This is a genomic window from Streptomyces sp. ISL-11, assembly GCF_018614525.1.
Lineage (GTDB): Bacteria > Actinomycetota > Actinomycetes > Streptomycetales > Streptomycetaceae > Streptomyces.
The window spans coordinates 57,672-113,078 of sequence record NZ_JAGGOL010000070.1 but is presented as its reverse complement, the minus strand read 5'-3'; the positions used below and the strand labels follow the sequence as shown (position 1 = coordinate 113,078).

57 protein-coding genes, 1 other RNA gene and 1 pseudogene (1 of these 59 cut by a window edge) are annotated in these 55,407 nt (G+C 71.1%); 36 read left to right on the top strand and 23 right to left on the bottom strand.

Annotated features, from left to right (window positions below):
- On the bottom strand, window positions 1-601 hold a 601-nt coding region (locus J7E86_RS15905; RefSeq protein WP_215082324.1), incomplete at its 3' end, for a BTAD domain-containing putative transcriptional regulator.
- 130 nt (window positions 602-731) lie between these two features.
- Here J7E86_RS15905 and J7E86_RS15900 point away from each other — a divergent pair.
- A complete protein-coding gene (locus J7E86_RS15900) occupies window positions 732-1,538 on the top strand; it encodes a site-2 protease family protein (protein WP_215082323.1) in 807 nt (268 codons plus the stop codon).
- A 250-nt stretch (window positions 1,539-1,788) separates the two neighbouring features.
- On the opposite strand, the gene J7E86_RS15895 is transcribed toward J7E86_RS15900, so the two are convergent.
- Both J7E86_RS15895 and npdG read right to left on the bottom strand, forming a co-directional pair.
- Complete coding sequence (locus tag J7E86_RS15895; protein WP_215082322.1) at window positions 1,789-1,980, bottom strand: hypothetical protein; 192 nt, start codon at window positions 1,978-1,980, stop codon at window positions 1,789-1,791.
- Between the two features lie 83 nt (window positions 1,981-2,063).
- Window positions 2,064-2,789 carry an NADPH-dependent F420 reductase gene (npdG, locus tag J7E86_RS15890; RefSeq protein ID WP_215082321.1) on the bottom strand — a complete coding sequence of 242 codons (726 nt, stop codon included), beginning with the start codon at window positions 2,787-2,789 and terminating at the stop codon, window positions 2,064-2,066.
- A 126-nt stretch (window positions 2,790-2,915) separates the two neighbouring features.
- On the opposite strand from npdG, the gene J7E86_RS15885 reads away from it, so the two are divergent.
- Both J7E86_RS15885 and J7E86_RS15880 read left to right on the top strand, forming a co-directional pair.
- Entirely contained in the window at window positions 2,916-3,554 is a 639-nt protein-coding gene (locus tag J7E86_RS15885) for a hypothetical protein (protein ID WP_215082320.1), read from the top strand.
- Between the two features lie 83 nt (window positions 3,555-3,637).
- Window positions 3,638-4,963 carry an MFS transporter gene (locus J7E86_RS15880; RefSeq protein ID WP_215082319.1) on the top strand — a complete coding sequence of 442 codons (1,326 nt, stop codon included), beginning with the start codon at window positions 3,638-3,640 and terminating at the stop codon, window positions 4,961-4,963.
- 176 nt (window positions 4,964-5,139) lie between these two features.
- Here the strand turns inward: J7E86_RS15880 and J7E86_RS15875 are convergent, their stop codons facing one another.
- Window positions 5,140-5,379 carry a hypothetical protein gene (locus J7E86_RS15875; RefSeq protein ID WP_215082318.1) on the bottom strand — a complete coding sequence of 80 codons (240 nt, stop codon included), beginning with the start codon at window positions 5,377-5,379 and terminating at the stop codon, window positions 5,140-5,142.
- Between the two features lie 67 nt (window positions 5,380-5,446).
- Between J7E86_RS15875 and map the strand changes: the two genes are divergently transcribed.
- The 7 genes and pseudogenes from map (at window position 5,447) to J7E86_RS15845 (ending at window position 11,895) form a co-directional block, all read left to right on the top strand.
- On the top strand, window positions 5,447-6,304 hold the full coding sequence (gene map / locus J7E86_RS15870; RefSeq protein ID WP_215082317.1) for a type I methionyl aminopeptidase: 858 nt from the start codon (window positions 5,447-5,449) through the stop codon (window positions 6,302-6,304).
- 158 nt (window positions 6,305-6,462) lie between these two features.
- Entirely contained in the window at window positions 6,463-7,125 is a 663-nt protein-coding gene (locus tag J7E86_RS15865; protein ID WP_215082316.1) for a heme oxygenase (biliverdin-producing), read from the top strand.
- A gap of 105 nt (window positions 7,126-7,230) precedes the next feature.
- Window positions 7,231-7,458 (top strand): annotated as a pseudogene (locus J7E86_RS31105) (hemin ABC transporter ATP-binding protein); the annotation flags it as partial.
- A 165-nt stretch (window positions 7,459-7,623) separates the two neighbouring features.
- Complete coding sequence (efeO, locus tag J7E86_RS15860) at window positions 7,624-8,754, top strand: iron uptake system protein EfeO (protein ID WP_215082315.1); 1,131 nt, start codon at window positions 7,624-7,626, stop codon at window positions 8,752-8,754.
- Window positions 8,755-8,767: 13 nt separating this feature from the next.
- The gene (gene efeB / locus J7E86_RS15855; protein WP_215082314.1) at window positions 8,768-10,045 is read left to right on the top strand and encodes an iron uptake transporter deferrochelatase/peroxidase subunit; all 1,278 of its coding nucleotides are present in this window, start codon (window positions 8,768-8,770) and stop codon (window positions 10,043-10,045) included.
- Window positions 10,046-10,076: 31 nt separating this feature from the next.
- Window positions 10,077-11,036, top strand: coding sequence for an iron uptake transporter permease EfeU (efeU, locus tag J7E86_RS15850; RefSeq protein ID WP_215082313.1), 960 nt, complete (start codon window positions 10,077-10,079; stop codon window positions 11,034-11,036).
- The gene (locus J7E86_RS15845) at window positions 10,936-11,895 is read left to right on the top strand and encodes a hypothetical protein (protein ID WP_251019203.1); all 960 of its coding nucleotides are present in this window, start codon (window positions 10,936-10,938) and stop codon (window positions 11,893-11,895) included. Before efeU ends, J7E86_RS15845 begins: the two co-directional genes overlap by 101 nt.
- A 39-nt stretch (window positions 11,896-11,934) precedes the next feature.
- Here the strand turns inward: J7E86_RS15845 and J7E86_RS15840 are convergent, their stop codons facing one another.
- Both J7E86_RS15840 and J7E86_RS15835 read right to left on the bottom strand, forming a co-directional pair.
- Window positions 11,935-12,663, bottom strand: a complete 729-nt coding sequence (locus J7E86_RS15840; protein WP_215082312.1) for a bifunctional DNA primase/polymerase — start codon at window positions 12,661-12,663, stop codon at window positions 11,935-11,937.
- A gap of 117 nt (window positions 12,664-12,780) precedes the next feature.
- Complete coding sequence (locus J7E86_RS15835) at window positions 12,781-13,395, bottom strand: TetR/AcrR family transcriptional regulator (protein ID WP_215082311.1); 615 nt, start codon at window positions 13,393-13,395, stop codon at window positions 12,781-12,783.
- 116 nt (window positions 13,396-13,511) lie between these two features.
- Here J7E86_RS15835 and J7E86_RS15830 point away from each other — a divergent pair, with 116 nt between their 5' ends.
- Both J7E86_RS15830 and ddaH read left to right on the top strand, forming a co-directional pair.
- Entirely contained in the window at window positions 13,512-13,694 is a 183-nt protein-coding gene (locus tag J7E86_RS15830; RefSeq protein ID WP_215082310.1) for a DUF6243 family protein, read from the top strand.
- A gap of 115 nt (window positions 13,695-13,809) precedes the next feature.
- Window positions 13,810-14,721, top strand: a complete 912-nt coding sequence (gene ddaH, locus J7E86_RS15825; protein WP_374223805.1) for a dimethylargininase — start codon at window positions 13,810-13,812, stop codon at window positions 14,719-14,721.
- A 321-nt stretch (window positions 14,722-15,042) separates the two neighbouring features.
- On the opposite strand, the gene J7E86_RS15820 is transcribed toward ddaH, so the two are convergent.
- From J7E86_RS15820 to J7E86_RS15805, 4 genes are all read right to left on the bottom strand, one after another.
- Window positions 15,043-16,050 (bottom strand): small ribosomal subunit Rsm22 family protein, encoded by a 1,008-nt coding sequence (locus tag J7E86_RS15820; protein WP_215082309.1) that lies wholly within the window; start codon window positions 16,048-16,050, stop codon window positions 15,043-15,045.
- Between the two features lie 357 nt (window positions 16,051-16,407).
- Window positions 16,408-17,703 carry a multidrug effflux MFS transporter gene (locus J7E86_RS15815; protein ID WP_215082308.1) on the bottom strand — a complete coding sequence of 432 codons (1,296 nt, stop codon included), beginning with the start codon at window positions 17,701-17,703 and terminating at the stop codon, window positions 16,408-16,410.
- Between the two features lie 73 nt (window positions 17,704-17,776).
- Window positions 17,777-19,258 carry an alkaline phosphatase gene (locus J7E86_RS15810; protein WP_215082307.1) on the bottom strand — a complete coding sequence of 494 codons (1,482 nt, stop codon included), beginning with the start codon at window positions 19,256-19,258 and terminating at the stop codon, window positions 17,777-17,779.
- 277 nt (window positions 19,259-19,535) lie between these two features.
- Window positions 19,536-19,763 carry a hypothetical protein gene (locus J7E86_RS15805; RefSeq protein WP_215082306.1) on the bottom strand — a complete coding sequence of 76 codons (228 nt, stop codon included), beginning with the start codon at window positions 19,761-19,763 and terminating at the stop codon, window positions 19,536-19,538.
- A gap of 34 nt (window positions 19,764-19,797) precedes the next feature.
- On the opposite strand from J7E86_RS15805, the gene J7E86_RS15800 reads away from it, so the two are divergent.
- The 4 genes from J7E86_RS15800 (at window position 19,798) to J7E86_RS15785 (ending at window position 21,433) form a co-directional block, all read left to right on the top strand.
- Window positions 19,798-20,049 (top strand): hypothetical protein, encoded by a 252-nt coding sequence (locus J7E86_RS15800; RefSeq protein WP_215082305.1) that lies wholly within the window; start codon window positions 19,798-19,800, stop codon window positions 20,047-20,049.
- Between the two features lie 252 nt (window positions 20,050-20,301).
- Window positions 20,302-20,688, top strand: a complete 387-nt coding sequence (locus J7E86_RS15795; protein WP_215082304.1) for a hypothetical protein — start codon at window positions 20,302-20,304, stop codon at window positions 20,686-20,688.
- Window positions 20,678-20,911, top strand: coding sequence for a hypothetical protein (locus J7E86_RS15790; protein WP_215082303.1), 234 nt, complete (start codon window positions 20,678-20,680; stop codon window positions 20,909-20,911). The genes J7E86_RS15795 and J7E86_RS15790 overlap by 11 nt, the downstream gene beginning before the upstream one ends.
- Before the next feature lie 255 nt (window positions 20,912-21,166).
- The gene (locus tag J7E86_RS15785; RefSeq protein WP_215082302.1) at window positions 21,167-21,433 is read left to right on the top strand and encodes a hypothetical protein; all 267 of its coding nucleotides are present in this window, start codon (window positions 21,167-21,169) and stop codon (window positions 21,431-21,433) included.
- A gap of 18 nt (window positions 21,434-21,451) precedes the next feature.
- Here J7E86_RS15785 and J7E86_RS15780 read toward each other — a convergent pair whose 3' ends face one another.
- Window positions 21,452-22,612, bottom strand: a complete 1,161-nt coding sequence (locus J7E86_RS15780; protein WP_215082301.1) for an alkene reductase — start codon at window positions 22,610-22,612, stop codon at window positions 21,452-21,454.
- A 66-nt stretch (window positions 22,613-22,678) separates the two neighbouring features.
- On the opposite strand from J7E86_RS15780, the gene J7E86_RS15775 reads away from it, so the two are divergent.
- Window positions 22,679-23,071, top strand: a complete 393-nt coding sequence (locus J7E86_RS15775; protein WP_215082300.1) for a MerR family transcriptional regulator — start codon at window positions 22,679-22,681, stop codon at window positions 23,069-23,071.
- A gap of 986 nt (window positions 23,072-24,057) precedes the next feature.
- On the top strand, window positions 24,058-24,258 hold the full coding sequence (locus J7E86_RS15770) for a hypothetical protein (protein WP_215082299.1): 201 nt from the start codon (window positions 24,058-24,060) through the stop codon (window positions 24,256-24,258).
- 41 nt (window positions 24,259-24,299) lie between these two features.
- Here the strand turns inward: J7E86_RS15770 and J7E86_RS15765 are convergent, their stop codons facing one another.
- Window positions 24,300-25,181 carry an IS5 family transposase gene (locus J7E86_RS15765; RefSeq protein WP_215082298.1) on the bottom strand — a complete coding sequence of 294 codons (882 nt, stop codon included), beginning with the start codon at window positions 25,179-25,181 and terminating at the stop codon, window positions 24,300-24,302.
- A 1,047-nt stretch (window positions 25,182-26,228) separates the two neighbouring features.
- Here J7E86_RS15765 and J7E86_RS15760 point away from each other — a divergent pair.
- From J7E86_RS15760 to J7E86_RS15750, 3 genes are read left to right on the top strand one after another with little or no spacing between them, the layout of a single operon-like run.
- Complete coding sequence (locus tag J7E86_RS15760) at window positions 26,229-26,462, top strand: hypothetical protein (RefSeq protein WP_215082297.1); 234 nt, start codon at window positions 26,229-26,231, stop codon at window positions 26,460-26,462.
- 41 nt (window positions 26,463-26,503) lie between these two features.
- Window positions 26,504-26,809, top strand: coding sequence for a DUF6247 family protein (locus tag J7E86_RS15755; protein ID WP_215082329.1), 306 nt, complete (start codon window positions 26,504-26,506; stop codon window positions 26,807-26,809).
- The gene (locus J7E86_RS15750; RefSeq protein ID WP_308312604.1) at window positions 26,806-27,108 is read left to right on the top strand and encodes a hypothetical protein; all 303 of its coding nucleotides are present in this window, start codon (window positions 26,806-26,808) and stop codon (window positions 27,106-27,108) included. The genes J7E86_RS15755 and J7E86_RS15750 overlap by 4 nt, the downstream gene beginning before the upstream one ends.
- Window positions 27,109-27,700: 592 nt before the next feature.
- Here J7E86_RS15750 and J7E86_RS15745 read toward each other — a convergent pair.
- Window positions 27,701-27,886 carry a hypothetical protein gene (locus J7E86_RS15745; protein WP_215082296.1) on the bottom strand — a complete coding sequence of 62 codons (186 nt, stop codon included), beginning with the start codon at window positions 27,884-27,886 and terminating at the stop codon, window positions 27,701-27,703.
- Between the two features lie 536 nt (window positions 27,887-28,422).
- Window positions 28,423-29,154: a hypothetical protein gene (locus J7E86_RS15740; RefSeq protein ID WP_215082295.1), complete on the bottom strand. Its 732-nt coding sequence runs from the start codon at window positions 29,152-29,154 to the stop codon at window positions 28,423-28,425.
- Between the two features lie 1,206 nt (window positions 29,155-30,360).
- On the opposite strand from J7E86_RS15740, the gene J7E86_RS31640 reads away from it, so the two are divergent.
- Window positions 30,361-30,495 (top strand): hypothetical protein, encoded by a 135-nt coding sequence (locus tag J7E86_RS31640; RefSeq protein WP_285439702.1) that lies wholly within the window; start codon window positions 30,361-30,363, stop codon window positions 30,493-30,495.
- Between the two features lie 158 nt (window positions 30,496-30,653).
- Here J7E86_RS31640 and rnpB read toward each other — a convergent pair.
- Together rnpB and J7E86_RS15730 are read right to left on the bottom strand one after the other, a co-directional pair.
- Window positions 30,654-31,055: RNase P RNA component class A (gene rnpB, locus J7E86_RS15735), an RNA gene on the bottom strand.
- Window positions 31,056-31,173: 118 nt separating this feature from the next.
- The gene (locus J7E86_RS15730) at window positions 31,174-32,637 is read right to left on the bottom strand and encodes an RNB domain-containing ribonuclease (protein WP_215082294.1); all 1,464 of its coding nucleotides are present in this window, start codon (window positions 32,635-32,637) and stop codon (window positions 31,174-31,176) included.
- 116 nt (window positions 32,638-32,753) lie between these two features.
- Here J7E86_RS15730 and yaaA point away from each other — a divergent pair, with 116 nt between their 5' ends.
- From yaaA to J7E86_RS31100, 3 genes are all read left to right on the top strand, one after another.
- Window positions 32,754-33,551 (top strand): peroxide stress protein YaaA, encoded by a 798-nt coding sequence (gene yaaA, locus J7E86_RS15725; RefSeq protein ID WP_215082293.1) that lies wholly within the window; start codon window positions 32,754-32,756, stop codon window positions 33,549-33,551.
- Between the two features lie 68 nt (window positions 33,552-33,619).
- The gene (gene eda / locus J7E86_RS15720) at window positions 33,620-34,243 is read left to right on the top strand and encodes a bifunctional 4-hydroxy-2-oxoglutarate aldolase/2-dehydro-3-deoxy-phosphogluconate aldolase (RefSeq protein ID WP_215082292.1); all 624 of its coding nucleotides are present in this window, start codon (window positions 33,620-33,622) and stop codon (window positions 34,241-34,243) included.
- A gap of 234 nt (window positions 34,244-34,477) precedes the next feature.
- Window positions 34,478-35,002 carry a hypothetical protein gene (locus J7E86_RS31100; RefSeq protein WP_251019192.1) on the top strand — a complete coding sequence of 175 codons (525 nt, stop codon included), beginning with the start codon at window positions 34,478-34,480 and terminating at the stop codon, window positions 35,000-35,002.
- Here the strand turns inward: J7E86_RS31100 and J7E86_RS31095 are convergent.
- The 6 genes from J7E86_RS31095 to J7E86_RS15680 form a co-directional block, all read right to left on the bottom strand.
- Entirely contained in the window at window positions 34,974-35,753 is a 780-nt protein-coding gene (locus J7E86_RS31095; protein ID WP_308312603.1) for a proline racemase family protein, read from the bottom strand. The genes J7E86_RS31100 and J7E86_RS31095 overlap by 29 nt on opposite strands.
- Before the next feature lie 73 nt (window positions 35,754-35,826).
- A complete protein-coding gene (locus J7E86_RS15700; protein ID WP_215082291.1) occupies window positions 35,827-36,735 on the bottom strand; it encodes a dihydrodipicolinate synthase family protein in 909 nt (302 codons plus the stop codon).
- A gap of 26 nt (window positions 36,736-36,761) precedes the next feature.
- Window positions 36,762-38,207 carry an NAD(P)/FAD-dependent oxidoreductase gene (locus tag J7E86_RS15695; RefSeq protein WP_215082290.1) on the bottom strand — a complete coding sequence of 482 codons (1,446 nt, stop codon included), beginning with the start codon at window positions 38,205-38,207 and terminating at the stop codon, window positions 36,762-36,764.
- Window positions 38,188-38,502, bottom strand: coding sequence for a (2Fe-2S)-binding protein (locus J7E86_RS15690; RefSeq protein ID WP_215082289.1), 315 nt, complete (start codon window positions 38,500-38,502; stop codon window positions 38,188-38,190). Before J7E86_RS15690 ends, J7E86_RS15695 begins: the two co-directional genes overlap by 20 nt.
- A gap of 40 nt (window positions 38,503-38,542) precedes the next feature.
- On the bottom strand, window positions 38,543-39,691 hold the full coding sequence (locus J7E86_RS15685; RefSeq protein WP_215082288.1) for an FAD-binding oxidoreductase: 1,149 nt from the start codon (window positions 39,689-39,691) through the stop codon (window positions 38,543-38,545).
- A 79-nt stretch (window positions 39,692-39,770) separates the two neighbouring features.
- Window positions 39,771-41,141 (bottom strand): aminopeptidase P family protein, encoded by a 1,371-nt coding sequence (locus J7E86_RS15680; RefSeq protein WP_215082287.1) that lies wholly within the window; start codon window positions 41,139-41,141, stop codon window positions 39,771-39,773.
- A gap of 127 nt (window positions 41,142-41,268) precedes the next feature.
- Here J7E86_RS15680 and J7E86_RS15675 point away from each other — a divergent pair, with 127 nt between their 5' ends.
- The 9 genes from J7E86_RS15675 (at window position 41,269) to J7E86_RS15635 (ending at window position 52,693) form a co-directional block, all read left to right on the top strand.
- The gene (locus J7E86_RS15675) at window positions 41,269-43,017 is read left to right on the top strand and encodes an ABC transporter substrate-binding protein (protein WP_215082286.1); all 1,749 of its coding nucleotides are present in this window, start codon (window positions 41,269-41,271) and stop codon (window positions 43,015-43,017) included.
- A 14-nt stretch (window positions 43,018-43,031) separates the two neighbouring features.
- Window positions 43,032-43,964 (top strand): ABC transporter permease, encoded by a 933-nt coding sequence (locus J7E86_RS15670; RefSeq protein ID WP_215082285.1) that lies wholly within the window; start codon window positions 43,032-43,034, stop codon window positions 43,962-43,964.
- Window positions 43,961-44,947, top strand: a complete 987-nt coding sequence (locus J7E86_RS15665; RefSeq protein ID WP_215082284.1) for an ABC transporter permease — start codon at window positions 43,961-43,963, stop codon at window positions 44,945-44,947. The genes J7E86_RS15670 and J7E86_RS15665 overlap by 4 nt, the downstream gene beginning before the upstream one ends.
- Window positions 44,947-45,966 carry an ABC transporter ATP-binding protein gene (locus J7E86_RS15660; RefSeq protein ID WP_215082283.1) on the top strand — a complete coding sequence of 340 codons (1,020 nt, stop codon included), beginning with the start codon at window positions 44,947-44,949 and terminating at the stop codon, window positions 45,964-45,966. Before J7E86_RS15665 ends, J7E86_RS15660 begins: the two co-directional genes overlap by 1 nt.
- Window positions 45,963-46,937: an ABC transporter ATP-binding protein gene (locus J7E86_RS15655; RefSeq protein ID WP_215082282.1), complete on the top strand. Its 975-nt coding sequence runs from the start codon at window positions 45,963-45,965 to the stop codon at window positions 46,935-46,937. The genes J7E86_RS15660 and J7E86_RS15655 overlap by 4 nt, the downstream gene beginning before the upstream one ends.
- Before the next feature lie 194 nt (window positions 46,938-47,131).
- Entirely contained in the window at window positions 47,132-49,471 is a 2,340-nt protein-coding gene (locus J7E86_RS15650; RefSeq protein ID WP_215082281.1) for a collagenase, read from the top strand.
- A gap of 108 nt (window positions 49,472-49,579) precedes the next feature.
- On the top strand, window positions 49,580-50,905 hold the full coding sequence (locus tag J7E86_RS15645) for a sulfite oxidase (RefSeq protein ID WP_215082280.1): 1,326 nt from the start codon (window positions 49,580-49,582) through the stop codon (window positions 50,903-50,905).
- 258 nt (window positions 50,906-51,163) lie between these two features.
- Window positions 51,164-51,649, top strand: a complete 486-nt coding sequence (locus J7E86_RS15640; protein ID WP_215082279.1) for an Lrp/AsnC family transcriptional regulator — start codon at window positions 51,164-51,166, stop codon at window positions 51,647-51,649.
- A 117-nt stretch (window positions 51,650-51,766) separates the two neighbouring features.
- Complete coding sequence (locus J7E86_RS15635) at window positions 51,767-52,693, top strand: D-alanyl-D-alanine carboxypeptidase family protein (protein ID WP_215082278.1); 927 nt, start codon at window positions 51,767-51,769, stop codon at window positions 52,691-52,693.
- A 125-nt stretch (window positions 52,694-52,818) separates the two neighbouring features.
- Here J7E86_RS15635 and J7E86_RS15630 read toward each other — a convergent pair whose 3' ends face one another.
- Complete coding sequence (locus J7E86_RS15630) at window positions 52,819-53,241, bottom strand: YjbQ family protein (protein WP_215082277.1); 423 nt, start codon at window positions 53,239-53,241, stop codon at window positions 52,819-52,821.
- A gap of 169 nt (window positions 53,242-53,410) precedes the next feature.
- Here J7E86_RS15630 and J7E86_RS15625 point away from each other — a divergent pair, with 169 nt between their 5' ends.
- Entirely contained in the window at window positions 53,411-54,163 is a 753-nt protein-coding gene (locus J7E86_RS15625; RefSeq protein WP_215082276.1) for a (Fe-S)-binding protein, read from the top strand.
- On the top strand, window positions 54,160-55,407 hold the 5' portion of the coding sequence (locus tag J7E86_RS15620) for a lactate utilization protein B (RefSeq protein WP_215082275.1). Its footprint extends 222 nt past the window's final position; 1,248 of the gene's 1,470 nt are visible here — the first part of the coding sequence; the start codon lies at window positions 54,160-54,162; the stop codon falls past the right edge of the window. Before J7E86_RS15625 ends, J7E86_RS15620 begins: the two co-directional genes overlap by 4 nt.

Sequence of the window (55,407 nt, the reverse complement as noted above, 5' to 3'; positions counted from 1 at the left end):
CCGCCGCGCGCAGGGCGCGCAGGCGGAGGGCGTGGAGGGGCTCGTCCAGCGGATGCTCGTCGCAGAGTTCGGCCAGCTCGCCGAGGGTCTCGCCCGCCCGGCCCACGGCGACCGCGGCGGCCAGGCGCGTGCGGCGGGCGTCCAGGCGCCGGGCGTCGTAGCGGGGTGCCAGCGCCGGGCGGCCGGGGAGGTCGGCCAGGACCGGGCCGCGCCACAGGGCCAGCGCGTCGTCGAGGAGGTCCCCGGCCTTCGACGGGTCGCCTTCGGCGAGGGCCGCCGCGCCCTCGTCGGCGAGCCGCTGGAAGCGGTGCAGGTCGACGTCGTCGGGCACCGCGCGCAACCGGTACCCCCCGGCGACGGACTCCACCGCGTCGGGACCGAGCGCGCGCCGCAGCCGCCCGACGAGTGCCTGGAGGGCGCCCGCCGCGTCGGCGGGCGGTTCGGCGTCCCAGACCGCGTCGATCAGCGCGTCGGGGGTACGGGCCCGCCCGGGGTGCAGGGCGAGAGCCGCGAGGAGAGCGCGCAGCCTCGCGCCGCCAAGGGCGGCGGGGCGACCGTCGTCGGAATGGGCCTGGGTGGTACCGAGGATGCCGTAGCGCACGGACCCATTCTCACCCCGGTCGCGGTACCGGTTGCGCCGAGCCCGGGTGCGGCCAGTACCGTCGCCCGGTACATCCCCGCGCCGGGCCCGCCCGGCGAGTACCCCCCACACCCCTCAGGAGCACACGCGTATGGCTACAGCGACCCGCGGCGAACGGCGGGTGAGCCCCGTCTTCCTCGCCCTCGTCGCCATCATGGCGGTCTCCATATGGGCGGTGTGGACGGACTTCTCGGCGAACCCGGGGCTCGCCGTCTTCCTCTTCGTCGTGTCGGGCTGGGTGGTCTCGCTCTGCCTCCACGAGTACGCGCACGCCCGCACCGCCCTGCACGGCGGTGACATCTCGGTCGGGGCGCGCGGTTATCTGACGCTCGACCCGCTGAAGTACACCCACGCCCTGCTCAGCATCGTGCTGCCGCTGGTCTTCGTGATCATGGGCGGGATCGGCCTGCCGGGCGGCGCGGTCTTCATCGAGCGGCACCGCATCCGGGGCCGCTGGCGCCACAGCCTGATCTCGGCGGCCGGCCCGCTGACGAACGTGTTGTTCGCGCTGGTGGTCACCGCGCCGTTCTGGCTGGGCGCGATGGACGGCGTGCCGGACCACTTCCGCTACGCGCTCGCCTTCATGGCGCAGCTCCAGGTGACCGCGGCGATCCTGAACTCCCTGCCGGTCCCGGGCCTCGACGGTTACGGCGTGGTCGAGCCGTGGCTGTCGTACAAGGTGCGGCGGCAGCTGGATCCCCTGGCCCCGTTCGGGATACTCGTCATCTTCGGCGTCCTGCAGATCCCCGGCGTGGGCGACGCGTTCTTCGACATGATCGACGCGGTGCTGGACGCCCTGGGCGTGAAGCTGTGGGACACCTACTGGGGTCAGCAGCTGTTCCGCTTCTGGGAGGGTGTCCCGGACATCCCGCCGCTCAGCGGAATCGTCGTCGACTAGGCCGTGTCCGGCGGACCTTCGGCTGCGGGCCGTCTTTGCCGCCTGCGGCGGCGGGCGCCCTGCGGGCGCGTCCTCAATCTCCCCCAGCTACCGCTGGGAGGTGCCCCCAACGGGCTGGATTGTGGCTGAGCTCAGCCGCAATCAAGCCCGTCCGGCGCTTGAGGACACCGCCGCGCAGCGGTGGTGCGCACGACACGGCCCGCAGTGCCCACTCACATGATCCGCCGGACAGGCTTGATTGTGGCTGAGCTCAGCCCTGGCCGCTCTCCTTCGCCGCGCGGTCGTTCTTCGCCTTGCGCACGTAGTACCAGGCGATGTTGGACGAGACGCCGAGGAGCAGGATCCAGACGATGCCGAGCCAGCTGCCCTGAGCGAAGGAGACGACGGCCGCCACGGCCGCCAGGACGCAGACGGCGATGGCGTAGAGAGCGAGGCGGGGCATGGGAGGCGGTCTCCTGTCCGAGGGCACATGTGCGTACGATCCCGGCCATTGTCCCCCACGCCCCGGCCCCGGCGGGAAGCCGGTCAGACGTCGGTGACGCGCAGGCCCGCGTGGGCCTTGTAGCGGCGGTTGACGGAGATCAGGTTGGCGACCAGCGACTCCACCTGGTGGGCGTTGCGCAGCCGGCCGGCGAAGACGCCGCGCATGCCGGGGATCCGGCCCGCCAGCGCCTGCACGACGTCCGTGTCGGCGCGGGCCTCGCCGAGCACCATCACATCGGTGTCGATCTCGGCGATCTCCGGGTCGGAGAGCAGCACGGCGGACAGGTGGTGGAAGGCCGCGGTGACCCGCGAGCCGGGCAGCAGGGCGGCGGCCTGCTCGGCGGCGCTGCCCTCCTCCGGCTTGAGCGCGTAGGCGCCCTTCTTGTCGAAGCCGAGCGGATTGACGCAGTCGACCACGAGCTTCCCCGTCAGCTCCTCGCGCAGCGCTTCGAGGGTCTTGGCGTGGCCGTCCCACGGCACGGCGACGATCACGACGTCGCTGCGCCGCGCGCACTCGGCGTTGTCGGCGCCCTCGATGCCCAGGCCCAGCTCCTCGGCGGCGGTGTGCGCCCGCTCGGCGGCGCGCGAGCCGATGATCACCCGCTGGCCGGCCTTGGCGAACCGGTAGGCGAGGCCGCGGCCCTGGTCACCGGTGCCGCCGAGGACACCGACCACGAGACCGGACACGTCCGGAAGGTCCCAAGGGTCCTTCGCGGGGGCCTTCTTCGCGTCCCCCGCGCCGTCCTTCACGTCAACAGAAGTAGTCATGACAGCGATACTGTCACGCCCTTTCGGACCGCCCTCGGCGGCCACGGCACCTGCCGGGCGCCCGTACGGGTGAGGGGGCGCGGAAGCCCCTTCTCGAGGCCGCCGCCCGGGGCAGGATGCGGGGCCATGGACGCCGTACGGGTCGCGCTGCTGCGCGAAGTGCTCGCCGGGACCGAGTGGTTGCGGTCCACCCGCCGCTTCGCGGGCACACTGCGGACCTCGGTCACGCGCCACCACGGCGGGCTGCTGCTGATCGGCAGCACCGGCTACGAACCGTGGCACCTGGCCGCGCACCTGGACGACGAGGCCGCCTGGTCCGGGCTGCCGGAGCTGTCGCCCACGCTCGTGCGCCACCGGGTGCCGCCGGGCGTTCCGGCGCATCTGTCGGTGGGGCTCGGCCGGCTGGAGGCCGTGCGGCGCGGGGAGACGCTGCTGGTGGTGGCGGCGGAGAGCCCCGGCGAGGGCCTGCTGGAGCGGGTGCACGACGCCCGGCGCGGCGGTGCGACGGTCCTGGCCCTGGACGGCGCCCCCGAGGACGCCGGCGCGGAGCTGGCGGCGCTGGCGCACGAGACGCTGGCCGCGCCGGCGGCGCCCGGTCCGTGCGCCTCGACGTCGACGGATCTCGACCTCGACACCGTCCAGCACCTGGTCAGCGCCGCCGCCGGGGAGAACAGCCTGCCCGTCGCACACGGCCGCCGCCGCTTCCGCGACCGGCTCGCACGGCTCGCGGACCAGCTGACCGCGCCCCCTCCGCCGCGCTGGTAGCGGGGGCCGGGCGGCCCGGTGCGACCGCGGGTGATCGAAAAATCGTTTGCTCACGATCATCCATATATGGACGATGGTCTTCCGTGACCGATCACGACCCGCCTTCCCCTGTTTCCACCACTCCTCCTTCCGGCCGCCTGCGTGCGCTGCTGCCCGACCTCGCGCCCTGGCGTTCCTCCCCCGACTTCCGCCGGATGTGGCTGGCGGGGCTGGTGACGGTCTTCGGCACGTTCCTGACCTTCATCGCGGTGCCGCTCCAGCTCAAGGAGCTGACCGGCTCGGCGCTCGCGGTCGGCGCCGTCGGCGCCGTCGAGCTCGTACCGCTGATCGTCTTCGGCCTCTACGGCGGCGCGCTCGCCGACGCGGTAGACCGCCGCAAGCTGATCCTGTGGACCGAGGCCGGCCTCGGCGTGCTGTCCGTGATCCTGCTGCTCAACTCCGTGCTGCCGGAGCCGATGATCTGGCCGCTGTACCTGGTCGCGGCGCTGACCAGCGCACTGGCCGGCCTCCAGCGCCCGGCGATGCAGGCGATCGTGCCGCGCGTGGTCGCGCACGAACAGCTCCCGGCGGCCATCGCCCTGAACTCGATCCGCTGGCAGGCCGGCGCGATCGCCGGCCCGTCCCTGGCGGGCCTGATCATCGCCTTCGCGGGGCTCCAGTGGGCGTACGCGCTCGACATCGTCTCGTACGTGGTCTCCGGCGTCCTGCTGCTCGGGCTCGCCGCCTCCCCGGCCCCGCACGAGGCGAAGAAGCCGTCGCTGCGCGGCATCACGGAGGGCGCGCGCTACGCGTGGAGCCGCAAGGAGCTGCTCGGCACGTACACGATCGACATGGCGGCGATGCTCTTCGCGTTCCCGACCGCGATCTTCCCCTTCCTCGCCGACGACCTGGGCGCGCCCTGGGCGCTGGGCCTGATGTACGCGGCCGGTGCGGTCGGCTCGCTGATCGTGAGCCTGACCAGCGGCTGGGCCTCGCGCGTGCACCGGCACGGCCGCATGGTCGTCTACGCGGCGGCGGGCTGGGGCGCGGCGATGGCCGTGGCGGGCTGGATGCACAACGTCTGGCTGGTGCTGCTGTTCCTCGCCGTGGCCGGCGGCTGCGACATGGTGAGCGGTCTGTTCCGCTCGGCCATCTGGGACCAGACGATCCCGGACGAGCTGCGCGGCCGCCTCGCGGGGATAGAGATGCTGTCGTACTCGGTGGGCCCGCAGATCGGCCAGGTCCGGGCGGGCGGCATGGCGTCCCTGACGAACGTCCGCACCTCGGTGTGGGCGGGCGGCGTGGCCTGCGTGGCGTCGGTGGGTCTGCTGGCGTGCGCGCTGCCGAAGCTGATGGGGTACGACCAGCGGACGGACGAGCACGCGGTGCGGATGCGGAACCGCCAGGCGGAGGTGACGGAGGCGGCGTGAGGGTGCGGGCGCGGAGCCCCGCGCGGGACCGGCGTCCTGGGGCTCCGCCCCAGACCCCGGTCCTCAAACGCCGGACGGGCTGAATCGGTTGCCCGGCAGGTGAAGGGGCAGCCCGGCACGATCAAGCCCGTCCGGCGATCGAGGACACCCCGGCGGTAGCCGGGGAAGCCGCCCCCTCAGCCCTGCGGCCCCTGCCCCTCCTGACTGCCCCCGTTGTCGTTCCAGCGGGGATCCTCCCGCCATTCCGATTCCCGTTCGCGCGCCGTCTCCATCGCGTGCGCCGCCTCCTCGCGCGTCTCGTACGGGCCGAAGCGGTCGGCGGCGCGGCACTCGGGGCCCTCCTCGACCGTGCCGTGCTTGAGGCAGTAGTACCACTCGCCGGACTTGCCGGCCGGGCGCCGCTTGAACAGTGCCATCAGGTCTCCTCCAGCGTGGGGTGCTCGCCCACATGCTCCCCGATGTGCCCTGGATACACTCGCTGACATGTCTGGCCAGTCGCTTCTCACTCCGGGGACGCTCTCCCCCGCCCGCCCGGTCCCCGCCTCGATCACTCGCCCCGAGTACGTCGGCAAGGACGCTCCCACCCCTTACGACGGTCCCGAGACCCAGGACGCCGAGACCATCGAGCGGATGCGCGTCGCGGGCGGCATCGCCGCGCGGGCGATGGAGGAGGCGGCCAAGCTGATCGCGCCGGGGGTGACGACGGACGAGCTGGACCGCGTCGCGCACGCGTACATGTGCGACCACGGCGCCTACCCCTCGACGCTGGGCTACCGCGGCTTCCCGAAGTCGCTGTGCGCGTCGGTGAACGAAGTGATCTGCCACGGCATCCCGGACTCCACCGTGCTGCGCGACGGCGACATCGTGAACCTCGACGTGACCGCCTACATCGGCGGCGTGCACGGCGACAACAACGCCACCTACCTGTGCGGGGACGTGGACGAGGAGTCCCGCCTGCTGGTGGAGCGCACGCGGGAGGCCCTGAACCGGGCGATCAAGGCGGTCCGTCCCGGCCGCCGCATCAACATCATCGGCCGCGTCATCGAGTCGTACGCCAAGCGCTTCGGCTACGGCGTCGTCCGCGACTTCACCGGTCACGGCATCAACTCCTCCTTCCACTCCGGCCTGATCGTCCCGCACTACGACAGCCCGCATCACGACACCCTGATCCAGCCCGGCATGACGTTCACGATCGAGCCGATGCTGACGCTGGGCACGCACGAGTACGACATGTGGGAGGACGGCTGGACGGTCGTCACGAAGGACCGGAAGCGGACGGCACAGTTCGAGCACACGCTCGTGGTGACGGACACGGGTGCGGAGATCCTCACCCTGCCGTGAGGCGGCCGGGGGCGGTAAGGTTTTTGCCGACAGCACGTCGGGAACCAATTGACTTAGGCAAGCCTAACTAGAGAGAATCGGCGGTGGCGACGCGGCGGCCTTTCGTGTGCCGTGACCCGTCCCCGCCCGCTCCCGTACCCGGCCTCCGGAGGTCCCTCTTGGACGCGCCCGCCACCACGCCGTTCTCCACGCTGATCCGCACCGCCTCGCACGAGCAGCACACGGAAGCCGAGAACTCGTCGTTCATGGGCGACATGCTCGGCGGCCGCCTCGGGGTCGACGCCTACCGCCGCTACACCGAGCAGCTCTGGTTCGTCTACCGCGCCCTGGAGGACGCCTCGGCGGCCCTCTCGGCCGACCCCGTCGCGGGCCCGTTCATACGCCCCGAGCTGGCCCGTACCGCCGAACTGGAGCGCGACCTGGCCCACCTGGGCGGACCCGGGTGGCGTACGGGCCTGCGGCCGCTGCCCGCGACGGCGGCGTACGCGGCCCGCGTCGGGGAGTGCGCCCGCGAGTGGCCCGCAGGCTATGTCGCCCACCACTACACCCGCTATCTGGGCGACCTCTCGGGCGGCCAGATCATCCGCGGCACCGCCGAGAAGACCTGGGGCTTCGCCCGCAAGGGCGACGGTGTCCGCTTCTACGTCTTCGAGTCCATCGGCAACCCCGCGGCCTTCAAGCGCGAGTACCGCGAGCTGCTGGACGCGTTGCCGGTCGACGACCTGGAGAAGCAGCGCGTCGTCGACGAGTGCAAGCGCGCGTTCGCGCTGAACACGGCGGTCTTCCAGGAGCTGGGACGGGAGTTCCCGCTCAGCGCCTGACCTCCGCACCGGTCGGAAGGGAGGAGGGGGGTTCCGGGCCACCGGAACCCCCCTCCTCCGTCGTACGGCCGGGCGAACTCGCCCTGCGCCGGGCCGTCCTGCCGCAGTCGGCGGAGCTGTCTGCCGCTGCTCGACGAGCCGACCGCCGCGCTGGACCTGCGCCATCAGGAGCTCGTGCTGCGGGTCTGCCGCGAGCGCGCGGCGGCGGGCGACGCGTTCGACGCGGAACTCCTCAGTCAGGTCTATTCCCAGCCAGTGGAAGTAATTGATCATCCGCGCACCGGTGAACCCTTGGTGGTCCCGAGACGGGAGGGGCGAGATTTTGCCTCGTGAGAGCAGAATCACGCGTCATTCCGGGAACGACATAGGCAAGCCTCAGATAAGTTAGGTCGGCCTTATTCGGCCATGCCTTTCAGCCACGTCCGTGGCGCGTCTGCCGCATGTCCGATGCGGTCCGCCTGTTCCGTCCCCGCCTGTTCGAGCAAGCCTGGAGCTCCCATGCGCGTTCTCCGCTCCTCTGTCGTCACCGCCGCCGCCGCGGTCACGGCACTGACCGCCATATCCGGTTGCGCCGACAAGTCGGACGGAAAGGACTCGGACACGATCCAGGTCACCGCCTCCGACGACAAGTGCGAAGTTTCCAGGACTTCCTTTCCCGCCGGACACGTCAAGATCAATGTCCAGAACAAGGGCTCGAAGGTCACCGAGGTGTACGTCTACACCCCGGACGAGCGCATCATCACCGAGCGCGAGAACATCGGCCCGGGCACCAAGGCGGAGATCAGCGCACAGATCAAGGCCGGTTCGTACGAAATCGCCTGCAAGCCCGGAATGAAGGGCGACGGCATCCGGCAGAAGGTCACCGCGACCGGTGACGGCGCGGCGAAGAAGGCCGATCCCGCGCTGGAGAAGGCCGTCGCGGAGTACCGCAAGTACGTGCAGGCGCAGGCCGACGAGACGCTGCCGCTGGCCGAGAAGTTCGCCGAGGCGGTCAAGAAGGGCGACCTGGACGAGGCGAAGAAGCTCTACGCCCCCTCCCGCGTCGGCTGGGAGCGCACCGAGCCGGTCGCCGAGTCCTTCGGTGACATCGACCCGAAGGTCGACGTCCGCGAGGACGGCCTGGAGAAGGACCAGAAGTGGACCGGCTGGCACAAGCTGGAGAAGGCCCTGTGGGACGCCAAGACCGTCACCGATGACGACAAGAAGCTGGCCGACCAGCTGATCACCGACCTCAAGGACTGGCAGAAGCGCGTCGGCACCGCCGAGATCACCCCGACCAGCATGGCCAACGGCGCCAAGGAGCTGCTCGACGAGGTGGCCACCGGCAAGGTGACCGGCGAGGAGGAGCGCTACAGCCACACCGACCTCGTCGACTTCCAGGCCAACGTCGAGGGTGCCGAGAAGTCCTACGCGCTGCTGAAGCCGGTCGCGGCCAAGAACGACGCGGGCCTGGTCAAGGAGCTGGACAAGCAGTTCGCGGACCTGAAGAAGCTGCTCGACGGCCACCGCGACGGCGACACCTTCAAGGCATACGACACCGTCGGCAAGGACGACCGGAAGAACCTGTCGGACGGCGTGAACGCCCTCGCCGAGCCGCTGTCCAAGCTCGCCGCCGCCGTCGCGAAGTAACCGGGGAACAGCCATGACCGAGAACTCCACGACCGACGACACCACGACGACCGCGGCCGCGCCCTCGCGCCGGTCCGTCCTCGGCTGGGGCGGTGCCGGGCTCGCGCTCGGCGCGGCCGCCGCCGGTGGCACCGCCGCCGCCCTGCGCATCGGGGACGACGCCGCACCGGCCGCCTCGGCCGGCGACGCGGTGCCGTTCCACGGCGCCCACCAGGCCGGCATCCACACGGCCGTGCAGGACCGGCTGCACTTCGCCGCGTTCGACGTGACCACCACCGACCGGGCCGCGCTGGTCGCGCTGCTCAAGGAGTGGACGGCCGCGGCCGCGCGGATGACGGCCGGCCACGAGGTCGGCACCGGCGCCATAGGCGACAACGACCAGGCGCCGCCGGACGACACCGGTGAGGCGCTCGGCCTCAAGCCGTCCCGGCTGACGCTGACCTTCGGCATCGGCCCCGGCCTGTTCGAGAAGGACGGCAAGGACCGCTTCGGGATGGCTTCCCGGCGGCCGAAGGCCCTGGTCGACCTGCCCGCCTTCCCCGGTGACAACCTCGACGCCGCGCGCAGCGGCGGCGACCTGTGCGTCCAGGCGTGCGCGGACGACCCGCAGGTCGCGGTCCACGCGATCCGCAACCTCGCCCGCATCGGCATGGGCAAGGTCGCGATCCGCTGGTCGCAGCTCGGCTTCGGCAAGACCTCCTCGACGACGCCGGACGCCCAGACGCCGCGCAACATGATGGGCTTCAAGGACGGCACCCGGAACGTCTCCGGCACCGACGACGCCGCCCTCGGCAAGCACGTGTGGGTCGGCGAGAAGGACGGCCCGGCCTGGATGGTCGGCGGCTCCTACCTCGTCGCCCGCCGCATCCGGATGCACATCGAGACCTGGGACCGCACCTCGCTCGCCGAGCAGGAGGACGTCTTCGGCCGGGACAAGGGCGAAGGCGCACCGGTCGGCAAGCAGCGCGAGCGCGACGAGCCGCTGCTGAAGGCGATGAAGCCGGACGCCCACGTGCGTCTCGCGCACCCCGACAGCAACAACGGCGCGACGATCCTGCGACGCGGCTATTCCTTCACGGACGGCACGGACGGCCTGGGCCGGCTGGACGCGGGGCTGTTCTTCCTCGCCTACCAGCGGGACGTACGGGACGGGTTCATCCCGCTCCAGAAGAACCTGGCCCGCAACGACGCGCTCAACGAGTACATCCAGCACGTCGGCTCGGCGGTCTTCGCCGTCCCGCCGGGCGTCCGCGACAAGGACGACTGGTGGGGCAAGGCGCTCTTCGCGTGACCGACGATCCTTCGACGGAAAGGGAAGCCGGATGTTCGGCAACTACCTGATCGGCCTGCGCGAGGGGCTGGAGGCCAGCCTGGTCGTCTGCATCCTGGTCGCCTACCTGGTCAAGACCGGGCGCAAGGACGCGCTGACGCCGGTGTGGACCGGCATCGGCGTGGCCGTGCTGCTGAGCATGGGCTTCGGCGCGCTGCTCCAGTTCGGCTCGCAGAGCATGACCTTCCAGGCGCAGGAGCTGCTGGGCGGCTCCCTGTCGGTCATCGCGGTCGGCCTGGTGACGTGGATGGTCTTCTGGATGCGGCGCACCGCGCGGCACCTGAAGCGGGAGCTGCACGGCAAGCTCGACGCGGCGCTCGCCATGGGCACGACCGCCCTGGTGGTCACGGCCTTCCTCGCGGTGGGCCGCGAGGGCCTGGAGACCGCCCTGTTCATCTGGGCGGCGGCGGACGCCACGGACGACGGCGTACGGCCGCTGGTCGGGGCGATCCTGGGTCTGCTGACGGCCGTGGTGCTGGGCTGGCTGTTCTACCGCGGGGCACTGCGCATCAACCTGGCGAAGTTCTTCACGTGGACCGGCGCCATGCTGATCGTGGTGGCGGCGGGCGTGCTCGCGTACGGCTTCCACGACCTCCAGGAGGCCGACGTCCTGCCGGGGCTGGGCGCGAAGGCGTTCGACATCAGCGCGCAGATCCCGGTCGACAGCTGGTACGGCACCCTCCTCAAGGGCGTGTTCAACTTCCAGCCGGACCCGACCTGGCTCCAGGTCGCGGTGTGGGCGCTGTATCTGGTCCCCACCCTCCTGGTGTTCTTCGCCCCGGGTAAGGTGACCGCGAACCGAGCCGCCACCAAGGAGTCGAAGCCCGATGAGACGCCGGCCCCGTCGACCGATGACCGCTCCGGTGGCGCTGACGGCGCTGCTGACGGCGGTGACCGGGTGCGTGACGGTGCACGGCGAGCGGGAGATCATTCCGGCGGTGGACAGGGCTGAGGCCGCCGAGGTCCTCAAGCACTTCAACGACGGCTACAACGAGGCGTACCGCAATCTCGACCCGAAGGTCATCGACCGGGTCGAGAGCGGTCCGCTGGCCGAGATAGGCCACGCCGACATGCGGACGCAGAGCGCGCTGACGCCTGGCGGCAACCCGAAGTACCCCTCCCTCGTCCTGGACGACGCGCGCTTCACCATCCCCCAGCAGGCCGGCTGGCCGAAGTTCTTCCTCGCCGACACCCGCAGCAACCGCGACCGCAACCGCTGGTTCGTGGTCTTCCTGCGCGGCGGGGCGAAGGAACCCTGGAAGGCCGCCTACCTGTCGATCCTCAGCACCGACAAGGTGCCGAAGTTCGCCACCGACAAGGACGGTTACGCCGAGGCCGTCCCGGCCGCCAAGGGCAAGGACCCGGGCCTGGCCACGGCCCCGGACGCGGTGAGCGGCGCCTACACCGACTATCTGCGCACCGGCGACGGCGACGTCTTCGCGCCCGGCCCGCGGACCACCCAGCTGCGCGCGGAACGCGACGGGCTCCGGCGGACGCCGACGTTCTGGACGGAGTACATCGACACTCCGGAGAAGGCGCCGGCGTTCCCCGCCCCGGCGCTGCGCACCGAGGACGGCGGCGCGCTGGTCTTCTTCACCGCGCACCACCGCGAGCGGCGGACCATGGCCAAGGGCCTGCGGCCCGCCGTCACCGACCCGCGGACGAAGCCGCTGCTCACCGGCGAGCTGACGAAGTCCGTCACCTACACCCGGGTCTCGGAGTCGGCGGTGCGGGTCCCGGCGAAGGGCGCGGGCGGGCGGGCCGTCTTCCTCAACCGCATCGAAAGCGTGACGGCGGTCCAGGGCGAGTAGCGGCCGTACGGCGGGACCGGCGGTCCGTACGGGACCGGCTCAGCGCCCGATCGGCCAGGCGGCCGACTCGTGGTGGTCCGGGCGCTGCCCCGCGTACTGCGCGCAGGCGTCGGTGAGGGTCTCCAGGAGGGTCAGCGGGTCGGGCAGCGGCCGCTCGGGGCCGCGCAGCCAGGCCACCTGCCCGTCGTCCGGCAGCCGGGAGGGCGCCAGCAGCACATAGCTGCCGCGGCAGTGCCAGCGCAGGCCCGGGTGTTCGTCCATGGTCTCGGGATGGCAGTCCAGCTCGCACGGCCACCACTCGTCCTCGTCGTCCGGGGTGCCGCGGGTGGCGGTGAAGAACAGCATGCGGTCGGGCGCGACCGTCGCGATCGGCCCGACCTCGATGCCGGCGGCCGTCAGCCGGTCCAGCGCCTGCCGGCCGGCCTCGACGGGAACGTCCAGGACGTCGTGCGCGATGCCGGTGGCGGTGACGAAGTTGGCCTCCGGCTGGGCGCGCAGCCATTTGGTGACCTTCTCGGCGTCCGTGGTGGCGAGGGTCTGCCAGGCGAACGAGACGGGGTGGCGGCCGGGCGTCGGACAGCCGATGCGCTCACAGGAACAGCCGTACCCGGACGGGTGCGCCGCCGGGGCCAGCGGGAAGCCCGCGGCTGCCGCGGCCAGGAGCAGTTCCTCGCGGGCGGCCTCCGATGCCGCGTCCGCGTCCCTCTCGCCGCCCGCTCCGCTCCTGGGACGGCGCAGCCACTGGGAGAACCTGCTCTTGCGTTCCATCTATCCCCTCACTTCGACCGCGGTCTGCGGTCAATGCTGCCACCATCCGGCGCCTGGTGTGACCGTCGGACGTATCCAGGAGGTGTGAGACCGACCGCTCGCGCGGGTGCGGGCGCGTCATCGGCGCGGGGTGAGCCCCCGCAGCGTCAGCTCGACCACGGTGTCCGCGTAGTCGTGGGTGAGCGGTCGGGTGCGGGTCAGCCAGCGGTGGAAGAGCGGCCCGACCAGCAGTTCGAGGGCGACGCGGAGGTCGATGTCCTCGGCCACCTGCCCGGCGAGCTGCGCGGACCGCAGCCGGCGCACGTACGCCTGGAGCTGAGGTTCGAGGATCCGCTCGGTGAAGGCGCGGCCGAGCTCGGGGTCGTTCTGGGTCTCGGCGGTCAGGGCGCGGGTGGCGGCGTCCAGGCGCTCGCTGACGAGCTCGTCCACCGTGGCCCGCAGGACGAGCTTGAGGTCGGCCTCCAGGTCGCCGGTGTCGGGCAGCTCCACCTCGGCCGGGCTGTCGACGCCCTCGGGGACGCACGCCTCGAAGAGGACGGCGGCCTTGGAGGGCCACCAGCGGTAGATCGTCTGCTTGCCCACGCCCGCGCGGGCGGCGATGGCCTCGATCGTGAGCTTGGAGAAGCCGTCCTCACCGACGAGTTCGAGGGCCGCGTCGAGGATCGCGCGGCGGGAACGCTCGCTGCGGCGGGTGGCGTCGGGGGTCTTGGGCGGGGGCGTCGTGTTGGCCATGGCCGCATCCTAGCGAGACAAAGGCGAGACGTATCGTCTTGACAAGACGAACCGTCTCGTTCAATCTAAGAAGCGGAGCGAGACGATACGTCTCGCACAACAGGGAGGAGCACCCCATGACCAAGGGCAGCGCGGGCGGCATGCTCGGAGTCGGCGGCACCCGCAGCAACCTCTCCCGCACCGCCCTCCGCGGCGGCGGGCGCGGAGGACGCGCAGGGGGCGGTACGGACGCCAACGCGCAGAAGCGAGAGCTGCTGCGGAAGTTGCGGGAGGGACGAAGCGGAACCTCCGGCGCGTGAGCGTGCCACGGGTAAACCACCCGTACGGTTCATGCGCCAAAGCCCGTGGAGCGAGGACGATTTGGGCACGTACGACAACCCCGTACGTGCCCAACGCCACCGTGAGGAGCACTCCTTGCGTACCGCACCACGCCCCACCGCACCACACCTCGTCCCGGCCCGGCGGAACTCCGCCGCCCCGCCGCGCGAGGCCACCCCGCGGCGCTATCTGATGTGCCCGCCGACGCATTTCCGGGTCACGTACTCGATCAACCCGTGGATGGACCCCAGCAAACCGGTCGATCTCCCGCTCGCCCTCGCTCAGTGGGAGGACCTGCGCGACCGCTACCGCGCCCTCGGCCACACCGTCGAGGAGCTCACGCCCCGGCCCGACCTGCCCGACATGGTCTTCGCCGCCAACGGCGCCACGGTCGTCGACGGCCGGGTGCTCGGCGCCCGCTTCGCCCACCCCGAACGGGCGGCGGAGGCGGCGGTGCACGCGGAGTGGTTCCGCGCGCACGGATACCGCGACGTGCTCGAACCGGAACACATCAACGAGGGCGAGGGCGACTTCGCCGTCACCGCGTCCTGGCTGCTGGCCGGGCGCGGCTTCCGCAGCAGTCCGCTCTCGCACCCCGAGGCCCAGGAGTTCTTCGGACGGCCGGTCATCGGGCTCGATCTGATCGACCCGCGCTACTACCACCTGGACACGGCGCTGTCCGTGCTCGACGGGGACGAGGTCATGTACTACCCCGGCGCGTTCTCGCCGGGCAGCCGGGCGGTGCTGGAACGCCTCTTCCCCGACGCGCTGATCGCGACGGAGGAGGACGCGTCGGCGCTGGGCCTCAACGCGGTGTGCGACGGCCGGCATGTGCTCTTGCCGCAGGCGGCGGTGGGGTTGTTCGGGCCGTTGCGGGAGCGGGGGTACGAGCCGATGGGGCTGGATCTGGGGGAGTTGCTGAAGGGGGGCGGCAGTGTGAAGTGCTGTACGCAGGAGTTGCGGCCTTGGCGTGCGGGTGCGGGTGCGCCTGCGGCGGGCGAGGGGTGACCGGGACGGTCGGCCTGGGGTGGTGGTTCGGGGTGCGGGGCCGGGGCCTCCGGGGCAGGGGGCCGGGACCGTATATTTACGGGCCCGGAACCCCCAATGCCATGAGTGCCCCCACCTTGGGCCCGCAAATACACGTAAGCGTCCCGGCCCCCTGCCCCTGCGGCCCCGACCCCTCCCGTCTCATCGCCACCCAACCGTCCGGAGGGGGAGAAGGGGGAGGCCCCGACCCCTCCCGTCTCATCGCCACCCAACCGTCCGGAGGGGGGAACCGGAGGGCGAGATGAAAGACATGGGTCGCCCGGAACCAGGAGGGATGAGGGATTAGGCCTCGGGGGGCCAGGGGTCTCCCCAGTCCGTGTCGCGGGCGGACTTGTAGAGGGGGCCGTGGCGGCCCTTGGTCACCGTTTCGCGGACCAGGGCGTCGTCCGGGACGCACAGGTCGAGCAGCACCTGGCCCTTGCGGATCTGGGGCCTGCGGATGACGCGGGCGGGCGCGGGCGGGACGTCGAGGTCGCGTACCGCCGCCACGTAGGAGAACTTCTCGTCCTCGTACGCCAGGGAGCCTCCCTTCACCTGCCGGTGGAGGGAGGAGCGGCTCACCCGGGCCGAGAAGTGGCACCAGTCCGTGCCCGGCTCTATCGGGCAGGCCGCGCTGTGCGGGCACGGCGCGACGACGCGGAAACCGGCGGCGATCAGGCGGTCGCGGGCCTCGATGACGCGGAGGTAGCCGTCAGGGGTGCCCGGTTCGATCACCAGCACGGCCCGCGCGGCGCGGGCGGCCTCGTCGGTCACCGAGCGGCGGTCGGCCTCGGTGAGCTCACCGAGCACGTAGGAGATGGTCACGAGGTCGGCGTCCGGGATGACGAGCTTGTCCCCGATGGTCTGGCGCCGCCACTCGGCCGTGCGCAGCGCCTCGGACGACGCCCCGCGCGCCAGCTCCGCACCCAGCGACAGCGCGGGTTCCGCCCAGTCCAGGACCGTCGTGCGGTGCTCGTCCTCCGACCAGACGTCCGCCACCGCCCAGGTCGCGGCGCCCGTACCGCCCCCCACGTCCACGTGCGTGGCGGGCGCCCAGTCCGGAAGCCGGTCGCGGAACGCAGCCAGCGCGGACCGTACGGCCTCGAAGGTCGCCGGCATCCGGTAGGCGGCGTAGGCGACGACGTCGGAACGGTCGCGCAGCACCGGCGTGTGGGTCGGGGTGCGCCCCCGGTAGTTGGCGATCAGCCTCTCGACGGCCTGCGCGGCCTGCCGCGGCGGCAGCCCGTCGAGCACCGTGGCGAGCACGGAGCGCAGGTCCGCACCGGTGCGGGGGGAGTGAGGGTCGTGCATTGAATGGAGTCTAGGCGGATTTCCGGCCATGCCATGTTTCCCGGACGGTTGGCCGGCGACGAGACGGGGGGGGACCAGGACCTCTCCCCCTTCTCCCCCTCCGGACGGTTGGGCGACGACGAGACGGGAGGGGTCGGGGCCTCCCCCTTCCCCCCTCCGGACGGTTGGCCGGTGATGAGACGGGAGGGGCCGGGGCCGCAGGGGCAGGGGGCCGGGACGCTTACGTGTATTTGCGGGCCCAAGGTGGGGGCACTCATGGCATTGGGGGTTCCGGGCCCGTAAATATACGGTCCCGGCCCCCTGCCCCGGAGGCCCCGGCCCCGCACCCGAACCACCACCCCAGGCCGACCGTCCCGGTCACCCTTCGCCCGCCGCAGGCGCCACCCGCCAAGGCCGGCAAAGAAACACAAAGCACACCACAGCGAAACCCGCACACCCAACCTGCACCACAGCCATCGGCACCGCCGTCCCCTCCCCCGCGATCCCCACCAGCGGCGACACCAGCGCCCCCAGCAGAAACGTGGACGTACCCAGCAGCGCCGAAGCCGAACCCGCCGCACGGCGCGACCGCATCAACGCCTGCGCGTTCGTGTTCGGCATCGCCAGGCCCATCGCGGACATCAGGACGAACAGCCCGCCGGCGATCGGCGCCAGCCCGACCCGCCCGAAGACGCCGGAGGCCATCAGCAGCAGGGCCACGGAGGCCAGCGTGATCACCGCGAGGCCCACCGCGAGCACCTTGTCGAGGCTGACGCGGCCGATCAGCACCTTGCCGTTGATCTGGCCGACGGCGACGAGACCGATGGAGTTGAGCCCGAAGAGCAGGCTGAAGGTCTGCGGGGAGGCGCCGTAGAGGTCCTGGACGACGAAGGGCGAGGCGGAGATGTAGGCGAAGAGGGCGGCGAAGGTGAAGCCGCCGGCGAGCATGTAGCCGGTGAAGACCCGGTCGGCCAGCAGTGAGCCCATCGCGCGCAGGGCCGCGCCGAGGCCACCGTCCTGCCGCTGCTCGGGCGGCAGGGTCTCGGGGAGCCGGCGCCAGACGAGGGCGGTGAGGAGGAGGCCGATGACGGTGAGGACGACGAAGACGCCCCGCCAGTCGGTGACCCGCATCACCTGCCCGCCGATGAGGGGCGCGACGACGGGGGCGACGCCGGAGACGAGCATGAGGGTGGAGAAGAAGCGGGCCATGGCGACGCCGTCGTAGAGGTCGCGGACGACGGCCCGGGCGATGACGATGCCGGCGGCGCCGGCCAGGCCCTGGACGAGCCGGAAGGTGATCAGCAGCCCGGCGGTCGGCGCGAAAGCGCACACCGCGGTGGCGAGGACGTAGATCACCATGCCGCCGAGGAGGGGCCGGCGGCGCCCCCACTTGTCGCTCATGGGGCCGACGACGAGCTGGCCCAGCGCCATGCCCATGAGGCAGGCGGTGAGCGTGAGCTGGATGGTCGCGGCGGGGCTGTGCAGGGCGTCGGTGACCTCGGGCAGGGCCGGGAGGTACATGTCCATGGACAGCGGCGGCAGCGCGGTGAGGCCGCCGAGGACGAGCGTGACGAGCAGACTCGTGCGCCGGGCGGCGGTTATGCGGGGGGCGGTGGAGACCTTCTGGGCTGGCTGAGGCGCGGCCGTGCCGGGGCCGTTGCCGGGGTCCGTCATGCGTCGCTCTCCATGGTTGTCGGCGGTTCGACCATGGTGTCATGACCGTCAACGGTCCCCGGCCCTTACGTGATCAGTCCGGTACGAGGCCCGGATCACCCGCCTCGGAGACGAAGGTGGCGGCGGTGGAGACGGGCGCGCCGGGCGTGGTGACCTTCGGGAGCGTGCGGAAGTCGGCGCGGAGGCGGTCGGGGCCGAGGGAGAAGACCACGTAGCCGCGGCGGCCGTCGTAGTACTTCATGTGGGGGTTGGCGGCCGTCATGGCCTCCCAGTCGTCGGGCTTCTCGTCGCCGTCGAAGCCGCTGGAGACGGAGGTACCGAGGAGTTCGACGCCGAGGGTGCGGGAGTCCGGGTCGTCGAAGTCGTCCTTGATGTCGAAGGCGTAGTGGACGTGGTCGTCGCCGCTGAGGACGACGAGGTTGGCTATGCCGGCGCGCTGGACGCCGTCCAGGACGCGGCGGCGGGAGGCGGGGTAGCCGTCCCAGGCGTCCATGGAGAGCTTGGAGCGGGCGGCCGTCGTCTCCTTGCGCTGGGAGAAGCAGACCTGTTGGGGGACGACGTTCCACAGGGCGGTGGACGCGTGGAAGCCGTCGAGGAGCCAGCGCTCCTGCTCGTCGCCGGTGAGCGTGCGGGCGGGGTCCTCGGACTCGGGGCCCGGGTAGCGCCAGCCGTCGCCGTACGCCTGGTCGGAGCGGTACTGCCGGGTGTCGAGGATGTCGAACTGCGCGAGCCGCCCGTACTGGAAACGGCGGTGGAGCCTCATGTCGGGTCCGTTCGGCCGCTGTGCGGACCGCAGGGGCATGTTCTCCCAGTAGGCGCGGTAGGCGGCGGCGCGGCGGGCCCGGAAGACGTCGACGGGGAGGTTGTCCTGGGAGATGTCGCCGGCGTAGTTGTTCTCGACCTCGTGGTCGTCCCAGGTGACGTACCAGGGGTGGGCGGCGTGCGCGGCCTGGAGGTCGGGGTCGGTCTTGTAGAGGGCGTAGCGCTGGCGGAAGTCGTCGAGGTCGACGGTCCAGTGGTTGTAGAAGTCGGGGATCGGGGTGGTGTACTTCCGGGCTCCTGCCTGCGCGTTGATGGCGTTCTCGTACATGTAGTCGCCGACGAAGAAGACGGCGTCGAGCTCCTCGTCGGCGAGGTGGCGCAGGGCGGTGTAGTAGCCCTCGTCGTACTGCTGACAGGAGATCAGGCCGAACCGCGCCTCTTCGGGGGCCGCGTCGCCCGCGGGGGCGGTCCGGGTGCGGCCCACGGGGCTGATCCACTGACCGGCGCGGAAGCGGTACCAGTAGACGCGGCCGGGCCGGAGGCCGCGTACGTCCAGGTGCACGGTGTGGTTGTCCTGCGCGGGGGCGGCGACGGTGCCGCTCCGCTCGACGCGGCGAAACGTTTCGTCGGCGGCGAGCTCCCACTCGACGGGGACGGAGCCCTGCGCGGGCAGCCCGTTGCCCACGTCGTGTGGGCGGGGCGCGAGTCGGGTCCACAGCACGACCGAGTCCGGCAAGGGGTCGCCGGAGGCCACGCCGAGCGTGAAGGGGTTCTCGGTGGTCGGGGGCGTCATTCCTTCAATGTGCGCGCGGGAGTGGCTGCTGTGAAGGGGCTTGCGGCGCGTTGTCGAGGTGGCGGGCGGGCCCGCGACGCCACCGTCCGAATGCGGCCTTCCGGGAGTACGGTCGAGTTCAGGCCAGGAACGATGCCACGGGGGTGGCCGGCATGAGTCAGGATGGCGATCCTCCGCCAACTCCGCCCGGGGGCAGGGGATTTTGGCCGCATGTGGGGAAGTACTGGGTGACGGCCGGTCTGGCGGTGGTCCTGGCGGCGCTGGTCCCGGTCCTGGTTCAGGCGGGGCCGTTCGCGCCGGCGGGGACGGGCGGCGGCGATCCGCCGCCCGCGCCACCGTCGACGTCCCCATCCACGTCCACGTCTTCGCCCCCGTCCCCGACCTCCTCCGGCGGTGGTTCGGTTGCTCCCGGGCCGTCGCGTTCGAGCTCGTCGCCGCTCGTCTCCTCCCCGTCCCCGAAGGTGCTGGTCTCGGCGCGGATCACCGGGGTGGTTTCCGGGAGCACCGCGGTCCGGGGTATCACGGCGGTACAGGCGCACGTGACGTTCAAGGGGCTCAAGGGCCGGATCACGTCGATCCGTTGGCGCGTCTACGCCTCCGCCGCCAAGACGTGGCTGGGCACCGAGACCGAGATCCGCTCGCCGGCGCTGGCGTGGGACTCCACGGCCTGGCATCCCGTCTTCAACGTCGCCAACCCCTCGGTTCCCTGGCAGGTCCAGGTGACGGCCTACGGCCCCGACGGCGCCCGGCTCGATACGAACCACTCGAACTTCACCTTCGCCACGCCCTGAGGAATTCCCCGAGCCTCGAAAGCGGACTCGAATTCCCTCGATTCATCGAACCCGCAGACGAATTCGAGCGGCCGCGGCGACGCAGCCTCGAAAAACCCTGAACATCCGGAGAAGATCCCCCAGATGTCACTGAGGTTGATTTGAGGTTCCCGGAAAGCCTTACCGACCGTGTGCGGCTTCGCTACGCTGAAAGCGCCTCAATAGACGGGCGTAAATCAATCATCGGGGGTGGATCCCTTGCATGTCCTACTCGTGGCACCGGGCCTGGCTCTTGCCGTGGTGTTTCTGCAGGGCTGGCTCAAGTTCGTATCGCGAGAACCGCCGAACGGAAAGAAACACGGGCTCAAGATGGAGGATTCGATCTGGTGGATCGACTGGATCGTGACCGCGTCCATCGCTCTGGTGGTGCTGGTGACCGCGGCCAGCTACGACGGAAAGCCCACGGCAACCCTGCAGGTGGGACTGGGATTCGGGGTGCTCTTCCTCGGTTACAGCGTGATCCCGTTCTTCGTCAGGCAAGTCTGTTACGACGGGAGGGGAAAAATCAAAAGCTGGAAGCATATCGCGGTGCTGAACTTCGCGGGCATGGCCATCCTGCTTTCTTCTGCGGCTGTGGGGGCGAACGTCAATGGGGTATGACGACCGGCAGGAAGAAGCGGGCCCGCCACTCACTCCGCCGACCGCGCGTGAGCGCACGAAGGAGATCGGCGCGATAGCCGGCGCGGGGGCCACCGGCGTCGCGTGCGGCATATCCGTGGTGAGCTCGCTCGGGCTGGCGTCGGGTGGGATCGCACTCGCCGTCGGAATGGGCCTCTCGGCGGCCGTCACCGCCGTCGCCAAGTGGCGGCACCGGGGGCGTTAGCGGGCGTTCGGCGGGGTGGTGCGCGGGGACGGCCGTAGACGACCGGGGCCGTGGCTCGGGTGGCGGCGCCGGCCCGGAAGCGCACACCTGCTCGTGCCGCACGTGGCTAGTGTGAACTCCCTCAGTTGGCGCCGTCCGCGGCACAGCTCACGTTGGGAGCCCACCATGAGTGCGCACCCGGTGGAACACGGTGACGAGCGGGTCATCGAACGTCCCGAGAGAAACGTGGCCGCGCTCAGAGAGGCTCTTGGGCGCGTGGCACCGTCGAAGCTGCCCCTGATGGAGTCCGAGCGCGACGAGGTGCTCACCCTGGCCGCCGAGATGCAGTCCGTGGGTCCGGTCAATGGGTTTCTGCTGCGCTGGGCGGCGCTGGTGGAGATCGAACGCCACCCCTTGACGGCCCGCAGACTCCGCGAGGCAGAGGAACGGGTCCGGGTGGCCTCGGACGAGGAGACGATGCGCACCGCAGCGCGCGAAGCGGCCGACATCAAGGCGGCCGCGCGGCGGGCGGTCGACCAGTGAGCGACGGGTGGGCAAGCGTCACCGCGTAGTGAACCCGGCAAGCTCGCCGTCACGGTGCTCGAGCTCCTCGGCCCGATGCCCGGCAGCCATCGTGGGGTAGTCGGTGTACCCGGCCTCCCCACCCACGTACATCATGTGCTGGTCGCGCACCTGGTTGAGCGGTGCTCCAACGCTCAGCCGTTCGACCAGGTCGGGGTTGGCGAGGAAGGCGCGACCCAAGGAGATCAGGTCGGCGCCCGCGTCCAGCAGCCGCTCCCCCGCGTGCTTCCCGCCGTCGGCGGGCAGGGGGCCTCCCCAGCCCAGCGCCGGGTTGGCGATCAGCGTGCCCGGCCAGCCCTTCCGGATCTGCTGGAAGAGGTGTTGGTCCGGGTCGGCGAACACGTAGTGCAGGTAGGCCAGGCCGGTGTCCGCCAGTGCTTCGATGAGCGCCGGGTAGATGCTCTCGGTGTCTCCCTCGTCGATGCCGTTGACCGTGCCCCCGGGGGAGATGCGCAGACCCACCCGCTCCGGGCCGATCGCTTCGGCGACCTCTCGCACCACCTCGACGACGAACCGGATACGGCCGGCGACCGAGCCGCCGTAGGCGTCGGTGCGGTGGTTGGTGTTGCGCGCCATGAACTGGTGCAGGAGGTGACCATTGGCGGCGTGCACCTCCACTCCGGAGAAGCCCGCGTCGATGGCGTTACGGGCGGCGGAGGCGAAGTCGGCCGCGGTGGAGCGTATATCGGCGAGCGTCATCTCCCGCGGCACGACGGCGTCCTTGCGCCCGCCGGGGGTGTGGATCGTCTCCGAAAGCGGGACCGGCGACGGCGCGACCGGCGTCAGCCCACTGTTGTCGGGATGACCGACCCGGCCGCCGTGCTGGAGCTGCAGGAACATCCGGCCACCCGCGGCCCGCACCGCATCGGTGACCTGCCGCCAGCCGGCCACGTGCTGCTCGTTGTGGATGCCGGGAATGTTGGGATAGGTCTGCCCCACGGCGTTCGGCGTGGCGGCCTCGGCGATGATCAGCCCCGCGGAGGCACGCTGCGCGTAGTACGTGGCCATGATCGGCTGCGGGACACCGTCCGCGCCGGCGCGGTTGCGGGTCAACGGCGCCATCACCAGGCGGTTGGGCAGGTGCAGTGCGCCGAGGCGGGTGGGGGCGAAGAGGCGGGACATCTCTGATGCGTTCGTCATGCCGTTACGGTAGGAGTTGACACTGGTGTCAGGTTCAAGTCCGGTAGCGGCAGACGGGGGTGCGGAGTGCGGATCGGTGAACTGTCCCGGCGCAGCGGGGTGAGCGAACGTTCGTTGCGCTATTACGAGACGCAGGGCCTGCTGAGGTCCGAGCGCACTCCGGGTGGGCAACGGCACTACGGCGAGTGGGCGGTCGACCGGGTCATCCGCATCCAGGCCCTCTACGCCGCGGGCCTCAACAGCAAGAAGATCGCGCAGCTGCTTCCCTGCATGCGGGACACGGACGGCGGCCCGTCCGAGATCGCCACCCCGCAACTGGTCACCGAACTCACCGAGGAGCGGGACCGCATCGACCGGATGATCACCGATCTGCTCCGCTCCCGCGACGTCCTGGACGAAGCCATCACGACGGCCTCCACCGTCTCTCGCGCGGGCATCGTCGGGGCGGACCACGGATAACGGCCTGGCCGGATGAGCCATGCGAGGCGTCCGGTGGCATCAGGTACGGCTACGAGCTTGGCTCTGCGGCCGGTTCTCGCCGCACAGTGCCGCCACGCAGGCACCAAACTTTAAGTTATGCACGCAACTGGGCCTAGCCTCTCGGTTTTTCTTCACACTTTGAAGGAATCCCCTCACCTGCACCATAAAGAACGCACGTCACGCCAGTACCCCTAATGCAGATAAGCTTGGCCTAGGCATCCAATCGCGGAATCGTACCTCCTTACGAGGGCAACTCAATCGGCAATCCCCCTGGGATTGAAGGGTTTAATGCGCCCGGCGAGGCCAGATGGATCCGAGTTTTACATCTCAGCTACTTGCTGGGGCGAGCGCGAGACAATTACCCTGAGGGTCTACCGTTCACTACTTGTAAACATGAACGGGCAAGGCGGTTCCTGGGCGGCTCACCCGGCTGCCCGGCACGATCGAAAAGCACGCGCATCATAGTGATCACAACGGCGTGGTCGGATTCGTCAAGAAGCAGGTACTGCGACCACTCTCACGGAAAGGACGGCAGTCCCCGTGGACTGGAACTCAGTCACACTGCTCGCTCTTGGGGTTTTCGGTTTCGCCGGCCTGTGCGTGATGCTCTCCGTCTCGCTGCTGCGGCAACTACCTGAATTATTCACTGCCTGGCACAAGGCCAGGGCCGCCTGGCGAAGCCAGCATCAAAGGAGCAGCCACTCAACAGCGCAACGAAAGGCTGACCAACAAGCATCCTCCTCCAGCGCGGCTTCCTTCGACGATCCCAGTGATCAGAGCCGCCTGGGCTAGGGCGTGTTTGATGGGTCTGTTACTCGCCTGTCAGGCACCGGGCGCCCGGGGGGTTCTGGTACGCCCCTGGGGGCTTCCGGGCGCCTTCGCGTGTGGGTGCGAGGGGCTGCGGGGTTGGGAATGCTGCCAGCCCACCCCATGTGCCGATACGGCGCACGCCTTTGGGAGGCATCATGAGCACCATTCGCCGGATCGTCGCCACTATCGCGGCAACTGTCCTTCTCGCGCTGGCAAGCATCGTGCTGGCCGCTCCCGCTCAGGCCTCCGATGGCGGCCTCCTCGGCGGCGGTGGCGGCGGCCTCCTCGGCGGCCTCCTCGGCGGCGGCGATGGCAACGGCCTTCTCAACGGCCTCCTAAACTGCGGTGGCAACTGATCCCGACCGTGGTGTCCTGAACGGCCAGGGCGTCAGGCAGGTTACGGGCGTAGCCAGAGCCGGATCGCGGCGAGCGTGACCGTGCCCTGGAAGACGTAGGCGCGCTTATCGAACCGGGTGGCTACGGCCCGGAACCCTTTGAGGGCGTTCATGGTGCGTTCGACTTCGTTCCTGCGTGCGTACTGGTCTCGGTTGAAGCCGGTGGGCCTGCCTCCCGCGCTGCCTCGGCGTCGGCGGTGGGCCCGCTGGTCGCGGCGCTCGGGAATGACGTGCCGGATCTGGCGTCGTCGCAGGTAGCGGCGGTTGCGGCGCGACGAATACGCTTTATCGGCGCTCAAGCAGCCGGGACGGGTACGCGGGCGTCCTCCGCCTGGACGGGGAACGCGGATACGGTCGAGAACCGGGATCATCTGCGGCCCATCCCCCCACTGCCCCGGAGTGAGCAGCAGGGCAAGCGGGCGGCACCCGCCCTCACTGGCCAGGTGGAGCTTCGTCGTCAGGCCGCCCCGGGAGCGCCCAAGGGCCTCGTCCAGGCGGTGCCACGCAGGGCGACTCCGCTTGCCCGGGACCTTCGGGACGCGCTTGCGGGCGCCGGCCGCGTGCTGGTGAGCACGCAGGACGGTCGAGTCGACACCAACCATGGACCAGTCGATCCGCCCCTCCGCGTCGGCAACGGCCTGAAGTCCCTGCAAGACCCTCTCCCAGGTACCGTCCGCAGACCACCGGCGATGACGTCCGTACGCTGTCTGCCACTTGCCGAACCGGGTCGGCAGATCCCGCCATGGAATCCCCGTGCGCAACCGGAACAGAATCCCGTTGATCACCTTGCGGTGACACTTCCACCGCCCGCCACGCCCGGTATTCCCTGGCAGGTGCCGTTCCAGCCGGACCCACTCCGCATCACACAAGTCACCCCGCCCCACGCGGCTGACAACGACCCATGACCCGGGCGGTCACCAACCCATCAAACACGCCCTAGTGGTCCGCATCGGAGATTCGTCGTTCCTGAGGCTGAACTCTAACGCGGTGCACGACCTCTGGATGTCAGGCCGAGGAGTCGCGGGCATGCCCGCGTCCATCCCTGACGACGATCATTCTCCGTCGTGGTCGCAGCCTTCAGCGCAGCCGCGTTGTTTCTCTCTCAAGGAACAGCGTTCGCGGCCGGCGACTGGTCCCGGGGCGCCGACCGGACGGTCGCGGCGGACAGTAAGAGCAGCTGGGCACCTCGGGTCACCTGCAACTCGGGCCCATGCAGCTACTCCAGTAGTTGGCGACTCAGTATGGCGGCCCTCAACGACGGAGAGTTCCTCAACAGCGTGGGGTCGTCCTTCGCCCTGGCGAAGAACACCACGGGTGCACAGGTAGGCGCCTGCGTCACCAGTTCAACTCGCGTCATTTGCGCGCCAAGCGGTAGCAGCTCCATCAGTAGCGGGGACGATCTCCACCCCGGCAACTACGTCGTTCTCCTGGCTTCGAACAACACGTGCACCACGACCGCTGAGTTCACCTGGTACGACCCGGAGGCACCGGGGGTGGCGACGACTTCCAGATTGTCAGCACATCCGGGATGTGCGGGTAGCGCACCGACTCGCCAGAAGCCGCTGAGTTCCACGACCGGCGGCCGCACAGGCACACTCTCACCGCCACACAGCACCGAGAAACAGGCCGCAACAGACACGAAGAGCGAGCAACCAGTCTCGCCCGGAGAGCCCGACCGCCACAGAATCCCCACGTTGGAGCGGCCCCCGGCCGCCACTGCGGGAGCGGCGGCCGGGGCCTGCCGAGCTCACTCAGCGTGTCGCGCTCCGCGATCGTGCCACCCCACCCCTCGTCCACCAACCTCGACAGCACAAGGCCCGAGTGGGGGTTGCCCACTTCTCCTCACGACGATCGGCCACAACGTGTTACGAGCGGCCCATTTCCGAAGATCAAAGCGTAGTTGAATGCGGATTCTGATACGCTTCAGGGCCATGATCAGAAAGAAGGGTGAGGATCTCACCCTCGACGCCGTGACCTCGGCCCGCCTCGCGTGGAAGGAGGCCGAGGTCGAATTCCACGCCGCCATCGTCCGCGCGTTCGAGACCAAGCCTGTCCACGGCCGCAAGGCGGAGATCGCCGGTGCCGCCGGCTTCTCCGACTCCCGCGTGCGCCAGATCCTCAACGAAGCCGCCAAGGCCGAACAGGACAAGGGACAGGCCGCGTGAGCGCCCACTCCGCCACACAGCGCCCCGCCGGTGTCCCCCCCATGCCCGAGCGGAACCCGAAGGCTCTCCGGGAAGCGATCGCCGCCCACGCCCCACAACTCCTCGCCGATTTCGACCGGCACTGGAAGCGGGACATCGCCGACACCTACGACCTCACACCGGTCCCGGCGTTCATGGCCCGCTGGTGGACCGAGTACGCCCTCGCCCGCGACCCCCGGCTGGACACCCGGGTGTCCGACCTCGAGGACCGCGCCGCCGAGGCCGACGACACCGCAGAGGCCCGCGCCCTCCTCGAACAGGCCGCGCACCTGCGGCGGGAGGCCGGGCACGCGGAGCCCGGCCAGTGACCGATGACGGGTTCATGGGCCCGCCGTGGCAGATCGACTACATCGAAGGCGCCCGCACCTACCGCGACTCACTGCCCGAAGAGGTGAGGAACATCCTCCGGGATGCCCTGATCGACATCCTCACCGCCAAGGACCCCTATCGGCCCGGGGAACACGTCCCAGTCGAACCCGCCAGGTCCACCCGCTTCCGAGGCCCCCACATCCTCACCTTCGACAGCGGTCGCGGATGGGCCCGCTTCGTCTTCATCCGTCGCACCGCAGACCCGCAAATCGTGGTCGAAGAACTCTTCTGGCAGTGACCACAACACCCGATTCCGCCAACTGCCCGGCCCGTGACGTTTGCCAGCCGAGCTCGGGTCACCTGTTCTCTTCCTGGTGCGCGCACAGGAGGACCAGATTCTCCCCAGCGCAAAAAGAAGCCACGCCGCACCCTTGTGGGCATAGGTGATCATCTTGCCCAACTCGATGTCGCATTCCTCGATCGCCCTCTTGGTAGAGAGGGCGGGGAAGAGCGTCATCAAGTTGCGGTTCTGATCGAAGCTGACGGCAGCGCACTGCACCCAGGCGGCCGGGTGCGGCTGCCCGATGGGCTGACCGACCAGCTCCCCCCGTGGTGAACGTCCGGCCACTGGGCCCGCATGGGCCCACGAACTCGATCGCCGAGATAGCTGCGCGGTCGGGTCTTTCCCCCAGCCCTTGAGCCGCTGGAGAACCACGTCCCGGTACAAGAACCGGCCGTCACCGTCCAATGCGTAGAACCACAAGACGAGGCGGAATTGCTCCGGGGGTCCAGGTCCACGGCCGGCCGTCGGGATGTTGGAGGACTCCGCTGCCCACACCGAGACGTGCCAGCCGAGCGAGCGTTCCGGGACGACGAACGGGCCGTCCTCGTTAAGCTGCCGTCGGGGAGGCGGGGAAGCTCGTCGGTGCTGTCGCCGAGGATCCACCGGGTTCGGCGGCCAGGAGATCACGGTCACGCCATGCGGTGGCCGTCTCCTCGTTGGCGTCGATCTGCGATGGGGACAGGTCGATGCCGGTGTACGGGTGGCCGTTGTTGGCGGCGACCAGGCCGCGCACGGAGCCACCAGCGAACGGGTCGAGGATCTGCCGCCGTCGGGGCAGTACCAGCGGTAGGACAGTTCGGCTAGGACGGGATCGAAGGTGGACAGGCCACCGCCGATCGTGGCGTGCTTGCTGCTGACGGGGTCGTTGCCGGTGCTGTAGGTGCTCACGTGCTCGCGTCCGCGTCTGCTGTGCAGGCTGAGTTCTTCCCAGGACTGGCGACAGGTGTGCCAGGGGCCGAGGTCGGTGCGCAGGACGGAGAAGGGACGTATGCCGTGTACCGCGTCCGACGCGGAACGGGCGGCGGTCTGGGCGCGCTGGGTCATGCGCTCGAGCGCTCCCGTCCTGCGGGGTAGGCGCGGACTTCGCGCAGTTCCACGAAGGCGCGGCCGGCACGGTCGTAGCCGCGGTGCTGAATGTGGCCGCGTCGGATCCACTGGCGGACGGCGCCCGGGGTGACGCTGATGTACCGGGCGGCGGCGACCCGGACAAGGGCCAGCCATGGGTTACTTGAGGGTGCAGCTGTCAGCCGCCCTGACCCGGCCGAAGATTCAGTGTTCCATCCTCTTGCCGTTGGCCCATTTGAAGGACCGAAATTTACCGATCTCAGCGGTCTCAAAGGGACTTCCGTGATCGTTGATCACAGTGGTTCCTGTTTTCTTGCCGTCTGTCCATTGAAGTTTCGCGTCCCATTTGCAGTGCCCGCTAGGGATCACCGTGACCAGCAGGACGGACGGATTTACTGATGTGACCTTGTAGGGGAACTTGAGCTCGTCCGAGCGCACTTCCTTTGGCGGCTTTGGTCGCGAGACCCAGTATGGCGGGGGGTTATCAAAATTGACGACCCCATAGTGGTACGTAGCTCCATTGCCGCACCCCCCCACGAAGGCGACATGTGTACCCTCGACCATTTTCTTCTTTTCCACGACATGAAAGGTGAGACTCTTCAAAATGATCGCCGACCTCACCGCCTTCGTAGTCACTGCCATGTGCAGCTTGACCGGGCCGGCAGGAACGGCACCGAAAGCATCTGGATCTTGATCCCAGGTCTTGCCCTCGATACGCTTCCCGGTCCCAGGGGGCCTGTTCATCAGCTCGCTGTCGGGGCTGCGCGGGTAGACCCAGCCGGCCGCATTACAGTCGCTCCCCTGCTCGACGTCGACCTCAATGCCGGTTGGCTCGCCAATGAGCTTCTCCTTGACTTCTTCCGTTCCTTTCGTCACGAGAACGCCAATGATGGCAAGAACGGCTGCACCGATTCCGGCGAGCACCTTCTTGTGCATGCGTTTCCAAAAAGGCACTTCACTAGCCGGCTGGCCTCCACCCCCACCTGACTGGCCCCCATCTTGAGTATCATCCGACATCGCTACCCCCGAGTGAACCGTGAATCGAAAAGGTAGATTGAGGAGCAATGTGAGAATGCGCTCGTTCACTCCTCCCTTTCAGGGTGTCAGCTTGTATGAGAAGTGATGGCGGTCGGCGATGAAACCCCACGAAGGGGTGAATTTGCATGAAAGGAAGGCAGCCAATCTCAACGAAGGGTTCTAACCCCGACTTGGAATCCAATGTCATACATAGACGCGGATCGGGCGCTTGTGTCTAGGAATGGCCGGAGAGCCACCTCCTGGATAGCCTCCCGCTCAGGCAACGTGATCAGGGCAGCGAGGTCTATGGCGCGCCAAATGGCCCGGCACCACGAGCAGGTGACGGTGATTGCGCCGGGTATGTAGCGCAGGACAGCGCCGCAGGTGCGTCGACCCTCTTCCTCGACGGGCGTTGGGCACTGTCCGATGCGGCGGGCGCGTTTGGCCGGGTTCAGCAGGCCGGTTGCTGTGCGGTGCAAGGCGTTGATCTCGGCGCGAACTCGTTGACCGCCGAGTGTTCCCCGACCGCCCATGGGACGTTCGTGCGGAGTGCGGCGGCATCCTCGGCGAGCGGGTCTCTGCGGTAGGTCGGGGGGCCCACGAGAGTTGTTCGTGCCAGTCGCGGAGCCAGCTGTCGAGGGTGGCGGTTGCGGAGGTGATGACGTCGAGGACGTCGAGCCTGAGGGGCGCCGCCGACTGCGTCCACGAGTCAATACTGATATCCACCGGTCTATGCGTGTCCAGCGTCGGCATCGACGTTCGGTCTCCATCAGTAGCCCCGGGAGTGTTTTTACCGATGGTGGTGAGCAGGGCGGCGAGGACTGCCGCCACACCCGTGACCACTCCAGCAAGCAACGTCTGCCAGCCACGCGCTGCACCTAGGCGGCCATTGGGCGGGGCAGGATCGGGGGTTGGTGCAGGCGGCTCTCCGTCTGGCGGCACTGCTCCCGACGCCGCGTTTCCCCCATGCCTAGGCTGAACTGCCCCCATGGTGCCGGACCGGCTGACGACTGGCGGCTTAACCAGCTGAGTTCGCCGCGCAATGGCGCTCGCCCCAGCTCAGGACACCTGCCTGGCGCCCCCTGGTGTGGGTGAAGTGGAAGATGCCACGGGAAGACGGCTTTCATGTCCTTCGTCAATACTTTCGCGTCCATCGTGCTGCACGCGGGCGAGACGATCATCCAGCTCGCGGCCTGGCTCGGACACAGCGACCCGGCGTTCACGCTACGGACCTATGTGCACTTCATGCCGAAGTCCTGAGCCCGGGGAATGGCCGCGCTCGGCTCACTCCTCGCATTCGCCGTCCGCGTGGCCGTGGATACGCAGCGGGAAATGGCGAGCGCTCCGACTGAAAACCCCCAGGGCCCAAAAAGAAGCCCCGCCAGAGCCTGTTTTCGCAGGTCAGACAGGGTGAGGGGCGGACGAGTCGGCCTGTACGCCGGGTTCTGTCTCCCGAGGGCCTTGCGGCCCTTGGGGAGGCGGCCATCCATCTAGACCTGCCGTTGCCGACAGGTTCGTGCGGTCTACCCGCGGACTCGGGCGGGCAGCCCTCGATCGTCCGCGCAGGGCCGTCTCGCGACGGCCCCTCTTGACCTTGCTCCGGGTGGGGTTTACCTAGCCGTCCAGGTCACCCTGGATGCTGGTGGTCTCTTACACCACCGTTTCACCCTTACCGGAAGCCTCGCGGCATCCGGCGGTCTGTTTTCTGTGGCACTGTCCCGCGGGTCACCCCGGGTGGGCGTTACCCACCACCCTGCCGTGTGGAGCCCGGACGTTCCTCGGGGGATCCGAAGATCCCACGCGGCCGCCCGGCCGGCTCGTCCGCCGTGTCGACCATGGTACCCGTCGGGCCGGAGCGGCCTGGACCTGCCGCCGCGTCGACGCTTCCACCGGCCTTCATGGAGATCACATGAGGATCGGGAAGCGGCCCGGTCCCGCTCACGCCGGCGCGAACCAGACCTTGTCGCGGCCGGGGTCCGCCTCGATGACGCGGACGCGCATGCGCTGGCCCAGGGGCAGGGGCGGGCCGTCGAGGTCGCCCTCCACGTGGCCGATCACCGCGGGGTCGTACAGGTGGACCGTGCCCGCGGTCGGGCGGTGCTGCTGGATGTCGATGACGTAGGCGTCGAAGGTGTCCCCGATGCGGTCGCGCAGGACGGCGGCCTCGACCAGGTCCACGCAGTCGCGTTCCACCTGGGCCGCGCGCCGGGCGCCGATGCCCATCTCGGTCGGGAGGGTGTCGAGGGCGACGCGGACCCACTCGGGGGGATCGGTGCCCGCGGCGGCGGCCAGGCAGAGTTCGCCGGTGTAGCGGTCGACGAGGCGGCGCAGGGGCGCGGTGCAGTGGGCGTAGGGGGCGGCGAGGGCCGCGTGGCGGAGGTCGGTGGGCATGGGGTGGTCGGTGGGGCGTTCGCGGTCGAAGGCGGTGTAGCCGGCGCCGCGCAGCAGGGTGGTGCACTCCTGGAGGAACGCGGCGTGCTGGGGGTCGGCCGGGTCGAGGGCGCGGACGACGACGGCGTACGGCATGCTGTCGGGCCAGGTGACGCCGAGGGCTCGGGCGACGCGGCGCAGGCGGCTGACGGCGGTCCCGGGGGCCCGGCTGAGGGTGCGCAGGATGCCGGTTCCGGCCTGGATCATCAGTTCGGCGGCGGCGATGCCGGTCATCAGGGATATCTGGGCGTTCCAGCCGTCGGTGGGCAGGGAGGCCCGGTATTCGAGGGAGTAGCCGTTGCCGTGCCGGACGACCTCCTGTTCGGGGACGTGGAGCGAGATGCCGCCGCGCGTGCGCTCCAGCGCCTCGCGGCGCAGCCCTATCTCGCGCAGCAGGCACAGCGGCTCCTCGGCGACGCCGGTGTCGATGGCGCGCTGGACGCTCGCGTAGTCGAGCTTGGCGCGGCTGCGGACCAGGGCCCGGCGCACGTCCGTCCGTACGACCCGGCCGTCGGTGTCGAGGTCGAGCTGCCAGAGGAGGGCCGGCCTGGTGTGGTCGGGCAGGAGGCTGGCGGCGCCCTCGCCGATGATCTCGGGGTGGAGGGGCAGGCGCCGGTCGGGGTAGTAGAGGGTCATCACCCGGCGGTGCGCCTCGGCGTCGAGGTCGTGGCCGGGGCGGACGAAGGCGGCGACGTCGGCGATCGCGTAGTGGACCCGGAAGCCGCCGGATGCGCGGCGGGCGAGGTACATGGCCTGGTCGAGGTCCATCGAGTCGGGCGGGTCGATGGTGAACAGCGGCAGGTCGGTGGCGTCGCGCGCCGTGAGCCGCGGCCGACGGGCGGCCTGCTCGGCCTCCGCGAGCGCGGCGGGGGAGAAGTTCGCGGGTACGCCCGACCGCGCACGGAGATCGCGCAGTGCCGCCCGGAGCGGGGCGCCCTCCGTGTCTGTTACATGCATCTGACGGCGGGGCATGCCACCGAGCGTATTTGCGGTGCGGGCGCGGGGCACGGCGAGAGCGGCGGGCCGAGTTAGGCTCGGCGGGGCCCGCAACCGTCCGGGGGCCCGTGGAACCGTGAAGGAGATCGACCGTGCTCGTGCTGCTGCCGCCGTCCGAGGGCAAGGCCACAGGTGGCACCGGGCCCGCGCTGCGGGTGGACGGGCTGTCGCTGCCGGGGCTGGCCGAGGCGCGCGAGGCGGTGCTGACGGAGCTGGTGGAGCTGTGCGCGGGCGACGAGGACAAGGCCGCGGAGGTGCTGGGCCTGTCGCCGGGCCTGCGCGGCGAGGTCGCGAAGAACGCGGGGCTGCGCACGGCCGGCACGCGGCCCGCCGGCGAGGTCTACACCGGTGTGCTGTACGACGCGCTGGGCCTGGCCTCCCTGGACGCGGCGGCGCGGGGGCGCGCGGAGCGGTCGCTGCTGGTCTTCTCCGGGCTGTGGGGCGCGGTGCGGGTCGGCGACGCGATCCCCTCGTACCGCTGCTCGATGGGGGTCAGGCTGCCGGGGCTGGGCGCGCTCGGCGCGTACTGGCGCGGTGCGACGGAGGCCGAGCTGCCGCGCGAGGCGGACGGGCGGCTGGTGCTCGACCTGCGGTCGGCGGCGTACGCGTCGGCGTGGAAGCCCAAGGGCGAGGTCGCCGAGCGGACCGCGACCGTGCGGGTCCTGCAGTCGCGGACCGTGAACGGTGTGGAGAAGCGTTCGGTGGTGAGCCACTTCAACAAGGCGACGAAGGGCCGGCTCGTACGGGACCTGCTGAGCGCGGGCGTCGAGCCGGCCGGGCCGGCCGAGCTGGTGGCGGCCCTGCGGGAGCTGGGGTACGCCGTGGAGGCGACGGCGCCCGCCAAGGGCGGCAAGCCGTGGGCGCTCGATGTCGTGGTGACCGAGCTCTAGAATCCAGGAGCGTTGCACAGAGTGCAACGTTCGTTGCGGTGGGCGTCGCCGCCCGCGAGGATGGCGTCGTGACCCCCGCCTCGGTCCTCGACCTCGCGCCCGTCCTCCCCGTCGTCGTGCTCGCCGACGCCTCCCGCGCGGTGCCCCTCGCCCGCGCGCTCGTCGCGGGCGGCCTGCCGGCGATCGAGGTGACGCTGCGCACCGGCGCCGCGCTGGAGGCGATCCGCGCCATCGCCGCGGAGGTGCCGGAGGCGGTCGTCGGGGCGGGCACCGTCCTGTCGCCCGGGCAGGTGCGGGCGGCGGTCGGGGCCGGGGCGCGGTTCCTGGTGAGCCCCGGCCGCACGGACCCGCTGCTGGCGGCGATGCGCGCGTCGGGGGTGCCGTTCCTGCCGGGCGTCTCCACGGCGTCGGAGGTCATGGCGCTGCTGGAGCTCGGAGTGCGGGAGATGAAGTTCTTCCCGGCCGGGGCCGCGGGCGGACCGGCCTACGTGCGGTCCCTGGCCGCTCCCCTGCCGGCGGCGCGCTTCTGCCCCACGGGCGGCATCGGCGCCGACTCGGCGCGGGAGTACCTGGCGCTGCCGAACGTCGGCTGCGTGGGCGGTACGTGGATGCTGCCCGAGGACGCGGTCGAGGGCCGCGACTGGGGTCGCGTGACGCGACTCGCCCGCGAGGCGGCCGATTTGCGCGCATGACGGAGCGGGCGAGGAGCCGCGACCGCCACCCCGAAGTCAGCCTGAGCACTCCGCGCGAGGTCATCCGTAAGGGTCAATCCCAAAACGCGCCAGGCCGCGCCAGGGGACGCCACCGCAACGCCAGGACCAGCGGCGGCGGCTACTCCCCCGGACCTCGCGCCACGCCCATCCGGGCGCACCCGTACGGACTTCCGATATGCGGCCGCACCCACTCGGCGTAGCGTGCTTTGCGCCATGAACGATTTCGTTGACGAAGCACGCTCGCGAGTCGCACACCTGCTCCGGATGGCCAACACCACGGACGCCCGGATCAGGGCACGGATCATCGAGTACGCGGACACCACCCCGGAGCCGCCTGTCATGAGCCGCGCCGGGATCGTCACGACCGGTTGCCCCCGGTGCCTGAGAACCGCGTGGCGGCAGCACGACACGGAGGGTCCCGTGTGGGTCTGCGCGTCCTGCGGCCATGTGGAAGGAGTGATCGTGAAGTGCCCCCACTGCGAAGTCGCCATGACCGCGCCGCCGATGGGCGCCCCGGACCGCTGGGAGTGCCCGCGGTGCCCCCGGGTCGCGGCGACGGGCGAGAGCGCGTACGTCATCGAGGAGCGCGAACGGCAGCGCCTCGCGGCGGTCGCGGCGCTGGACGACGCGATGGCGCTGCGCGCCGAGGGATGCCGGAGGGCCCCCGCACACGGCGGAGGCCCTCCGGCGGCACCGGACCCGCCGGGCGCTAGCCCCGCAGGTGCGAGGTGTCGTTGAGCAGGCGCAGCGAGGCGTTGCCGTCGGCGTAGTAGGCCACGGCCGAGAGCGAGGCCGCGGACAGCTCCATGCGGAACAGCGACTCCGGCGGGGCACCGAGGGCGAGCCGGACCAGCGTCTTGACCGGCGTCACGTGCGTGACCAGCAGGACCGTCTTGCCCGCGTAGCGGGCGAGGAGCTTGTCGCGGGTGACCGCGACCCGGCGGGCGACGGCCGCGAAGCTCTCGCCGCCACCGGTCGGGGCGGCCTTGGACGAGCCGAGCCAGGCGTCGAGGTCGTCGGGGTGGCGCTCCTTGACCTCGGCGAAGGTCAGGCCCTCCCAGGCGCCGAAGTCGGCCTCGCGCAGGCCGTCCTCGACCCGGACGTCCACCGCGACCAGCCCGGCCGGGGTGTCCAGCCGCACGGTGGTGACGGGTTCCGAGACCGGCACCATGCCGGTCTCGACCAGGACGGTGGCGACCCCGATCGTGCCGTGCCCGCACATCGGCAGCAGGCCCGACACCTCGATGTAGAGGACGCCGTAGTCGGCGTCGGGGCGGGTGGACGGCTGGAGGATCGCGCCGCTCATGGAGGCGTGACCACGCGGTTCGTACATCAGGAGGGTGCGGAGGTGGTCCAGGTGCTCGATGAAGTGGAGCCGGCGCTCGGCCATGGTGGCGCCGGGTATCACCCCGACGCCACCGGTGATGACACGGGTGGGCATGCCCTCGGTGTGCGAGTCGACGGCATGGAAGACATGACGGGTACGCACGGACGTCCTCTCGGGAATCGGGCGATCAGGCGGACAGGCGGATGAGCGGGCCCATGGTCAGGCGGCCGGCCGGTCAGTGGTGGCCGTCGGCGACGGCCTTCTCCGTGGCGGCGCGCACCACGGCCTCGGCCTCGGCGCCCAGCGGGTGGCGCGGCGGCCGGGTGGGGCCGCCACGGCGGCCCACGATGTCCATGGAGACCTTGATGGCCTGCACGAACTCGGTCCTGGAGTCCCAGCGCAGCAGCGGGTGCAGTGACTTGTAGAGCGGCAGTGCGGTCTCCAGGTCCTTGGCGACGGCGGCCCGGTAGAGCTCCGCGCAGGTGGCCGGGAAGGCATTCGGGTACCCGGCGACCCAGCCGACCGCGCCGGCGATCGCGAGCTCCAGCAGGACATCGTCCGCACCGACGAGCAGGTCGAGCTCGGGGGCCAGTTCGGCCACCTCGTACGCGCGCCGGACGTCGCCGCTGAACTCCTTGACCGCCACGATGCTGCCGTCGCCGTGCAGCCGGGCCAGGAGGGCGGGGGTCAGGTCGACCTTGGTGTCGATGGGGTTGTTGTAGGCCACGACCGGTATCCCGGCCCCGGCGACCCGCGCGTAGTGGTCGCGCACGGCGTCCTCGTCGGCGCGGTAGGAGTTCGGCGGCAGCAGCAGCACCGAGCCGCAGCCCGCCGCGGCGGCCTGGTCGGCCCAGCGCCGTGCCTCGTCGGCACCGTAGGCGGCGACGCCGGGCATCACGCGCGCACCGTCGCCCGCGGCCTCGACGGCGGTGCGCACCACGCGGGCGCGTTCCTCGTCGGTGAGGGTCTGGTATTCACCGAGGGAGCCGTTGGGCACGACGCCGTCGCAACCCTGGTCGATCAGATAGCGGACGTGCTCGGCGTAGGCGTCGTGGTCGACGGAGAGGTCCTGGCGCAGCGGGAGCGCGGTGGCGACCATGATGCCGCGCCAGGGGCGGTCGGGGGTCCAGGAGGTGGTGGTCATGTCGGTAACCCTTCTGCGGTCCGTGTTCATGCGGAGTCGGGTGTGCCGGCCGAGCCGAGCACACCGAGCGGTACGGGTACGGCCAGCGGCCGGCGTTCGGGGGACGGCGGTACGGGCCCCTCGCCGGTGCCGGCCGCGAGGCAGGCCACGGCGGTCCCGCACATCCGGCCCTGGCACCAGCCCATGCCGGCGCGGGTGAGGAGCTTGACGGTGCGCGCGTCGCGGGCGCCGAGATCGGTGACCGCCTCCCGGACACGGCCGGCGGTCACCTCTTCGCAGCGGCAGACGTCGGTGTCGTCGTCGAGCCAGCCGGTCCAGCCGGGGCCGGGTGCGTGCGCGGCGGCCATGACGCCGGCGAAGGCGCGCATCCGGGCCCGGCGGCGGCGCAGCTCGGGGACGCGGCCGTGCCCGGTGGGCGGGGGCAGTCCGCGCAGCCGGGTGGTCACGGCGATGCCCGCCAGTTCGCCCTCGACGCGGGCCAGTTGCCACCCCCCGATGCCGCCGGTCTCGCCGGCGGCCCACAGGCCCGGCACCGAGGTCTCCTGCAGGTCGTCCAGGTCGAGGGCGTACGTGCCGTCGGGCGCGGCCCGGGTGGCGCAGCCGAGTCCGGTGGCGAGTTCGATCTGCGGGATCAGTCCGTGTCCCACGGCCAGCGCGTCGCAGGCGACGCGGCGTCCCGTCCCCGGCACCGGGCGCCACCGGCGGTCGAGGCGGGAGACCGTGACGGCCTCCACCCGGTCGGTGCCGTGGACCTCGGTGACCGCGCTGCGGGTGCGCAGCCGTACGCGGTGGCGCAGTGGCGCGGTGCCGTAGGTGGCGGCTTCGATCAGCTTGTGGGGGTTGGCGGCCAGGGCGCGGGGGTGGCGGGCGTATCCGAGGTAGTCGGACGCCTCGACGACCGCCGGGACACGGGCGCCCGCGGCGGCGAGCGAGGAGGCGACGGCGAGGAGCAGGGGACCGCTGCCGGCGACGACGATCCGGCTGCCGGGCAGCACGAGACCGGACTTGAGCATCGCCTGGGCGCCCCCGGCTCCCACGACTCCGGGCAGGGTCCAGCCGGGGAAGGGGAGTTGCCGTTCGTAGGAGCCCGTCGCGAGCAGGACCGCGCGGGCCCGCACCCGTACCGGGTGTGCGCCGTCCCCGTCGTCGCCGGTGAGGGCGTGGACCGTCCAGTCCTCGGCGTGCTCCCGGGCCACGCTCCAGACGTGGTGTCCGGCGAGGTGGACGGTGCCGCTCGCCTCCAGGCGGGCGCGGAGCCGGGTGAAGGCGGGCCAGCCGTGGTGCAGGGCCTGGGGGCGGCCGGCCCGCAGGGGTGGTGCGGGATGCCGGAAGAACTGGCCGCCGACCCGGGGCGAGGCGTCGAGGAGCGCGACCGACAGGCCGAGCGCGGAGGCGGTGACGGCGCCGGCGAGGCCGGCGGGGCCCGCGCCGATCACGGCGAGGTCGTACGGTTCAGACGCCGAGCCCGGCATGGCCGTGTCCTTCCTGGGTGGTGACCGCGTCTCCGGGCCGGGCGGGGACCAGGCAGGCTCTGCGGTTGGGCTCGCCGTTGACGGTGGCGAGGCAGTCGTAGCACTGTCCGATGCCGCAGAAGGCACCGCGCGGGCGGCCGCCGTGGCGGGTGGTGCGCCAGGCGAGGATGCCCGCCGCCCACAGGGCGGCGGCGATGGTCTGCCCGGGCAGGGCGGGGACGGTACGTCCGTCGAGGGTGATCTCGAACGGCGGGCCGGGCGCCGCTCGCACGAGGTCGGCGGGCGTACGGGCCATGGCGGGGCCTCCTTCCGGGGCGGGTGGCGGGGTGGTGGGATCAGGCGGCGGTCGTGAAGCGGGCGGGGGCGAACGGGCTCGCGTCCAGGGGCGGTTCGGTGCCGGTCATGAGGCGGGCGATGATCAGGCCGGTGGCCGGGGCGAGCCCGATTCCCGCGCCCTCGTGGCCGCAGGCGTGCAGCAGCCCGGGCACGTGCGGGTCGCGGCCGATGGCGGGCAGGTGGTCGGGCAGGTAGGGGCGGAACCCCGCGTACGTCCGCATCACCCTGACTCCGGCGAGGACCGGGAACAGCGCCGTGGCCCCGTCCGCGAGCCGGCGGAGCACCTCCACCGGCACGGAGCGGTCGAAGCCGACCCGCTCGCGGCTGGCGCCGATCAGGACGGGGCCCGCCGGGGTGCCTTCGACCACGGCCGAGGTCTGGAGGGCTGCCGAGCCGCTCGCCACGTCGGCGACGTAGTCCGCCGCGTACACCTTGTGCCGCACCACGCGCGGCAGCGGTTCGGTGACGAGGACGACGCCGCGGCGGGGCAGGAGGGGCAGGTGCGCCCCGGCGAGGGCGGCCAGTTCGCCGCCCCAGGTGCCGGCGGCGTTCACCACGTGCGGCGCGAAGGTGTCCCCGGCCGGTGTCCGTACGCCGCGTACCGCGCCGTCCGTGCCGGTGAGGACGGCGGTGACCTCCTCGCCGGTGCGGATCCGGGCGCCCGAGGCGCGCAGCAGGTGAGCGGCCGCGAGCGCGGGCTGGACCTGGGCGTCCTGGGGGTAGAGGCAGCCGCCCGCGAGTCCGGGGGCGAGGTGGGGTTCCAGGTCGTGCAGCCGGTCCGCGGGTATCTCCTCGGCGGTGACGCCCGCCTTCGCCTGTGCCGCGGCGAAGGCGCGCAGGGCGTCCATGCCCGCCGCGCCGGAGGCGACGACCAGGCCGCCCTTCGGCTCGTACTCGACGCGCGCCGGAAGCGATGCGGCCAGCTCCCGCCACAGTCGCGCGGAGAGCAGGGCCAGGTCGAGTTCGGGGCCCGGTTCCTTGTCGGAGACCAGGAGGTTGCCCTCACCGGCCCCCGTGGTCCCGCCCGCGACGGGACCACGGTCGATCACGGTGACGGAGAGGCCGGAACGGGAGGCGTAGTAGGCGCACGCGGCGCCGACCACTCCCGCGCCGACGACGATGACGTCCGAGGAGCTTCTCGTTGGCACATCAGTAATATTTCACATTGCACTGCTGCTGCCAAGAGCTCTCCCGATCAGTCTTCGCCGCCGGCCCCCTCACCCGCCGTCAGCCCTCCAGCAGTTCGCCCATCCACGCCTCGATCGCGTCCGGCGTGCGCGGCAGGGCACCGGACATCAGCCGCGCCCCCTCGGCCGTGATCACCAGGTCGTCCTCGATCCGCACGCCGATGCCCCGCAGTTCGGGGGGCAGCGTCTCGTCGTCGGGCTGGAGGTAGAGCCCGGGTTCGACGGTGAGCACCTGCCCTTCCTCCAGGACCCCGTCGAGGTAGGTCTCCGCCCGTGCCTGGGCGCAGTCGTGGACGTCCAGGCCGAGCATGTGGCCGCTGCTGCACAGGGTGTAGCGCCGGTGGAGGTCGCCCTCGGGGCTCTTCAGCACGCCCCATTCGGCGAGGCCCTCCGCGATCACGCGCATGCCGGCCCGGTGGAAGTCGCGGAAGCTGGCCCCCGGCTTGAGCGCGGCGATGCCGGCCTCCTGGGCGGCGAGGACGAGTTCGTACACCTGCCGCTGTACGGGCGCGAAGCGCCCGGAGAGGGGGAAGGTGCGGGTGATGTCGGAGGTGTAGAGGGTGTCCGTCTCCACGCCGGCGTCCAGCAGCAGCAGTTCGCTCGGGTCCAGCCGCCCCTCGTTGCGTATCCAGTGCAGGAGGCAGGCGTGCGCGCCGGAGGCCGCGATGGTCTCGTAGCCGGTGCCGTTCCCCTCCGCCCGGGCGCGCAGGCCGAAGACGCCCTCGATCCACCGCTCACCGCGCGGGTGGGCCAGCGCGCGCGGCAGCGCCCGCACGACGTCCTCGAAGCCCTGGACGGTGTGGTCCACGGCCGTCTGGAGCTGGCCGATCTCCCAGGCGTCCTTGAGGAGCCGCAGTTCGCTGAGCGCGGTGGCGAGTTCCGCGTCGCGGGAGGCGTCGCGCCCGGGCGGGAGCTTCCCGAGGTCCGCCAGATGGACGCAGCGCAGGCCGGTCATGCGCTCGGCCTCCGCGAGGTCGGGGCGGCGCCCGACCCAGAACTCGCCGTAGCGGCGGTCGCGGTAGAACTCGCCGCCGTCGCGCGGCGAGCGCGGCCGGATGTACAGCACCGCGTCGTGCCGGTGCGGCCCGTCCGGCTCCAGGACGAGGACGTGGCCCGTCTGGTCCTCGCCGGTCAGTCCGGTCAGCCAGGCGTACGCGCTGTGCGGCCGGAAGCGGTGGTCGCAGTCGTTGGAGCGGACCTTCAGCTCGCCCGCCGGCACGATCAGCCGCTCGCCGGGGAAGCGCCGGGACAGCTTCGCCCGGCGCGCGGCGGTGCGGTCCGCGACGGGCAGCCGGATGTCGTCGGGCAGCGGGGTCGCCGCCCAGTGTCCGGTCATGAAGCGTTCCAACTCCGCCGAAGCGGACAGATCATGGCTTACCGTCCGGAGCGCTGCGGTCGCCGATTCGTTCATGAGACTCCCTCTCGGACACAGGTGGGTAACGGAGTGACTGACACCTTGTCAGTGCAATTTCACATTACTATGTTACGGGTCACATTTCAGCCGTCCAGCCGCTCAACTGTTCACGGAGTGACCACTGATGAACAAGCGCACCTGTACAGCCCTCGCCGCCGCACTGGCGGCCACCCTCGCCCTCGGCACGGCCGGCTGCTCCGGCGGAAAGCGGACGGGGAGCGACAAGGCCGGCGGAGCGAATCCCGCCGCCGCCAACGAAGGCGCTGTCGTCGGCGGCACGCCGCAGCGGGGCGGCACGCTCACGGTGCTGTCCAACCAGGACTTCACCCACCTCGACCCGGCCCGCAACTGGGTGATGAACGACATGGACTTCGGCACCCGGCTGCTCTACCGCACGCTGGTGACGTACAAAGCCGCGCCCGGCACCGAGGGCGGCCGGCTCGTCCCGGACCTCGCCACCGACCTCGGCACCTCCTCCAACGGCGCCCGCACCTGGACCTTCCACCTCAAGCCGGGCGTGAAGTACGAGGACGGCTCGCCGGTCACCGCCCAGGACGTCAAGTACAATGTGGAACGGTCGTTCTCCCCCGACCTCCCCGGCGGCGCCGACTACGCGGCCCGCTACCTCGCCGGCGCCGACGGCTATCAGGGCCCGGCGCAGGGCAAGCACCTCGACTCGGTCCGGACGCCGGACGACCGCACCATCGTCTTCGAACTGGGCAAGCCCTTCGCCGAGTTCCCCTACGCCACGGCGATGCCGACCTTCGCGCCCGTACCGCAGGCGAAGGACAAGGGCCCGCAGTACGACAACCGGCCGTTCTCCTCCGGGCCCTACAAGGTCGACTCCTACGCCCGTGGAAAGAAGCTCACCCTGGTCCGCAACGACCACTGGGACCCGGCGACGGACGAGGTACGCAAGGCGTACCCGGACAAGCTGGTCGTCGTGATGGGGCTGAAGGGCAACCAGATCGACGACCGGCTGATAGCGAGCCAGGGCGCGGACGCCTCCGCCGTCTCCTGGGGCGCCCTGCGGCCGGAGAGCGCGGCGAAGGTGCTGCCCCGCGCCGAGGTGAAGAAGCGTCTGCTCGCGGAGTCCACCAACTGCACGGACATGGTCCAGATGCACACCGGCCGGGCGCCCTTCGACCAGGTGAAGGTACGCCAGGCCGTGCAGTACGCCCTGGACCGGGACGCCGTCCTGACCTCCTCCGGCGGCCCGGCCTTCAACGTCCTGTCGACCGCGTACATGCCCGCCACGCTCTTCGGCGGCCACCAGCCCGACACCTCACGGATCCCCGCCACGGGCGACACCGAGAAGGCGAAGCAACTGCTCAAGGAGGCCGGCAAACCGGACGGCTTCTCCACCAGCATGACGGTCTCGTCCGGTGACAAGGGCCGCGCCGAGGCGGTCCAGCAGTCGCTGGGCCGGGCCGGCATCAAGGTCACCATCGAGACCGTCGACCCGTCCGCCTTCTACGCCACCATCGGCGACACCAAGAACCGCACCGACATGGTGTACACCGGCTGGTGCCCCGACTACCCCTCCGGCTCCACCTTCCTGCCCTTCGTCTTCGACGCCCGCCACATCAAGGAGAAGGGCAACTCCGGCAACCACTCGCTCTTCCGCGACGACGCCACCATGAAGCGGATGGACGAGATCGCCGCCATGACCGACACCAAGGAGGCGACCGCGGCCTGGCAGAAGCTCGACGGCGAGATCCTCGCCAAGGCCCCGGCGGTCCCGGTGCTGGTCCGGCGGTGGCCGCTGGTCCTCGGCACCAACATCGCGGGCGCGTACGGGCAGACCTCCTTCGGCGGCCAGCTGGACTACGCCACCGTCGGCCTGAAGAACCCCGCCGCGAGCCGGGGCTGAGGGCGGCCGCCATCATGACCACCACCGCATCCCTTCCGGACGTCGCCACGGGCGGCGGCCCGTGGCGGCTCGCCCGTGCCGAACTGCTGCGCCGCACCTCCGTCAAGGTCTCCCTCGCCGTCGTCGCGCTCTTCGTCCTCATGGCGGCGGGAGCCCCGCTGCTGAGCTCGCTCGCCGGCTGGGCCCCCGACGAGTTCGACAAGTCCGCCGTCGACCCCTACCTCGGCGGCCGGCCGATCGGCCCGCTCGGCGGGATCTCCGCCGACCACTGGCTGGGCGTGGAACCGGTCACCGGCCGCGACCTCTTCGCCCGCGTCGTCCACGGCGCGCAGGTCTCGCTCCTCATCGCCCTCACCGCCACCGCGATGGTCGTCGTCGCCGGGACGGCCGCCGGGATCGCGGCCGGCTACTTCGGCGGCCGCACCGACGCCCTGCTCTCCCGCCTGATGGACCTCACCATGTCCTTCCCCTCCCTCATCTTCATGATCGCCATGATGTCGGTGGCGAAGGACGTCAACCGCGTCCTGCTGATGACCGCGGTGATCGGCCTGTTCGGCTGGCCCGGCATCGCCCGCGTCGTGCGCGGCCAGGCGCTCGCGCTCAAGCACCGCGAGTACGTCGACGCCGCCCGCGTCGGCGGCTCCGGGCCCTGGCGCATCCTCACCCGCGACATCCTCCCGGGCGTCTCCGGGCCCGTCATCGCGTACACCACCCTCATCGTCCCCGGCATGATCGCGACGGAGGCGGCCCTGAGCTACCTCGGCGTCGGAGTACGACCGCCCACCCCCTCCTGGGGACAGATGATCGCCGAGAGCGTCGCCTTCTACGACACGGACCCCATGTACTTCGTCCTTCCGAGCGCCTGCCTGTTCCTGACGGTGCTCGCCTTCACCCTGCTCGGCGACGCCCTGCGCGACGTCCTCGACCCGAGGAGCGGCCGCGCATGACCCTCTACATCGGCCGCCGGCTCCTCGGCGTCGTCGGCGTGCTGATCGCCATCGCCGCCGTCACCTTCACCATCTTCTACGTTCTGCCCTCCGACCCCGCGGCCGCGGCCTGCGGCAAGTCGTGCAGCACGGAACGGCTGGAGGCGATCCGCGCCCACATGGGCCTCGACCGGCCGCTGTGGCGGCAGTTCGCGGACTTCGTCACCGGCGTCTTCACCGGCCGGACCATGGGCAGCGGCCAGTACGCCCTGCACTGCGCGTTCCCCTGCCTCGGCTACTCGTACGAGAACTCCGAGGCCGTCTGGGACCTGCTGATGGACCGCCTCCCGGTGTCGGCCTCGCTGGCCCTGGGCGCGGCCGCGCTCTGGCTGCTGCTCGGTCTGAGCGCCGGGGTCGCCGCGGCCTTGCGCAAGGACACCCTCACCGACCGCGTCCTGATGGTCGGCGCCGTCGCGGCCGCCTCGCTGCCCGTGTACTTCACCTCCATGATGCTGATCTACGGCCTGATCCGGGTGGCGGGACTGCTGCCCTATCCGCAGTACGTGCCGTTCGGCGACGACCCCGCCGAGTGGGCGTCCAACCTGCTCCTGCCGTGGCTGGCCCTGGCGATCCTCTACGCCGCCATGTACGCGCGCCAGAGCCGGTCCTCGATGATCGAGACCATGGCGGAGCCGTACATCCGCACCGCCCGCGCCAAGGGCCTGCCGCGCCGCACCGTCGTCGTCAAGCACGGCCTGCGGGCGGGCATGACCCCGATCCTCACCCTCTTCGGCATGGACCTGGGCGGCCTGCTGGCGGGCGCGGTCATCACCGAGTCCATCTTCGGACTGCCCGGCATCGGGCGGCTCTTCTACGGCGCCCTCTCCACCGGCGACCAGCCGGTCATCCTCGGCGTCACCCTGCTGGCGGCCACCTTCATCGTCGTCGCCAACCTGGCCGTCGACCTGCTCTACGCCGTCGTCGACCCACGAGTGAGGTACTGATGGCCGCCGAACGCCCCCTGCTGTCCGTACGCGACCTCACCGTCACCTTCCCGACCCGGCGCGGCCCGGTGCGGGCGGTGGACTCCCTCTCCTTCTCGGTGCGCCGCGGACAGACCCTCGGCATCGTGGGTGAATCCGGCTCGGGCAAGTCCGCCACCTCCCTGGCGGTCATGGGCCTGCACACCGGCGCCGAGGTGTCCGGCTCCGTCACGCTCGACGGCCGGGAGCTGACCGGGCTGCCCGAGCGCGAACTCAACCGGCTGCGCGGCCGCCGGATGGCGATGATCTTCCAGGACCCCCTCTCCGCCCTCCACCCGTACTACACGGTCGGCGAGCAGATCGCCGAACACCACCGCGTCCACTTCGGCGCCGGCCGGGCGGCGGCGCGCAGGCGGGCCGTCGACATGCTCGGCGAGGTCGGCATCCCCGACCCCGCGCGCCGGGCCGGCGAGTACCCGCACCGGTTCTCCGGCGGGATGCGCCAGCGCGTGATGATCGCCATGGCACTCGCCTGCGAACCCGACCTGCTGATCGCCGACGAACCGACCACCGCCCTCGACGTCACCGTCCAGGCCCAGATCCTGGAGCTGATCGACCGCCTGCGGCACGAACGCGGGCTCGCGGTCGTGCTCATCACGCACGACCTCGGCGTCGTCGCCCGCGTCGCCCAGGAGGTGCTGGTGATGTACGGGGGCCGGGCCGCCGAACAGGCGCCGGTCGACGCCCTGTTCGCCGACCCCGCCCACCCCTACACCCGCGGACTGCTCGACTCCCTGCCCCGCCTCGACGACCGCGACGACGACCCGCTGCGGGCCATCCCCGGCAGCCCGCCCTCGCTGCTCGCCCCCGCCCCCGGGTGCGCCTTCGCGCCACGCTGCTCCCGCGCGGCGGCGGCACCGCCGCAGGAGCGCGGCCGCTGCGAGGAGGCCCGGCCGGCGTTCGCCCCCTCCCGGGGGCACCTGGTCGCCTGCCATCTCCCTCTGCACACCACCGCACCCGTTCAGGGAGGCACCCGATGACCGCGCCGCTGCTCTCCGTACGGGATGTGACGATGACCTTCCCCGGCAGGCGGGGCCGTGCCGCTCCCGTCCGGGCCGTCGACGGCGTCACCTTCGACGTGGCGCCGGGCGAGACCCTGGGGCTGGTGGGCGAGTCCGGCTGCGGCAAGTCGACCACGGGCCGCATGATCGTACGGCTGCTGGAGCCGACCGACGGGTCGATCACCTATGACGGCCGCGACATCAGCCACCTGGGCCGGCGTGCGCTCAAGCCGCTCCGCCGCGACCTCCAGATGGTCTTCCAGGACCCGCACTCCTCCCTCAACCCGCGCCAGACCGTGGCGCGGATCATCGCCGATCCCCTGCTGGCTCAGGGCGGTTCCGCGACCGGCGCTCGCGAGCGGGCGGCGGAGCTGATGGAGCTGGTCGGGCTGATCCCCGAGCACCTCGACCGCTATCCGCACGAGTTCTCCGGCGGGCAGGCGCAGCGGATCGGCATCGCCCGCTCGCTGGCCACCGGTCCCCGGCTGATCGTCGCCGACGAGCCCGTCTCGGCGCTCGACGTCTCCGTGCGGGCCCAGATCGTCAACCTGATGGAACGGCTGCGGCGGGAGCTCGGTCTGGCCTACCTCTTCATCGCCCACGACCTGTCGGTGGTCAAGCGGGTGTGCGACCGGGTCGCCGTCATGTACCTGGGGCGCATCGTGGAGGTCGGCGACAAGGACCGCGTGTACGGGGCCCCCGCGCACCCCTACACCCGGGCCCTGCTCTCCGCCGTGCCCCTGCCGGATCCGGCCGCCGAGCGCGTCCGCGAGCGGATCACGCTGCTGGGCGACCCGCCGAGCCCGGCGGCGCCCCCGCCGGGCTGCGCGTTCCACCCCCGCTGCCCCAAGGCGCGGGCGATCTGCCGGAGCGAGGCGCCGGTGCTGCGGACGACGGTGCCGGGGGAGGCGCGGGAGGTGGCCTGCCACTTCCCCGAGACGGCGGAATGATCCGGAAGAGGATCATCCACTTCATGGTTCGAGGCAACCCGACAGGTCTGAGGGCTTGTCAGTAACATTTCACATTACTACGTTACGCATCACATGGCAGTGCATCGGCCTCTCATGTACCGCTGGTCGCGGGGCGGTTGCCGTCCCGTGCGCGCCTGCCATCACCTCCCACACCTCCCACACTGGAGTCATCGGTGTTCCCTTCGAGAACTCTGCGCAGATCCCTGCTCACCGCGGCGATAGGCGCGACGCTCTGCGCCACGGCCGTCCAGCCCGGCTTCGCCGATTCCCCCTCCCCCACCACCGCCGCCGCCCGGCCCGCCCCCCGCCCGGCCGCCCCGGCACCCAACCCCTTCGACGAGGTGACCCGCCTCGCCAACGCCCCGCGGCCCGCCATCCAGTCGCCCTCCACGCCCGGCGGCCTGAAGGACGGGCGCGTGCCAGGCGCCCTGACGGCCAAGCCGAAGCCCACGGCCGCCCCGCCCCGCGCCACCATCGGCGGCGTCGCCGTCCCCTGCACGCTCGACGGCGTCAAGGGCCTGAGCCCGGAGCAGTTCGCCGACTTCCTCGCCGACCAGGCCGTCACCGCCGACGGCTGCCTGCGCGGGCTCATCTGGACCTGGGACCAGCGCCTGGTCCCGGTCATGTCGAAGGCGCACGTCCAGGCCGTCTCCCGGCGGATCGAACAGCTCGCCTCCGCGCACGACGGCAAGAACGGCAGCCACCTGCTGGAGATGTTCACCTACCTCCACGCCGTGGGCTACCACGACTTCTCGCACGACGAGATCGACCTCGGCGACGCGCAGACCGTGGAGGCCATCCGCTGCGCCGTGAACTCCTTCGGAACGGCCGCCCGCACCTTCGACGTCACCCGCACCAACGCCGAGACCCTGCGCGAGGCCCTCTACGCAGCCAGTTCACCGGGCCTGCGCCAGCACCAGCTGCCGCTGGTCAAGCGCGTCCTGGCGACCATGGACGCCGCCCACCCGGCGACCGCCAAGGACACCTCCTGGGCCGGCGCCGCGCTCGCCGCGCTCTCCCTCAACTACCTCGGCGTCTACACCGGCAACCACGACACCGCCTTCCACGCCGCCGTCACCGCCGACTCCTCCTACCGCGCGGCCTTCAAGGCCTTCGCCGGTTACACCCACCTCAAGGGCACGGCCAACGCCTGGGTGGTGCGCGACGCCGTCGGGGAGTACGGCCGGATGGGCCAGATCGACGCGCTCAAGAGCGAGATCACCTCCGCCCTCGGCGGCCTGCTCACCACCACCGCCGGCAACTTCGGCGAGGGCAGCGAGCCCTGGGCCAAGGTCGTCACCTGGCTGAACGAGTTCGACGCCTGCAAGCAGTACGGAGTGTGCAAGGCGGACATCGAGCGCCGTCTCTTCCCCAGCACCTACACGTACGACAACGGCGGCATCAAGGTCCGCACCGCCCTGCCCCGGGCCACCGTCGACCGGCTCTACTACGCGAGCAAACAGGTCAAGGCGCAGTTCCACCGGGTGCTGGGCACCGACCAGCCGCTGGCGGGCGACACCAACACCACGCTGAACATCGTGCTGTACGCCTCCCGCTCCGACTACGAGATCTACCACCCGCTGCTGACCGGCATGAGCACCAACAACGGCGGCATCTACATCGAGAACGGCGCCACCTTCTACACCTACGAGCGCCGGGTCCCCCAGGACTCCACGCTCACGCTGGAGGAGCTGTTCCGCCACGAGTACACGCACTACCTCAACGGCCGGTGGGCCGTGCCCGGCCTCTTCGGCGAGGGCCCGTGGTACGAGGGCGACCGCACCACCGCCATGGACGAGGGCACCGCGGAGTTCTTCGACGGCGCCACCCGCGACGACGGCATCAAGGTCCGCAAGTCGCTGGTCCAGAGCGTCATCAACGACACCGCGGGCGGCAAGCCGCGCATGAGCGTGGACCAGCTGCTGCACGCGGAGTACGACCGGGACGGCTTCCGCTTCTACTCGTACGCGGGAACGTTCTTCGAGTACCTGTGGTCCGAGCGCCCGTCGCTGCTCAAGGAGATGTACGGCTATCTCCGGGCCGATGACGTCGCGGGCTTCGACGCCTGGCGGAGCCGCCTCGGCCGGGACACCGGTCTGCAGCGCGCGTACGACACCTTCCTGGACCAGCAGATCGCCAAGGTCAAGGACCTGTACGTGCCCGCGACCACGTTCACGCCCGTCGGCGGGCTGGACGCCGGGCACCCCGCCACGGTCCGCGCGTCCTTCAAGGCCACGACCGGCATGGCACCCGACTGCCGCTCCAACGAGGCACCGGGGCGCCCCCGGTTCACCTGTACGGGCCGCGTCACCGCCAACCTGAGCGACCCGGGCAACGCCGACCTGGTCTTCAAGGACATGTCCGAGACGGTCGACTACTTCATCCTCGACCGCACGAAGAAGGGCACCAACAACTTCGCCGACATGAACTGCTCCTTCGGCAAGGTCGACATCTGGTCCGGTCGCCCCGCGGGCTCGGCGGACTTCAGCTGCGAGGGCCCCTTGCGCGGCTGACACCAACAGGTGCCGGGCCTCGCCGCCGAGGCGGGCCCGGCACCCCGGCGGGCGGAGATCCTCAGGCCGGAAAGCGCCTCCGGCCACAGGCCCTCCGTCGCCTACCGTATGCCGGGTCCGCGCTGGACCCACTCGGGAGGAGACAGGCCCTTGCGCCCGGAATCCGCAGGTCAGGAGAGCGTGTACGACCACCGCAGGCTACGGCAGTGGCTGGCCGGACAAGCGGCGGCCACGGGCGGCGGCCCCTCGCGCCGGCACGTGCTCGGGCTCCTCGGCGCGGCCGGCGCCGCGGCCGCCCTCGCCCCGGCCCTCCCCGCCCCGGCCCACGCGGACAGCGGCGGGAGGGACGGCGGGCCGCCCGGCATCGTCAAGCCGCTGCCGCCCGAGCTGCTGACCGTGCGGGGCACCAACGCCGAGACCAACTGGCAGGCGCTGCGCACCACCGGCTATCACACGCCGGTCGACCGGTTCTTCGTACGCAACCACACCGCCACTCCCCTGCTGGACCCGCGGACCTGGCGGTTGACCGTCTGGGGCAGCGGGCTGCGCGGCGGCGCGGTCGACTTCACCTACGGCGACCTGCGCTCGCTGCCCGCCGTCACCCTCAGCGCCTGCGTGGAGTGCGCGGGCAACGGGCGCAGCCACTTCACCTCCCAGCAGGGCGACCGGGTGACCGGCACCCCGTGGACCATGGGGGCGATAGGAGCGGCGCGCTGGCGCGGCGCCCGCCTGGCGGACGTCCTGCGTCACGCCGGGGTGGGCCGGCACGCGGTGGACGTGATGCCGCGCGGCCTGGACGGGCACTACGTCGACGGCGGCACGGACTTCGGCCGGGTCCGCAGACCGCTGCCGCTGGCCAAGGCCCTCGACGACGTGCTGCTGGCCTACGAGATGAACGGCGAACCGCTCCCCTACGACCACGGCAGGCCCGTCCGGCTCGTCGTCCCGTCCTGGGCGGGCATAGCGTCCATCAAGTGGGTCGGTGACATCGAGGTGGCGGACCATCCGCTGTTCTCGCCCTGGAACTCCGTCTTCTACCGGCTCTTCGGCCCGGCCCACCCACCCGGCGGCAGCGCTCCCATCAGCGTCCAGCCGGTGCGCAGCGCCTTCGAGTACGCGCCCGGAACCGCCTTCGCCGCCGGGGTCCGGCACCGGCTGACCGGCCGCTCCTGGTCGGGCCGCGGCGGCATCCGGCGGGTGGAGGTCAGCACGGACGGCGGCCGTTCCTGGCGCCCGGCGCGCCTGCACGACCGCCCGCACCGCCACGGCTGGACGCGCTGGAGCACCGACTGGACACCCCACGGGACCGGGCGCACCGAGCTGCTGGCCCGGGCCACGGACACCGCGGGCAACACCCAGCCCGCCCGGGCCGTACCCAACGACCAGGGCTATTTCTTCGACGCCGTCGTGCGGCATCCGGCCGTGGTGGTCTGACGCGCCGCCGGTCCGCTCGCCGCACGGATGTCCTGACTCTTTTGTGACATGGCCGCAGCATGCCAAATCCCGGCCGGAACCCGTGAGGCACCGATGCCTTTCGGTCGTCCGGACGACCGGACGACCGCCGGGGCCGGGGCATGGGCCGTCCGATCGATCCGGCGCTCCGGCCCCGCCCCCGCCGCGCCGCACTCCGCGGGACTGGACCATTGGTACAGTGACCGGCCGGAAAGCCGACCACGAGGAGACCACCGGCCCATGGCCGTCGACGCGCTGGACGCCAGGATCCTTCGGCTGCTCCTGGAGCAGCCGCGTACGAGCGTGCGGGAGTACGCGCGCGTGCTGGGCATCGCGCGGGGCACGCTCCAGGCACGGCTCGACCGCCTGGAACGCGACGGCGTGATCACCGGCACGGGGCCACGTCTGTCGGCCGCGGCACTCGGTCATCCGGTGCTGTCGTTCGTGCACATCGAGGTCACCCAGGGGCATCTGGACCCGGTCGCGGCCTCGCTGGCCGAGGTACCCGAGATCATCGAGGCCTTCTCGATCACCGGGGGCGGCGACATGATGGCGCGCGTCGTCGCCCGTGACGCCGGACATCTCGAGGACGTCATCCAGTTGCTCGTCCAGCTCCCGGGCGTGGTGCGCACCAGGACCGAGGTGGTGCTGCGCGAGCGGGTGCCGTACCGGATGGTGCCGCTGGTGGACGCGGTGGGGCGCGCGGCCGCACAGCGCCATCCGTGAGCCTCCGGCGCCGTCCTCCACCAGTCCTTCCCGCTGGACGGGGCCCGGTTTCTCCTCGCGCGGAGTGAGTGCGATTATCTGCACGCTCGACTCAACCCGCGAGGAACAGAGGCATACATGGAGAGATGTGGCGGAAGACCGGCCCGCCGGTGGGGCGCGGCCGTGATCGCGTCGACCGCGGCGGTCGCCGTCGCGCTCCCGGTGACGACCGCGGAGGCCGCCGGCGGCCCCGCCGGTGTCACCGCGAGGGGCGCGTTCCTGCTCGATGGCAAGACCAACCGTCAGTTGTGGGCCAAGGACGCCGACACCAAGCGGCAGATGGCCAGCACCACCAAGATCATGACCGCGGTGGTGGTCCTGGACACCCGTGGCGTCGACCTGAACAAGCAGGTCACCATCAAGCAGTCCTACCGCGACTACGTGGCGCGCAACGGCGCGAGCACGGCCGATCTGCGGACGGGCGACAAGCTGACGGTGCGACAGCTGCTGTACGGCCTGATGCTGCCCTCCGGCTGCGACGCCGCGTACGCGCTCGCCGACACCTTCGGCAGTGGCGGCACCGAGGCGGCCCGCACCACGTCGTTCATCGCGAAGATGAACAAGAAGGCGTCGGAACTGGGCATGAAGAACACCAAGTACGACTCCTTCGACGGCATATCGAGGGCCGGCGCCAACTACACCACCCCGCGTGACGCGGCACAGCTCGCCCGCCACGCGATCGCGAACAGCACGTTCGGCACGGTCGTCAAGGCGACCAGCACCCGGCAGAAGGCGGCGAACGTCAACCGCACCTACTACTGGGACAACACGAACAAGCTGCTCGGCTCCTACAAGGGCGCGATCGGCATCAAGACGGGCACCGGCACCGCCGCCGGACCCTGCCTGGTCTTCGCCGCCCAGCGCGATGGCCGGACCGTGGTGGGTGTCATCCTCAACGATGCCACCAACCGTTATCCGGACGCTGTGAAGATGCTGGACTTCGCGTACCGGACGAAGACGAGCGTGAAGCTGCGTCAGCTGCCGGAGTCGGCACAGCGGGACTGACGGATCACGCCGGACCGGAGGCCCTCGGGAGGGAACCGCTCTCCGGGGGGCCTCTGTCGTCCTGCGGCTTCCGCTTCGCCAGGGGTGCTGCCGCCGCGCCGCCATCAGCCGTCAGCTGTCAGCTGTCAGCCGAGGAAGGACAGACGGACCTTTCGGTCCGGATTGTCGATGTTGGTGTCCACCAGGACGACCGACTGCCAGGTCCCCAGCTGCAGCTCGCCTCCGACCACCGGCAGTGTGGCGTGCGGCGGGACCAGGGCCGGCAGGACGTGGTCCCGGCCGTGGCCGGGGCTGCCGTGGCGGTGCCGCCACCGGTCGTCGGCCGGGAGCAGGTCCTGGAGCGCGGCCAGCAGGTCGTCGTCGCTGCCCGAACCGGTCTCGATGACGGCCAGGCCGGCCGTGGCGTGCGGGGTGAAGACGTTGAGCAGGCCGTCCCGCCCCCGGGCGGTCTCCCGGAGGAAGGCGGAGCACGCGTCCGTCAGGTCGTAGACGGTCTCGACGGACCCCGTCGGGACGTTGATCGTGCGGGTGGTGAAGGTGTCAGCCATTTCCTCACCGTAACCGCCCTACCGGCGCCCATGTCGTCCACGCCACGGCCGGCGGACGCGAACGGGCTCACGACGACGGCCACGGCGTCAGCCTTGACGGATCGGTTCTTCCCACGTGCCGATCACTGCGGCAGTATGAGCGCCGGGCAGGCGGCCGTGAGGAGAGGGCATGCGCGTAGGGCTGTTCGTGACGTGCGTCAACGACACGCTCTACCCCCGTACGGGGCAGGCCGTCGTGACCCTGCTGGAACGGCTCGGGGTGCGTGTCGACTTCCCCATGGCGCAGAGCTGCTGTGGGCAGCCACTGTTCAACACCGGATACCGCCGTGACACCGAGCCTCTGATGCGTCGCCACGCCATGGCCTTCCGCGACTACGACTACGTCGTCACCCCTTCCGGTTCCTGCGCCGCCATGGTGCGTGACAACTACCCCCGCATCGCCGCCCGAGCGGCCGCGGAAGGGCGGGACGAGGGTCTCTCCGAGGCGGCGGCAAGCACGGTGCCGAAGACGTACGAGCTCACCGAGTTCCTCGTGGACGTGCTGGGCGTGACCGACGTCGGCGCCTACTTCCCGTACCCGGTCACCTACCACCCCACCTGCCACGGGCTACGGCTGCTCGGTCTCGCCGACCGTCCACGCCGGCTGCTGGAGCGAGTGGAGGGACTGGAACTGAGGGAACTGGCCGGGGCGGAGGAGTGCTGCGGCTTCGGCGGCACCTTCGCCGTGAAGAATCCCGCCGTCTCCGCCGCGATGGGCGCCGACAAGGCCCGGGCCATCACCACGACCGGTGCCGACGCCGTCTGCGCCGTGGACAACTCCTGTCTCATGCACATCGGTGGCATCCTCGCCCACCAGGGTTCCACCGTGCGCCCCCTGCACATCGCGGAGATCCTCGCCGGACGGAAGGACGACGCCCGATGAGCCGCACCTACGTGGGTATGCCGGCCTTCCCCCGATCCGCCGGCCTCGCCACTCAGGACAGCCGGCTGCGCGCCAATCTCCGCCACGCCACTCACACCATCCGCGCCAAGCGCGCCCGGGCCGTCGCCGAACTGGACGACTGGGAGCGCCTGCGCACCGCCGGGGCCGCCATCAAGGACCGTACGCTGCGCCACCTGGACCACTACCTCCTGCGCCTGGAGGAAGCCGTGACCCGTGCCGGGGGCACAGTCCACTGGGCGGCGGACGCCGCCGAAGCCCATCGCATCGTCACCGAGCTGGTACGCGCCACCGGCGAGAGCGAAGTGGTCAAGGTCAAGTCGATGGCCACCCAGGAGATCGGTCTCAACGAGGCCCTCGCCGACGCCGGTATTCGCGCGTACGAGACCGACCTCGCCGAACTGATCGTGCAGCTGGGCGACGACCTCCCCTCCCACATCCTGGTGCCCGCCATCCACCGCAACCGCGGCGAGATCCGCGACATCTTCCGCGACCGGATGGCGGACTGGGGACTCCCGGCCCCCGAAGGGCTGACCGACCGGCCCGCCGATCTGGCCGAGGCCGCCCGGCGGCACCTGCGGGAGAAGTTCCTGCGCGCCAAGGTCGGTATCTCCGGGGCGAACTTCATGGTCGCCGAGACCGGCACCCTGGTCGTGGTGGAGTCCGAGGGCAACGGCCGCATGTGCCTGACGCTCCCGGAGACCCTGATCTCGGTCGTCGGTATCGAGAAGACCGTGCCGACCTGGCGGGACCTGGAGGTCTTCCTCCAGCTGCTGCCGCGCTCCTCCACGGCGGAACGGATGAACCCGTACACCTCCATGTGGACGGGCACCACCGACGGCGACGGCCCGCGCTCCTTCCATCTGGTGCTGCTCGACAACGGCCGTACCGACACCCTCGCGGACCGGGTCGGCCGCCAGGCACTGCGCTGCATCCGCTGCTCGGCCTGCCTCAACGTCTGCCCCGTGTACGAGCGGGCCGGCGGCCACGCGTACGGCTCGCCGTACCCCGGGCCGATCGGGGCGATCCTCACCCCCCAGCTGCGCGGGCTCGTCTCCCCCTTGGAGGAGTCCCTGCCGTACGCCTCCTCGCTGTGCGGTGCCTGTTTCGAGGTCTGCCCGGTGGCCATCGATATCCCCGAGGTGCTCGTCCATCTGCGGGAGCGGGTCGTCGAAGGCGGCGAGGTGACGGTCCGCGGCGCACGGACGGTCATCAAGCCGGCGAAG

Coding starts and splice junctions, on each gene's coding strand:
- J7E86_RS15900 (WP_215082323.1), top strand. CDS start 732: ATGGCTACAGCGACCCGCGGCGAACGGCGGGTGAGCCCCGTCTTCCTC.
- J7E86_RS15895 (WP_215082322.1), bottom strand. CDS start 1,980: ATGCCCCGCCTCGCTCTCTACGCCATCGCCGTCTGCGTCCTGGCGGCC.
- npdG (WP_215082321.1), bottom strand. CDS start 2,789: ATGACTACTTCTGTTGACGTGAAGGACGGCGCGGGGGACGCGAAGAAG.
- J7E86_RS15885 (WP_215082320.1), top strand. CDS start 2,916: ATGGACGCCGTACGGGTCGCGCTGCTGCGCGAAGTGCTCGCCGGGACC.
- J7E86_RS15875 (WP_215082318.1), bottom strand. CDS start 5,379: ATGGCACTGTTCAAGCGGCGCCCGGCCGGCAAGTCCGGCGAGTGGTAC.
- map (WP_215082317.1), top strand. CDS start 5,447: ATGTCTGGCCAGTCGCTTCTCACTCCGGGGACGCTCTCCCCCGCCCGC.
- efeO (WP_215082315.1), top strand. CDS start 7,624: ATGCGCGTTCTCCGCTCCTCTGTCGTCACCGCCGCCGCCGCGGTCACG.
- efeB (WP_215082314.1), top strand. CDS start 8,768: ATGACCGAGAACTCCACGACCGACGACACCACGACGACCGCGGCCGCG.
- efeU (WP_215082313.1), top strand. CDS start 10,077: ATGTTCGGCAACTACCTGATCGGCCTGCGCGAGGGGCTGGAGGCCAGC.
- J7E86_RS15845 (WP_251019203.1), top strand. CDS start 10,936: ATGACCGCTCCGGTGGCGCTGACGGCGCTGCTGACGGCGGTGACCGGG.
- J7E86_RS15840 (WP_215082312.1), bottom strand. CDS start 12,663: ATGGAACGCAAGAGCAGGTTCTCCCAGTGGCTGCGCCGTCCCAGGAGC.
- J7E86_RS15835 (WP_215082311.1), bottom strand. CDS start 13,395: ATGGCCAACACGACGCCCCCGCCCAAGACCCCCGACGCCACCCGCCGC.
- J7E86_RS15830 (WP_215082310.1), top strand. CDS start 13,512: ATGACCAAGGGCAGCGCGGGCGGCATGCTCGGAGTCGGCGGCACCCGC.
- J7E86_RS15820 (WP_215082309.1), bottom strand. CDS start 16,050: ATGCACGACCCTCACTCCCCCCGCACCGGTGCGGACCTGCGCTCCGTG.
- J7E86_RS15815 (WP_215082308.1), bottom strand. CDS start 17,703: ATGACGGACCCCGGCAACGGCCCCGGCACGGCCGCGCCTCAGCCAGCC.
- J7E86_RS15810 (WP_215082307.1), bottom strand. CDS start 19,258: ATGACGCCCCCGACCACCGAGAACCCCTTCACGCTCGGCGTGGCCTCC.
- J7E86_RS15790 (WP_215082303.1), top strand. CDS start 20,678: ATGGGGTATGACGACCGGCAGGAAGAAGCGGGCCCGCCACTCACTCCG.
- J7E86_RS15780 (WP_215082301.1), bottom strand. CDS start 22,612: ATGACGAACGCATCAGAGATGTCCCGCCTCTTCGCCCCCACCCGCCTC.
- J7E86_RS15770 (WP_215082299.1), top strand. CDS start 24,058: ATGAGCACCATTCGCCGGATCGTCGCCACTATCGCGGCAACTGTCCTT.
- J7E86_RS15760 (WP_215082297.1), top strand. CDS start 26,229: ATGATCAGAAAGAAGGGTGAGGATCTCACCCTCGACGCCGTGACCTCG.
- J7E86_RS15755 (WP_215082329.1), top strand. CDS start 26,504: ATGCCCGAGCGGAACCCGAAGGCTCTCCGGGAAGCGATCGCCGCCCAC.
- J7E86_RS15740 (WP_215082295.1), bottom strand. CDS start 29,154: ATGCACAAGAAGGTGCTCGCCGGAATCGGTGCAGCCGTTCTTGCCATC.
- J7E86_RS31640 (WP_285439702.1), top strand. CDS start 30,361: ATGTCCTTCGTCAATACTTTCGCGTCCATCGTGCTGCACGCGGGCGAG.
- J7E86_RS15730 (WP_215082294.1), bottom strand. CDS start 32,637: ATGCCCCGCCGTCAGATGCATGTAACAGACACGGAGGGCGCCCCGCTC.
- J7E86_RS31100 (WP_251019192.1), top strand. CDS start 34,478: ATGAACGATTTCGTTGACGAAGCACGCTCGCGAGTCGCACACCTGCTC.
- J7E86_RS15700 (WP_215082291.1), bottom strand. CDS start 36,735: ATGACCACCACCTCCTGGACCCCCGACCGCCCCTGGCGCGGCATCATG.
- J7E86_RS15695 (WP_215082290.1), bottom strand. CDS start 38,207: ATGCCGGGCTCGGCGTCTGAACCGTACGACCTCGCCGTGATCGGCGCG.
- J7E86_RS15690 (WP_215082289.1), bottom strand. CDS start 38,502: ATGGCCCGTACGCCCGCCGACCTCGTGCGAGCGGCGCCCGGCCCGCCG.
- J7E86_RS15680 (WP_215082287.1), bottom strand. CDS start 41,141: ATGAACGAATCGGCGACCGCAGCGCTCCGGACGGTAAGCCATGATCTG.
- J7E86_RS15675 (WP_215082286.1), top strand. CDS start 41,269: ATGAACAAGCGCACCTGTACAGCCCTCGCCGCCGCACTGGCGGCCACC.
- J7E86_RS15670 (WP_215082285.1), top strand. CDS start 43,032: ATGACCACCACCGCATCCCTTCCGGACGTCGCCACGGGCGGCGGCCCG.
- J7E86_RS15665 (WP_215082284.1), top strand. CDS start 43,961: ATGACCCTCTACATCGGCCGCCGGCTCCTCGGCGTCGTCGGCGTGCTG.
- J7E86_RS15660 (WP_215082283.1), top strand. CDS start 44,947: ATGGCCGCCGAACGCCCCCTGCTGTCCGTACGCGACCTCACCGTCACC.
- J7E86_RS15655 (WP_215082282.1), top strand. CDS start 45,963: ATGACCGCGCCGCTGCTCTCCGTACGGGATGTGACGATGACCTTCCCC.
- J7E86_RS15645 (WP_215082280.1), top strand. CDS start 49,580: ATGCCGGGTCCGCGCTGGACCCACTCGGGAGGAGACAGGCCCTTGCGC.
- J7E86_RS15640 (WP_215082279.1), top strand. CDS start 51,164: ATGGCCGTCGACGCGCTGGACGCCAGGATCCTTCGGCTGCTCCTGGAG.
- J7E86_RS15635 (WP_215082278.1), top strand. CDS start 51,767: ATGGAGAGATGTGGCGGAAGACCGGCCCGCCGGTGGGGCGCGGCCGTG.
- J7E86_RS15630 (WP_215082277.1), bottom strand. CDS start 53,241: ATGGCTGACACCTTCACCACCCGCACGATCAACGTCCCGACGGGGTCC.
- J7E86_RS15625 (WP_215082276.1), top strand. CDS start 53,411: ATGCGCGTAGGGCTGTTCGTGACGTGCGTCAACGACACGCTCTACCCC.